Source organism: Pectobacterium hainanensis, assembly GCF_046237015.1.
Lineage (GTDB): Bacteria > Pseudomonadota > Gammaproteobacteria > Enterobacterales > Enterobacteriaceae > JBJYIN01.
Genome location: NZ_JBJYIN010000019.1, coordinates 57,672 through 102,425 on the forward strand (window position 1 = coordinate 57,672; position 44,754 = coordinate 102,425).

47 protein-coding genes and 3 pseudogenes (1 of these 50 cut by a window edge) are annotated in these 44,754 nt (G+C 46.1%); 26 read left to right on the top strand and 24 right to left on the bottom strand.

Annotated features, from left to right (window positions below; genetic code table 11):
- The 9 genes from hutX to fdhE form a co-directional block, all read left to right on the top strand.
- Positions 1-132, top strand: partial view of a heme utilization cystosolic carrier protein HutX gene (gene hutX / locus ACKPVM_RS17260; RefSeq protein ID WP_409311012.1) — the 3' end only. Its footprint begins 345 nt before the window's first position; only the last 132 of its 477 coding nucleotides appear in the window; its start codon lies beyond the left edge, outside the window; it ends in the stop codon at positions 130-132.
- 124 nt (positions 133-256) lie between these two features.
- Positions 257-886 carry an SDR family oxidoreductase gene (locus tag ACKPVM_RS17265; protein ID WP_409311014.1) on the top strand — a complete coding sequence of 210 codons (630 nt, stop codon included), beginning with the start codon at positions 257-259 and terminating at the stop codon, positions 884-886.
- A 186-nt stretch (positions 887-1,072) separates the two neighbouring features.
- Positions 1,073-1,549 carry a YlaC family protein gene (locus tag ACKPVM_RS17270; RefSeq protein WP_409311095.1) on the top strand — a complete coding sequence of 159 codons (477 nt, stop codon included), beginning with the start codon at positions 1,073-1,075 and terminating at the stop codon, positions 1,547-1,549.
- A 208-nt stretch (positions 1,550-1,757) separates the two neighbouring features.
- On the top strand, positions 1,758-2,480 hold the full coding sequence (locus ACKPVM_RS17275; protein ID WP_409311016.1) for a glutamine amidotransferase: 723 nt from the start codon (positions 1,758-1,760) through the stop codon (positions 2,478-2,480).
- A gap of 112 nt (positions 2,481-2,592) precedes the next feature.
- The gene (locus tag ACKPVM_RS17280; RefSeq protein ID WP_409311018.1) at positions 2,593-3,045 is read left to right on the top strand and encodes a hypothetical protein; all 453 of its coding nucleotides are present in this window, start codon (positions 2,593-2,595) and stop codon (positions 3,043-3,045) included.
- Positions 3,046-3,491: 446 nt separating this feature from the next.
- Positions 3,492-6,539, top strand: a complete 3,048-nt coding sequence (gene fdnG, locus ACKPVM_RS17285) for a formate dehydrogenase-N subunit alpha (RefSeq protein WP_409311020.1) — start codon at positions 3,492-3,494, stop codon at positions 6,537-6,539.
- Positions 6,540-6,551: 12 nt separating this feature from the next.
- Positions 6,552-7,463: a formate dehydrogenase subunit beta gene (gene fdxH / locus ACKPVM_RS17290; RefSeq protein ID WP_409311022.1), complete on the top strand. Its 912-nt coding sequence runs from the start codon at positions 6,552-6,554 to the stop codon at positions 7,461-7,463.
- Entirely contained in the window at positions 7,450-8,085 is a 636-nt protein-coding gene (gene fdoI, locus ACKPVM_RS17295) for a formate dehydrogenase cytochrome b556 subunit (protein WP_409311024.1), read from the top strand. Before fdxH ends, fdoI begins: the two co-directional genes overlap by 14 nt.
- Complete coding sequence (gene fdhE / locus ACKPVM_RS17300) at positions 8,085-9,011, top strand: formate dehydrogenase accessory protein FdhE (RefSeq protein ID WP_409311026.1); 927 nt, start codon at positions 8,085-8,087, stop codon at positions 9,009-9,011. Before fdoI ends, fdhE begins: the two co-directional genes overlap by 1 nt.
- Positions 9,012-9,080: 69 nt before the next feature.
- On the opposite strand, the gene ACKPVM_RS17305 is transcribed toward fdhE, so the two are convergent.
- Genes ACKPVM_RS17305 through ACKPVM_RS17330 form a run of 6 tightly spaced genes read right to left on the bottom strand, consistent with a single transcriptional unit; the run spans position 9,081 to position 14,977 of the window.
- Positions 9,081-9,407, bottom strand: coding sequence for a DUF202 domain-containing protein (locus tag ACKPVM_RS17305; protein WP_409311028.1), 327 nt, complete (start codon positions 9,405-9,407; stop codon positions 9,081-9,083).
- 3 nt (positions 9,408-9,410) lie between these two features.
- Entirely contained in the window at positions 9,411-9,776 is a 366-nt protein-coding gene (locus ACKPVM_RS17310; protein WP_409311030.1) for a YidH family protein, read from the bottom strand.
- 14 nt (positions 9,777-9,790) lie between these two features.
- A complete protein-coding gene (locus ACKPVM_RS17315) occupies positions 9,791-10,780 on the bottom strand; it encodes a MurR/RpiR family transcriptional regulator (protein WP_409311032.1) in 990 nt (329 codons plus the stop codon).
- On the bottom strand, positions 10,777-11,643 hold the full coding sequence (locus ACKPVM_RS17320; protein ID WP_409311034.1) for an aldose epimerase family protein: 867 nt from the start codon (positions 11,641-11,643) through the stop codon (positions 10,777-10,779). Before ACKPVM_RS17320 ends, ACKPVM_RS17315 begins: the two co-directional genes overlap by 4 nt.
- An 11-nt stretch (positions 11,644-11,654) precedes the next feature.
- On the bottom strand, positions 11,655-13,415 hold the full coding sequence (locus tag ACKPVM_RS17325) for a sulfatase (RefSeq protein WP_409311036.1): 1,761 nt from the start codon (positions 13,413-13,415) through the stop codon (positions 11,655-11,657).
- A 20-nt stretch (positions 13,416-13,435) separates the two neighbouring features.
- On the bottom strand, positions 13,436-14,977 hold the full coding sequence (locus ACKPVM_RS17330; protein ID WP_409311037.1) for a PTS transporter subunit EIIC: 1,542 nt from the start codon (positions 14,975-14,977) through the stop codon (positions 13,436-13,438).
- 190 nt (positions 14,978-15,167) lie between these two features.
- Here ACKPVM_RS17330 and ACKPVM_RS17335 point away from each other — a divergent pair, with 190 nt between their 5' ends.
- Complete coding sequence (locus ACKPVM_RS17335) at positions 15,168-16,418, top strand: anaerobic sulfatase maturase (protein ID WP_409311039.1); 1,251 nt, start codon at positions 15,168-15,170, stop codon at positions 16,416-16,418.
- Between the two features lie 62 nt (positions 16,419-16,480).
- Here ACKPVM_RS17335 and ACKPVM_RS17340 read toward each other — a convergent pair whose 3' ends face one another.
- The 6 genes from ACKPVM_RS17340 to ACKPVM_RS17365 form a co-directional block, all read right to left on the bottom strand.
- A complete protein-coding gene (locus ACKPVM_RS17340) occupies positions 16,481-17,278 on the bottom strand; it encodes a glucose 1-dehydrogenase (RefSeq protein ID WP_409311041.1) in 798 nt (265 codons plus the stop codon).
- An 83-nt stretch (positions 17,279-17,361) separates the two neighbouring features.
- The gene (locus tag ACKPVM_RS17345) at positions 17,362-18,429 is read right to left on the bottom strand and encodes an ABC transporter permease (RefSeq protein ID WP_409311042.1); all 1,068 of its coding nucleotides are present in this window, start codon (positions 18,427-18,429) and stop codon (positions 17,362-17,364) included.
- A gap of 22 nt (positions 18,430-18,451) precedes the next feature.
- Positions 18,452-20,002: a sugar ABC transporter ATP-binding protein gene (locus ACKPVM_RS17350; RefSeq protein WP_409311044.1), complete on the bottom strand. Its 1,551-nt coding sequence runs from the start codon at positions 20,000-20,002 to the stop codon at positions 18,452-18,454.
- A 9-nt stretch (positions 20,003-20,011) separates the two neighbouring features.
- A complete protein-coding gene (locus ACKPVM_RS17355; protein WP_409311046.1) occupies positions 20,012-20,623 on the bottom strand; it encodes a DUF2291 family protein in 612 nt (203 codons plus the stop codon).
- A 61-nt stretch (positions 20,624-20,684) separates the two neighbouring features.
- Complete coding sequence (locus tag ACKPVM_RS17360; RefSeq protein WP_409311047.1) at positions 20,685-21,620, bottom strand: D-ribose ABC transporter substrate-binding protein; 936 nt, start codon at positions 21,618-21,620, stop codon at positions 20,685-20,687.
- Between the two features lie 73 nt (positions 21,621-21,693).
- Positions 21,694-22,491 carry a GolD/DthD family dehydrogenase gene (locus tag ACKPVM_RS17365; protein WP_409311049.1) on the bottom strand — a complete coding sequence of 266 codons (798 nt, stop codon included), beginning with the start codon at positions 22,489-22,491 and terminating at the stop codon, positions 21,694-21,696.
- Between the two features lie 393 nt (positions 22,492-22,884).
- On the opposite strand from ACKPVM_RS17365, the gene ACKPVM_RS17370 reads away from it, so the two are divergent.
- Positions 22,885-23,697 carry a DeoR/GlpR family DNA-binding transcription regulator gene (locus ACKPVM_RS17370; RefSeq protein WP_409311050.1) on the top strand — a complete coding sequence of 271 codons (813 nt, stop codon included), beginning with the start codon at positions 22,885-22,887 and terminating at the stop codon, positions 23,695-23,697.
- A 12-nt stretch (positions 23,698-23,709) separates the two neighbouring features.
- On the opposite strand, the gene ACKPVM_RS17375 is transcribed toward ACKPVM_RS17370, so the two are convergent.
- The 4 genes from ACKPVM_RS17375 to ACKPVM_RS17390 form a co-directional block, all read right to left on the bottom strand.
- A complete protein-coding gene (locus tag ACKPVM_RS17375; protein ID WP_409311052.1) occupies positions 23,710-24,177 on the bottom strand; it encodes a YehS family protein in 468 nt (155 codons plus the stop codon).
- Positions 24,178-24,325: 148 nt separating this feature from the next.
- Positions 24,326-24,631, bottom strand: coding sequence for a DUF6506 family protein (locus tag ACKPVM_RS17380; protein ID WP_409311054.1), 306 nt, complete (start codon positions 24,629-24,631; stop codon positions 24,326-24,328).
- 54 nt (positions 24,632-24,685) lie between these two features.
- Complete coding sequence (locus ACKPVM_RS17385; protein ID WP_409311056.1) at positions 24,686-25,510, bottom strand: AraC family transcriptional regulator; 825 nt, start codon at positions 25,508-25,510, stop codon at positions 24,686-24,688.
- Between the two features lie 199 nt (positions 25,511-25,709).
- Positions 25,710-26,012, bottom strand: coding sequence for an ArsR/SmtB family transcription factor (locus ACKPVM_RS17390; protein WP_409311058.1), 303 nt, complete (start codon positions 26,010-26,012; stop codon positions 25,710-25,712).
- Positions 26,013-26,115: 103 nt separating this feature from the next.
- Here ACKPVM_RS17390 and ACKPVM_RS17395 point away from each other — a divergent pair, with 103 nt between their 5' ends.
- The 3 genes from ACKPVM_RS17395 (at position 26,116) to ACKPVM_RS17405 (ending at position 31,252) form a co-directional block, all read left to right on the top strand.
- On the top strand, positions 26,116-27,210 hold the full coding sequence (locus ACKPVM_RS17395) for an NADH:flavin oxidoreductase/NADH oxidase (protein WP_409311060.1): 1,095 nt from the start codon (positions 26,116-26,118) through the stop codon (positions 27,208-27,210).
- Between the two features lie 356 nt (positions 27,211-27,566).
- Positions 27,567-28,670: an MBL fold metallo-hydrolase gene (locus ACKPVM_RS17400; protein WP_409311062.1), complete on the top strand. Its 1,104-nt coding sequence runs from the start codon at positions 27,567-27,569 to the stop codon at positions 28,668-28,670.
- A gap of 929 nt (positions 28,671-29,599) precedes the next feature.
- Entirely contained in the window at positions 29,600-31,252 is a 1,653-nt protein-coding gene (locus ACKPVM_RS17405; protein ID WP_409311096.1) for a methyl-accepting chemotaxis protein, read from the top strand.
- A gap of 614 nt (positions 31,253-31,866) precedes the next feature.
- Here the strand turns inward: ACKPVM_RS17405 and ACKPVM_RS17410 are convergent.
- Both ACKPVM_RS17410 and ACKPVM_RS17415 read right to left on the bottom strand, forming a co-directional pair.
- Positions 31,867-32,076 (bottom strand): DUF1471 domain-containing protein, encoded by a 210-nt coding sequence (locus ACKPVM_RS17410; RefSeq protein WP_409311064.1) that lies wholly within the window; start codon positions 32,074-32,076, stop codon positions 31,867-31,869.
- A 29-nt stretch (positions 32,077-32,105) separates the two neighbouring features.
- Positions 32,106-33,035 carry an aromatic alcohol reductase gene (locus tag ACKPVM_RS17415; RefSeq protein WP_409311066.1) on the bottom strand — a complete coding sequence of 310 codons (930 nt, stop codon included), beginning with the start codon at positions 33,033-33,035 and terminating at the stop codon, positions 32,106-32,108.
- Positions 33,036-33,179: 144 nt separating this feature from the next.
- Here ACKPVM_RS17415 and ACKPVM_RS17420 point away from each other — a divergent pair, with 144 nt between their 5' ends.
- Together ACKPVM_RS17420 and ACKPVM_RS17425 are read left to right on the top strand one after the other, a co-directional pair.
- Positions 33,180-34,085, top strand: coding sequence for a LysR family transcriptional regulator (locus ACKPVM_RS17420; protein WP_409311068.1), 906 nt, complete (start codon positions 33,180-33,182; stop codon positions 34,083-34,085).
- A 103-nt stretch (positions 34,086-34,188) separates the two neighbouring features.
- On the top strand, positions 34,189-34,422 hold the full coding sequence (locus ACKPVM_RS17425) for a hypothetical protein (RefSeq protein ID WP_409311070.1): 234 nt from the start codon (positions 34,189-34,191) through the stop codon (positions 34,420-34,422).
- Between the two features lie 58 nt (positions 34,423-34,480).
- Here ACKPVM_RS17425 and ACKPVM_RS17430 read toward each other — a convergent pair whose 3' ends face one another.
- Entirely contained in the window at positions 34,481-35,026 is a 546-nt protein-coding gene (locus tag ACKPVM_RS17430) for an NAD(P)H-dependent oxidoreductase (RefSeq protein ID WP_409311072.1), read from the bottom strand.
- A 110-nt stretch (positions 35,027-35,136) separates the two neighbouring features.
- Here ACKPVM_RS17430 and ACKPVM_RS17435 point away from each other — a divergent pair, with 110 nt between their 5' ends.
- Together ACKPVM_RS17435 and ACKPVM_RS17440 are read left to right on the top strand one after the other, a co-directional pair.
- Entirely contained in the window at positions 35,137-35,505 is a 369-nt protein-coding gene (locus ACKPVM_RS17435) for a winged helix-turn-helix transcriptional regulator (protein WP_409311074.1), read from the top strand.
- Between the two features lies 1 nt (position 35,506).
- The gene (locus ACKPVM_RS17440; RefSeq protein ID WP_409311076.1) at positions 35,507-36,061 is read left to right on the top strand and encodes a hypothetical protein; all 555 of its coding nucleotides are present in this window, start codon (positions 35,507-35,509) and stop codon (positions 36,059-36,061) included.
- Positions 36,062-36,304: 243 nt separating this feature from the next.
- Here the strand turns inward: ACKPVM_RS17440 and ACKPVM_RS17445 are convergent, their stop codons facing one another.
- The gene (locus tag ACKPVM_RS17445) at positions 36,305-36,634 is read right to left on the bottom strand and encodes a DHCW motif cupin fold protein (RefSeq protein WP_409161136.1); all 330 of its coding nucleotides are present in this window, start codon (positions 36,632-36,634) and stop codon (positions 36,305-36,307) included.
- 423 nt (positions 36,635-37,057) lie between these two features.
- Here ACKPVM_RS17445 and ACKPVM_RS17450 point away from each other — a divergent pair, with 423 nt between their 5' ends.
- Positions 37,058-37,510: an NUDIX hydrolase gene (locus ACKPVM_RS17450; RefSeq protein WP_409311078.1), complete on the top strand. Its 453-nt coding sequence runs from the start codon at positions 37,058-37,060 to the stop codon at positions 37,508-37,510.
- A gap of 133 nt (positions 37,511-37,643) precedes the next feature.
- On the opposite strand, the gene ACKPVM_RS17455 is transcribed toward ACKPVM_RS17450, so the two are convergent.
- Positions 37,644-37,976, bottom strand: coding sequence for a YegP family protein (locus tag ACKPVM_RS17455; RefSeq protein WP_409311080.1), 333 nt, complete (start codon positions 37,974-37,976; stop codon positions 37,644-37,646).
- 175 nt (positions 37,977-38,151) lie between these two features.
- On the opposite strand from ACKPVM_RS17455, the pseudogene ACKPVM_RS17460 reads away from it, so the two are divergent.
- Together ACKPVM_RS17460 and ACKPVM_RS17465 are read left to right on the top strand one after the other, a co-directional pair.
- Positions 38,152-38,352, top strand: a pseudogene (locus ACKPVM_RS17460) (type II toxin-antitoxin system Phd/YefM family antitoxin); the annotation flags it as partial.
- 51 nt (positions 38,353-38,403) lie between these two features.
- Positions 38,404-38,674: pseudogene (locus tag ACKPVM_RS17465) on the top strand (Txe/YoeB family addiction module toxin).
- Between the two features lie 191 nt (positions 38,675-38,865).
- Here ACKPVM_RS17465 and ACKPVM_RS17470 read toward each other — a convergent pair.
- Complete coding sequence (locus ACKPVM_RS17470) at positions 38,866-39,267, bottom strand: H-NS family histone-like protein (protein WP_409311082.1); 402 nt, start codon at positions 39,265-39,267, stop codon at positions 38,866-38,868.
- A gap of 1,055 nt (positions 39,268-40,322) precedes the next feature.
- Between ACKPVM_RS17470 and ACKPVM_RS17475 the strand changes: the two genes are divergently transcribed.
- The 4 genes from ACKPVM_RS17475 to ACKPVM_RS17490 all read left to right on the top strand — a co-directional run bounded on the left by ACKPVM_RS17475 (position 40,323) and on the right by ACKPVM_RS17490 (position 42,339).
- The gene (locus ACKPVM_RS17475; protein ID WP_409311084.1) at positions 40,323-40,655 is read left to right on the top strand and encodes a TehB family protein; all 333 of its coding nucleotides are present in this window, start codon (positions 40,323-40,325) and stop codon (positions 40,653-40,655) included.
- Positions 40,656-40,665: 10 nt separating this feature from the next.
- A complete protein-coding gene (locus tag ACKPVM_RS17480) occupies positions 40,666-41,004 on the top strand; it encodes a DUF1869 domain-containing protein (protein WP_409311086.1) in 339 nt (112 codons plus the stop codon).
- A gap of 499 nt (positions 41,005-41,503) precedes the next feature.
- The gene (locus ACKPVM_RS17485) at positions 41,504-41,839 is read left to right on the top strand and encodes an Imm15 family immunity protein (RefSeq protein WP_409311088.1); all 336 of its coding nucleotides are present in this window, start codon (positions 41,504-41,506) and stop codon (positions 41,837-41,839) included.
- 113 nt (positions 41,840-41,952) lie between these two features.
- A complete protein-coding gene (locus tag ACKPVM_RS17490) occupies positions 41,953-42,339 on the top strand; it encodes a contact-dependent growth inhibition system immunity protein (protein ID WP_409311090.1) in 387 nt (128 codons plus the stop codon).
- Between the two features lie 468 nt (positions 42,340-42,807).
- Here ACKPVM_RS17490 and ACKPVM_RS17495 read toward each other — a convergent pair whose 3' ends face one another.
- Positions 42,808-43,419, bottom strand: coding sequence for a glutathione S-transferase family protein (locus ACKPVM_RS17495; RefSeq protein WP_409311091.1), 612 nt, complete (start codon positions 43,417-43,419; stop codon positions 42,808-42,810).
- Between the two features lie 107 nt (positions 43,420-43,526).
- Here ACKPVM_RS17495 and ACKPVM_RS17500 point away from each other — a divergent pair, with 107 nt between their 5' ends.
- Positions 43,527-43,943, top strand: coding sequence for a winged helix-turn-helix transcriptional regulator (locus ACKPVM_RS17500; RefSeq protein WP_409311092.1), 417 nt, complete (start codon positions 43,527-43,529; stop codon positions 43,941-43,943).
- Positions 43,944-44,345: 402 nt separating this feature from the next.
- On the opposite strand, the pseudogene ACKPVM_RS17505 reads toward ACKPVM_RS17500, so the two are convergent.
- Positions 44,346-44,754: pseudogene (locus ACKPVM_RS17505) on the bottom strand (tyrosine-type recombinase/integrase); the annotation flags it as partial.

Below are 44,754 nucleotides of genomic sequence, written 5' to 3' on the forward strand. Positions count from 1 at the left end.
ATGGATACCGCCTCTGTGGTGTTTTTCAACGCCAGCGGGGCGGCAATGTTCAAAATTTTCCTCGGACGGGATAGTCATCGCCAATTGCTAACGTCGCAAGTTGATGCGTTCCACGCATTGGCGAGTGCATAATGTTCTGATATCACTGTCTATCCCAAGCGAATATTCTTGTGGTTCGATGGTACGTTATACCGCGCATGTTATGAATAACATGCGCGGTTAGTTCATTTACTGTTTACCAATAATAGGAGCACATATGGCGTGGCTACTTTTCGGAGCGGGTCAGGGGGTAGGTGGCTGCTTATTACAGCGCGCTATTGAATGTGAACAGCCTGTTGTTTTGGTTCTGAGAAATGCTGAACAGGCCACATACTGGCGTTCACAAGGTGTAACTGTCGTTGAAGGCGATGCCTGTGATGCTGATGTTGTTGCTCAGGCTTGTCGGTTGGCAGGGGAATCCGCCATCGTGGTCTCAACGATGGGAGGAGGCAACGTCAATTATCAAGGGCATCGTACCGTGATTGATGGCGCGGAGCAGGCTGGCATCAAGCGGATGTTAATGGTGACATCGTTGGGATGCGGTGATAGCTGGGGGCAATTATCGGCACGAGCCAAAGCGGCATTCGGTTTAGCCGTGCGTGAAAAGTCGCTGGCGGAAAGTTGGTTGCAAACCAGCACGTTGGATTATTGCATTGTGCGTCCTGGCGGGCTTCTGGATGTTGTTGCGACGCATAACGCCAAACTCACGCAAGGAGCGGCAACGTTGGGATTGGTGTCTCGGCAGGATGTGGCATTAGCGGTTGATCAACTATTACAACAGCCCGTATTTGGTAATCAGATTTATCATCTCATCGATCCCGATCTTGAAATGCCGGCGATGCCATAACTTGCCTCGCTTTCGTCTGTTAACCACCGCATTTCATCTCCTCCCCCGCGTAAGCGGGGTATTTTCAAATCGCTATCGTTAATATTTTGTAACTCGTATCTGTTATCTCTTGAATGTCTATGCTTTAATCGGCAACAACTTATGTTGTCTTCGTGTTAAAAATTGACTCAGGGTGTGACGGTGATGATGGACGAAGTGAAACGTATCCTGACCGAGGAAATTGATAAAATTAATCGGGAAGAAAAACGTGATAATAAGATAAGGTTCAGCCGTAAATTTATGCGCGCTCATCCTTATCTTTTCGCTGCCATGTTAGTGAGTTACGTACCTGTCGTTCTTATTCTGTTTTATGCGCCATACTTTGGTTTGGCTTACGTCATCGGTTTCACTGCTTTTTTACTGATCATGACGCTGGCTTTATCCATGGATATTAATCCTAAATACCGTTTCGAAGATATTGATACGTTGGACCTGCGTGTTTGTTATAACGGCGAATGGTTTACGATTCGCCATGTGTCTCAGGAAGCGCTGGATCGCATCATGCAGAATGAAAATATTTCAGAAGCGGTAAAGTCTGGAATCAAAAAAATTCAGCGGACGAAGGGGGACGTCGATTTTTACGATGTTTTCTCCCTGGCCTATCGGCAACAACCTTCAACCTGATCTTTCTTCATGCCCATCATCGACATATCTCCGCTGTCGCGTTTCCTATGTCATTATCGCATGATCGATATGGCATGGAATGTTGGGGGGAGCAAAGATGAACTTATTCTGGTTATTTTTCACAGACAGACAATGACAGCATTCTGCGTTGGTGTTACGTTCGGGATGGCATTTTCGTGGCTTTCAGCGTTAGCGGGTTAATTAGAATATGAACAAAAAGACATTGCTGATCATTCAAATGGGGGAACCTCCGGCAGGTATTGCCGCTCAGGTTGGACAGCAGGGGGAATGGTTTACGAGGGCGATCGCAGGGGCGACTGAGAATGTACAAATTGTTCGTCCGGATCGCGGAGACGTACTACCTGCGCTCTCTAAACTGTCGGCGGTCATTATTTCAGGATCATGGTCGATGGTGACGGACAGGCTGGACTGGAGCGAGCTAACAGCCCGCTGGCTACGTGAAGCCTATCAGGCCGATGTTCCTATGTTGGGGGTGTGTTACGGACACCAACTGCTAGCGGATGCTCTGGGAGGTAAAGTCGGAGATAATCCAAACGGTAAAGAGTTGGGAATGTTGAAGGTGACAATCCATCCCGCAGCGGCGACAGATAGTTGGCTGGCGAAGTATCCCAGGGAATTTGATGCTTATTTGACACACCAGCAATCGGTATTGATTCCACCCGAAGGAGCACAAGTGCTGGCTAGCTCTCAGGCCGATGGTTGCCAAATTATTCGCTACAGCGATAACGTGCTGACCGTGCAGTTTCACCCGGAATTTGATGCATCGATTATGCTGGCTTGCCTCAAATATAATGAAGCGGCGTTGCGTCGTAACGGGTGGGATGTCGATCGCTTGATGCAACTGCCGGAAGAACCGGTCTGGGCCCGCCAATTACTGTTGGATTTTGTTCGGCGTTACGTTGAGCGATAAGCATTGTAAAAGACACGATAGCTATCATGTGGGTGGGTCTGTCAGTCGCTGATTTGCAACGGTATACTGTCCGCGCCTATACGATGTTAAAGAGAGACAAGGAGTCCATATTATGTCCGATTATATTGTGCGTTATTTTCCCGCCGATCGTTTTTTTCAGCCAAGTCAGCAGATTGCCGATAAAGCGGCGTTGTTTCTTGAAGCGGTACTGGGAGCGCCAGTGACTTATGATCTGTATGACAAGATGGCCTTTATTGATGGTGGTGAAACGTTTGGCGATATCCATTGCCCTCAATGCGGAAAGAAGCTGGATGTTGAGTGGTGGAGCGATGAAATGTCTGAATCTTATGAAAAATCGCATTTCCATCGGTTGGATATCACTACACCTTGTTGCGGCGTGAATACCACACTCGATCAGCTAAACTATGAATTCCCTGTCTCGTTTGGTCGATTCTTATTAAATGTGGAGAACCCAGATGAGCTGCTTTCAAATAAGCCGGAGCAGTTTGCTGAACTTGAAATATTAGTAGGCGGTAATCTGAGAGAAATTGTCGCCCGTATTTAAGATCTGTCATATGTTATGAGCTGGTATTTTTTATTATTAGCGAATCGCCTATAAATAATATAGAAAACCATCCGTTATAATACGGATGGTTATTAATTGTACTCGTCAAAATATTTTTTCCTCATGTGTTCCCCATCGATGCAATAAAACATACCCGATATTCAATATGTAAAAATATATATAACGAATTGTTAATTTCGTTATTTGCGATTGATAATCAATTTCATTTGATCGGTTTTTTGACGCGATAAATCACTAAAAATGAGTTTATTGTGATTTAAATGTTATGTCGCGGATAAATATTTGAGATTTTGATGTTTCACGGTGATAATGCATAACGTTGTTGTGGATTTTATACGTCACGACCAAAACATCCTTTCAATATAAAAAGAAATAAAAATTCTTTGCGAATTTTAATGTGAGCTATGCGGTATGAGGAGCTTTCCATGCAGGTGAGCAGACGACAATTCTTTAAAATATTTGCGGGCGGCATGGCCGGAACAACAGTGACAGCATTGGGTTTTTCCCCAACGGTTGCACTGGCTGAAACCCGACAATATAAACTCTTGCGTGCTAAAGAAACGCGCAATAACTGCACTTATTGTTCCGTCGGATGCGGTATTTTAATGTACAGCCTTGGCGACGGGGCAAAAAATGCCAAGCCTTCTATCTTCCATATTGAGGGTGATCCTGATCATCCGGTGAGCCGTGGTTCATTATGTCCGAAAGGCGCGGGTCTGATTGATTATATTCATAGCGATCAGCGTCTTAAATATCCGGAATATCGCGCACCCGGTTCGGATAAATGGGAGCGCATCAGTTGGAATGACGCATTCGACCGTATTGCCCGGTTGATGAAAGCCGATCGCGACGCCAATTTTATTGAGAAAAACGCAGCAGGTGTTACGGTTAACCGCTGGTTAACAACCGGGATGCTGTGCTCGTCAGCGGCAAGCAACGAAACCGGCATGCTGGACTTTCGTTTTGCTCGCGCACTGGGTATGTTGGGGATAGACACTCAGGCGCGGTTGTGCCATGCCCCGAGTGTTGCCGCGTTGGCGCCTACCTTTGGCCGCGGTGCCATGACCAACAACTGGGTGGATATTAAGAATGCCAACATTGTATTGGTCATGGGCGGTAACCCGGCGGAAGCGCATCCGGTTGGCTTTAAGTGGGCGGTAGAAGCAAAAATCAAAAACGGGGCCAAACTGATTGTCGTCGATCCCCGTTTTAACCGTACCGCATCGGTAGCTGACTTGTATGCCCCGATCCGAGCGGGAGCGGACATTACCTTTTTGCTTGGCGTGGTTCATTATCTGTTGAGCAATAACAAAGTGCAGATGGAGTATGTGAAGTCATACACCAATGCCAGCCTGCTGATTCGTGAAGATTACCATTTCGACGATGGTATTTTCAGCGGATATGATCCAGAGGCGCGTAAATATGACCGCACCTCATGGCAATATGAACTGGACGAGAATGGTTTTGCCAAACGCGATCTGACCTTGACCGACCCTCGTTGCGTCTGGAATTTGCTCAAACAGCATGTTAGCCGTTATACGCCGGACGTTGTCTCCAATATCTGTGGTACACCGAAAGATGAATTCCTGACGATTTGCGAGCTGTTAGCTTCCACCTGTGTACCCGACAGAACCGCCACCATTCTGTATGCGCTTGGCTGGACGCAGCATACGACGGGATCGCAAATGATCCGTGCAGCGGGCATGATTCAACTGTTGCTGGGTAATATTGGCATGATCGGCGGCGGCATCAATGCCTTACGTGGTCACTCCAACATTCAGGGCTATACCGATCTCGGACTGTTGTCTCTGCGTTTGCCAGGATACATGGATTTACCTTCGGAAAAGCAAACCACGCTACAAGACTATCTGGGGCAAATTACACCCAAAGCGTTGTTACCTGAGCAGGTTAACTACTGGAAAAACACGCCTAAATTCTTTATTAGCCTGATGAAAAGTCTGTATGGCGATAAAGCGCAGAAAGAAAACAATTGGGGTTTTGACTGGTTGCCGAAGTGGGATCAAAGCTATGACGCGCTGAATTATACGCAGCGTATGATCGACGGTAAGGTAAACGGCTATATTGCTCAGGGATTTAACCCGATTGCGGCCTTTGCGGATTCCAACAAAGCGCGTGATGCACTGAAAAAGCTGAAATTTCTGGTCATCATCGATCCGCTGGCGACGGAAACCTCTAATTTCTGGCAGAACCACGGCGAATTAAATGATGTCGATCCTGCTCAAATTCAAACCGAAGTATTCCGCTTGCCGTCTAGCTGTTTTGCGGAAGAAAACGGTTCGATAGTCAATTCCGGGCGCTGGTTACAGTGGCACTATAAAGGTGCGGAACCACCAGCAGAAGCGCTACACGATGGCGTGATCCTGGCGGGGATTTTCCTGCGATTGCGGGAAATGTATGAGAAAGAGGGAGGTGCTAACCCTGAGCCGTTGCTCAATATGGCGTGGAACTACCTGAATCCGGAAGATCCTTCGGCAGAAGAAGTTGCCAGAGAAGGAAATGGCTATGCTCTTGCAGACCTTCATGATGAGCAGGGTAATCTGATTCTGAAAAAAGGACAGTTGCTGTCTGATTTTTCTCAGTTGCGTGATGACGGTACCACAGCGAGTTTTTGTTGGGTGTATGCCGGTTGCTGGACCGAGCAGGGTAACCAGATGGCACGGCGCGATAACGCCGATCCGTCCGGTTTGGGCAGTACGCTCGGTTGGGCATGGGCGTGGCCACAAAATCGCCGCATTCTTTACAATCGTGCCTCTGCCGATGAACAGGGGAAACCGTGGGATCCGAAACGCGTTCTGATCCACTGGGACGGTCAGCGCTGGACGGGGATCGATACGCCGGACTATGGGAATGCCGCGCCGGGCAGCGGTGTCGGCCCCTTTATTTTGCAGGCCGAAGGGCTTGGTCGTCTGTTCAGCATCGATAAAATGACCGACGGTCCGTTCCCGGAACACTATGAGCCGATGGAATCGCCGTTGGCGAAAAACCCACTGCATGAAAATACGCGAGTAAATCCTGTCGCCCGCTTGTATGAACCCGATCGGCTGCGGTTGGGCCATGCGGCGGATTATCCGTATGTTGCCACCACCTATTCGATCACCGAATTATTCCGTCATTGGACAAAACACGCACGTCTGAATGCCATCGTTCAGCCGGAACAGTTTGTCGAGATCGGTGAAGCATTGGCGGAACAAAAAGGAATTCGTGCGGGCGATACGGTGAAGCTCAGTAGTAAACGGGGTTACATCAAGGCTAAGGCGGTTGTGACCAAACGTATCCGCACCCTGATGATTGAGGGGAAACCGGTGGAAACCATCGGCGTACCGTGTCACTGGGGATTTGAAGGCACAACCCAGAAAGGATTTATGGCAAATACGCTGACGCCACATGTGGGGGATGCCAATACGCAGACGCCGGAATACAAGGCGTTTTTAGTGAATCTGGAAAAGGCGTAGCGGAGAACGATTATGGCCATGCAATCACAAGACATTATTCGTCGCTCTGCGACCAATTCCCTGACGCCGCCGCCGCAGGCGCGCGATCATCAGGAACCCGTAGCCAAACTGATAGATGTAACGACCTGTATTGGCTGTAAAGCCTGCCAGGTGGCCTGCTCTGAGTGGAATGATATCCGCGATGAGGTAGGGCATAACGTCGGTGTTTACGATAATCCGACCGATTTAACCGCCAAATCCTGGACGGTGATGCGTTTCTCTGAAGTTGAAGAGAAGGGCAAGCTGGAATGGCTCATCCGTAAGGATGGCTGTATGCACTGTGCCGATCCCGGCTGTCTGAAAGCCTGTCCGGCGGAAGGCGCAATCATTCAGTACGCTAACGGCATTGTCGATTTTCAGTCAGAGCACTGTATCGGCTGTGGTTACTGTATCGCTGGTTGCCCGTTCGATGTGCCGCGCATGAACAAAGAAGATAACCGTGTCTATAAATGTACGCTGTGCGTTGACCGCGTTAGCGTTGGTCAGGAACCTGCCTGTGTGAAAACCTGTCCTACCGGTGCCATTCATTTCGGTACGAAAGCGGATATGAAAAATCTGGCGGCGGAACGAGTTATCGATCTGAACAGCCGCGGCTATGCGAACGCCGGTCTGTACGATCCGGCCGGTGTTGGCGGGACGCACGTGATGTACGTTCTGCATCATGCAGATAAACCGCAGCTTTATCACGGCTTACCGGATAATCCGACCATTAGCCCGACAGTGACTTTCTGGAAAGGCGTCTGGAAACCGCTGGCGGCGATTGGTTTTGCCGCAACCTTTGCGGCCAGCGTCTTCCACTATGTGGGTATCGGCCCGAACCGCGTAGAAGAGGATGAGGAAACCGAAAGCGATCATCATGAGGACAAACACCATGAAAAAGAATAAGCGAATTCAGCGCTACAGTGCGCCGGAGCGTATTAATCACTGGATTGTGGCGTTCTGTTTTGTGTTTGCTGCCATTAGCGGGTTGGGTTTTCTTTTCCCATCGCTTAACTGGTTCATGAATATTCTGGGTACGCCCCAACTGGCGAGGATCCTGCACCCCTTTGTAGGTGTGGTGATGTTTGTGGCTTTTCTGTTAATGTTTTTCCGCTACTGGAAGCATAATCTGATCAACCGTGATGACATTGAATGGGCCAAAAACATTCATAAAATTGCCAGAAATCAGGAAGTCGGCGATACAGGCAGGTATAATTTCGGGCAGAAATGCGTGTTTTGGCTGGCGATTATCAGCCTGCTGCTTTTGGTCGTCAGCGGTATCGTCATGTGGCGGCCCTATTTTGCCGATGCGTTTCCCATTCCGATCATTCGCCTCGCATTGCTGGTGCATTCGCTTGCGGCGGTGGGGTTGATCATCGTTATTATGGTTCACGTTTATGCTGCGCTGTGGGTGAAAGGAACCATTACCGCCATGGTGGAAGGCTGGGTGTCGACATCATGGGCGAAGAAACATCACCCACGCTGGTATCGTGAGCTACAACGTAAACAACAGGAAAAACAACCCTGATGAGTATTCGTATTGTTCCTCAGGAACAGTTAGAAAAAAGTGAGAAATCGGCGTCGGAGGGACATATCCCTCCACTGCTTTTCGCCAATTTGAAAAGCTTGTATAGCAGTCGCTCGGAGCGCCTGCGTCAGCTAGCGGAAGATCATCCGCTGGGAGATTATCTTCTTTTCGCTGCGAACGTCGTGGAGGCGCAGCAGAAAGTGCTGCACGATCACCCGTTGCAGCGTGATCTGAGCGATATATTAAAACAGTCCGGCGTTCGCCCGCCGCTCGATATTGACGTGTTTCCACGAGATGCGCATTGGCATACGTTATTACGTGCGTTGATCGAGGAACTGAAATCGGATGCCAGCGGGCAGGTATTAGCCACGTTGGAAAATCTGGAAAAAATGTCGGAGCAGGCGCTTGAAACGCAGGCCACGGCTTTGTTACATCATGAGTTTAGTGCAGAAAATAATGATAAGGCCCCGTTTATCTGGGCTGCGCTATCGTTGTTTTGGGCTCAGATGGCAAGCCTGCTGCCTGGTAAAGCGCGAGCGATACCCGGTGAGCACCGCCAGTTTTGTCCGGTTTGTGGCAGCATTCCAGTGTCTGGTGTGGTGCAGCTAGGTTCGGCGAGTGGGTTGCGTTATCTGCATTGCAATCTGTGCGAGAGCGAATGGCATATGGTGCGGGTGAAATGCAGCAATTGTGAAGAGTCCAGCGATCTCAACTATTGGTCGCTGGATAGCGAAAACGCCGCTATCAAGGCAGAAAGCTGTGGTCACTGCGGGACTTATCTGAAGCTGCTGTATCAGGAGAAAGATCACCGCGTGGAAGCCGTTGCCGACGATCTGGCTTCGCTGGTACTGGATGTGAAGATGGAAGAAGAAGGTTTTTCTCGCAGTAGCATCAATCCGTTTTTGTTCCCAGAAAGCTCGATCTGATCGTTCGTTTTGTCTAATCGGTGGAGCGTGCTCCACCGCCTTTCTCAGGAATATCGCTATCCAAAGACACTATTGTTGCCACACGCCGCTGAAATGCAGCAATAAAACCAATGCCGTAAGTACAATCGACAGCGTCGTCAGTGCAATCAACCCATGACTGGCGCGCGACAATACCTGTTGGCAATGGGCGTCAAAATGATAACGCGCTACCGCCAGTAACGACATCAGCACCGCCACACACAGTAGTAAAATGGCGCAGGCAAACACCATGCGGCTGCCATCCACCATACTCAGGCGAAAACACAATAAGCTGTTTATTAGCGTGACAAACAGAGTACGTATCCAGGCCATACCCGTTCGCTGAGGCTGTAGCCCCGGATCGCGTGTTGTTTCCATGCGTTAACCGAACAAGATCATGGCAGCAAGCGCAATGGCAATGAGGGTGATCAGTAGCGTCACGATCAGCAGCATTGGCGTGTAGGGCATATCGTTTTCTTGCCGCATGGCTTTCTCGTTGCTGACCCAGCGGCGATAGGCCAGACTGCCGAGTAGCGCGGCACAGACGACAAGGAGTAGTGCTAATCCCTGGCGTACCAGTGGATCGATATGCACGGTAAACTGATCGATACCGACAGCACCGGCTAAAAATGCCAACGCGGTGCGGATCCATGCCAGAAAGGTACGTTCGTTTGCCAATGAAAAACGGTAGTCTGGCGCTTTCCCCTGGCTCCACCACGGGGTTTTGTCCTGCTTGGGGATTGTCATGTTGTTGTCTATTTTTAGGTTGAATGTTGTTTAATGCGTTCTTTGATCAACAGCTCTTTGATTGAAATACTCTGGCTGGCTAACTCTTTAAAGTTATGTTTTGCGATCTCCATGCACAGGAACTCAACCATAAACAGTTGGGAGACGCGCGTGCCGATCGAATCCCCCTGATAGCGCTCGCTTTCGCCGCAGGTTAACAGGACATAGTCCGCCAAGCTCGTCAGCGGCGAATGTGTACTGTGGGTGATGGCGAGTCTGATGGCTTTGGCTTTTTCTGCGAGTTTAAAGGCGTTCACTACTTCCGGCGTTTCGCCTGAGTGTGAGAAGGCGACGACCAGATCGTCGGACTTCAAATTCGCGAGTTTCAACGTCATGGAAAAACGATCGGTAAACGAATCGGAATCGATGCCAAGACGATTCATTTTGTCACGCGCTTCCTGCGCCGACAGGCCGGATGCCCCGAAGCCGATAAACATGATGCGACGGGCAGAGAGAAATAAACTGACGATCTGGTTTACCATCTGCATATCAATCAAATCGATGGTTTCCTTTACCGTTTTGTCTATCGTCATTGCGATTTTCTGGGCGACATCGTGACGCGTATCATTCATTAAAATATCAGGCGTGGTGGGGAGTGACAGATCGCTTTCATCAAACAGTTCGCGGTTTAATGCACTTTTCAGCTCCAGCAGACCAGTATAACCAATATGTTTGCAAAATCGGACGATGGTTGCCTCGCTGACGCCAATCTCCGCCGCGAGTTTCTTGACGGGGAGTTGAGCAACCATACTGGGATTTTGCAGCACATAATTTGCGATAATCTGGTTCGTATCGCTAAGCCCATGTAAGACGTTGGCAATGTAAGTCCGTACTTTTTCTTTATTGATACTCATGGGGGATTCCTGCGTCGCTATCGTGCGCAATAGTTGCTGCGTCCGAACCACGCTTGTCGAACGGATTGCAAATAATCCCCGTATCTTACCTTGCTCTTCCTTATCCGTCATTCGCCTGCCCGTATGGCGAAATTAAAACCGCATTCAAAGCGGTTTCCAGACTCAAGCAACACGATCCCACGTTTATGCTGCCATTCTCCTGTCGCATCGGGTGCATCGGTTGTGCCAAAAAGGGGCTCGATACACAGTAAATCCGATCCCGGCTCCGACCAGAGCGCAAGCCAGGGATGTAAACCGGTGTGGAATTGGAGTGTGTTGATCCCCGTTGGGGAAATGACTTCGATAGTCTGGTGTTCTGCCTGGCTGAAATAAATCGCCCCCTGCGCGAAGGTCTCGGGGGTTAATACCAAGCTGCCTGCAACAGGAGCCGACTCTTCGTGGCTAACGACGAGCGTTCTCTGATAGGTGGGCCAGGGGCCTTTGCAGCGCGTAGACGAGAAGCGTACTTGCCAGCCTGATTCATGACCAATAGGGATCGCAAACCCGGGGTGTGAACCCAGTGAAAACCAGAACGGTTGGTTATCGGTATTGCACAATTGATAGTGAACCAGAACGCGATTGCCCTCCAGTTGGTAATTCACATCCAACTGCCAGTCGAAAGGCCACATGGCACGCGTTTCTGGTGTTTGACGACAGCGCAGATGCAGATGCGCTTGGTGGTGTGCTACCACCGTAAAATCTTGATGCCGCAAAAAACCGTGCGCGGGTAGCGGCCAGTGCTGGCCGTTATGATACATCCCGCGATGAACAAGTTGCCCGACAACAGGAAACAGTAGGGGAGCGGTGCTCTGCCAGCCGGTATCGCCGGGCTGCCAGAGCCACTCCCGATTCGCATCCTGTAAGCTCTGCATTTCTGCGCCTTTGGGATGGACTTTCAGCGCAAGAAGCGCATTACTCAGTGTCAGCGTATCCATCAGTTTCCCGGTTAATCAATGCGCAGTAATAAACGGGCCTGATAGACCAGCTCAGGCTTTTTCTCTTCAGGGAACACTGCCTCAATCATGAGGAAGATATCCTGCTCTTGCAGCATTGGCGTCTGGTGGACGGTTTGCAGCAAAGCGGTGAGTGAGATATCCGCCGCTTTCCCGGCATTAATCAGCAGGCGCAGGGCTTCATAAACACCGCGATGTTCACAGTCGACACCTGTACCCGCCAATTCGGGATAGTGCTGATAGCGTGCCAGATCTTTCTGTTCCTGCTCGGCGCTCAGCGTGTCGAGGCTGAAGCGCGAGTAAAGCTCTGGCGGTGCATCATTGTCCTTGAAGAGTGCGGCGATTTGCTGGGCGTAGGTCATGGCACGCGGCGGATCCTGCAATGTGTGCTTTTGTCCGGGATCGTCAACAACATTGAACAGCTTGTCGCCATAGCGATAGGCATTGAGGTAGCCGAAGGTCGCAGGGATTTTCATGACCTGTGCGCCCTGAGTGAAATCAAACCCAGGGTGCAAGGTCATATGCTGAAAATCACTGAGCGCAAATGCACTGTCGATACGGGTTGGCATCAAGGTGTATTCAAACAGATCGGTCTTATCGCTATGCCGTGGGCTGCGCATGTAGACGTACTGTCCATCGGTGATATTGACGTGCCCGCCAAAGTATCCGTACAGCGCGGTATCGCGGATCGGCGTATCGTTTTCAATCGCCGGGCGCAATGATTTACCGTGCATGGTTGGCGGTATCGGCACATTGAAGTAATCAAGCAGCGTCGCAGGAATATCAATAGTTTGGGCTAATGCCTGACGCCGAACGCCATGAATGCCGCTGCGAGGATCGCGGATAAAGAACGGGGTGTTGGCGATTTCGTTATACACCGGCATGATGTTCTTGCCCCACCAGTGATGCTCGCCAAGCAAGAAACCATGGTCGGTACAGACAATAAATAGGGTGTCATCCCATAGTCCATTCTCTTTGAGATTGTCCATCACCTGTCCGAGGTAATCATCACACATGGTGATCAATGCCTGATAAAACTTCTTCACTTTTTCCGCATGCTCAGGGCTTTCCGTCGCGCAGTAGTATGGTGTCCAGCCGTTGAAGTCCTCGGCTTTGCAGCCGTACATGGCAAGGTATTTTTCAGGAACAAAGAAGGGTTCATGCGGATCAAAACACTCAATTTGCAAGAACCAGTTATCGTCATCCTTATTGCTATTGATGAAATCTAACCCTGCACGGATGGTTCGCTCGGTATAGTGTTCTTTTTGGGTCGGCATCGCGGCGCGATTGATGAAATCTTGCGTGATGCGCTTGGTTCTGCGCTGTCGGGTATTCTCATCCTCCATTCCCTGATAGTGGATAGCAGGCTTGGCGACTTTGCCCTGCCAGCAGTCGCCTTCCTGACCACGGATAAATTCGAAGGTGGAGTAGCGGGTGTGGTAGGTTGCCCCACCATCACGCCAGTAGTGTTTGTGATCGGTCACCATATGGGTGTGGATGCCGCGTTTATCCAGTGCTTGCGGCATGGAGAAATCAAAGGGCTCCAGCGGCCCCCAGCTGCGGTGCAGGAAGTTATACCGGCCGGTGTGCAGTTCGCGCCGGGCTGGCATACAGGGCATGCTGCCAACATAAAAGTTATCGAATTGAACCGACTCTTTTGCCAAACGGGTAAAGTTGGGCGTAATGGCCCCCCCGCCATACGGCGAGAGGTGATTACGAGTCAGTGTATCGAACATCAACATTACAGCTTTCATTTTCTTGTCCTTGCCAACCGCTAGAGGGAAACCAACTCTTCAACTTCGTTTTTAATCAATGTGACATGAGGGCCGTAGACGATCTGGACGCCTTGTCCGCGAACAAATGCTCCCCGGCTGCCAAGCGCCTTAAAATCCTCTGGGTTCACAATGGCTGGATCTTTAACGGTAATGCGGAGGCGAGTGGCGCAACAATCCACATCGACAATGTTTTCTTTTCCCCCCAGGGCGGTCACGATACCTTGCGCACGCTCTGTCCCCGTCAGCGCCGGTGATGTACTGCTGTCGACCGTTTCGTCTTCACGACCGGGCGTTTTCAATTGACGTAACTGGATCAGGAAGCGGAACGAGCAGTAGTAAAGGGTAAACATCACTGCGCCCAGCGGGAGCATTAACACCCAATTGGTTTTGGCATTACCTTGCAAGACACCGAATAACAGGAAGTCGATCAATCCGCCTGAGAACGTTTGCCCTACGGTGATTTCAAGGACATGCGCCAACATAAAGGCGACGCCGGTCAAGACGATATGCACCAGATACAGCAGCGGGGCGCAAAACATGAAGGCAAATTCGAGCGGTTCGGTAATACCGGTAACGAAAGCGGTGAGAGCGGCGGACAGCAGTAATCCGGCGACTTTTCCACGATTTTCTGGTTTGGCACAATGGTAGATAGCCAGCGCCGCGCCGGGCAGACCGAACATGAAATCAGCGAAGCGGCCAGCCATAAAACGGGACACGCCAATGTAATACTGTGTGACGCTGGGATCGGCCAACTGTGCGAAAAATATTTTTTGCGTGCCCTGAACCAGCGTGCCATTCACCATCTGCTCGCCGCCGATGCTGGTCAGCCAGAATGGCAAATAGAAGATATGGTGCAGCCCGAATGGGATAAGGCATTTGAGGATCATGCCGTAGAAGAAGGTACCGATGTATCCCGTCTTTTCTACCAGACCACCTAAATGAGAGATGCCGCTCTGAATGGGAGGCCAAACGTAGAATAGCAACACGCCAAGGAATAAGGCCGCGAATGACGCCACGATGGGCACAAATCGGGAACCGCTAAAGAATGCCAATAGCTCTGGCAGCGCGATTTTGTTGTAGCGCCCATGCAACCAGGCGGTGAGCAACCCGCTGAGAATGCCGCCAAGTACGCCAGTTTGCAGTGTCGTGATGCCGAGGATGACGGCTTGCCCATGTGCCGCGAGATTATCGGTTGCCAGCGTGTGCGTGATCACCAGCATGGCGTTAATCGCTTTGTTCATCACCAGAAAGGAGAGAACGGCTGCCAGTCCGGCGGTCCCCCGATCGGTGCTGGTCATCCCGACCGCAATACCAACGGCAAACAACAGCGGTAGGTTATCAAACACGGCGCTGCCGCACAGTTTCATGAGGATGAAAATGGCCTGCAAGACGCTGTTATTCAGAAAGGCGTAGGTTTCGATAGTGATTGGGTTGGAGAACACGCCGCCAATACCCAGCAGGAGACCCGCTGCGGGTAAGACGGCAATGGGTAACATAAACGATTTACCCAACTTTTGTGCGCCGGAGAAAAGACTGTTCATGATAGAACCCCTGGTGTTGTGAACTGCCTAAGAAGTAAAAATTTCATTTATTTTGTTGTTTGGTGAAATTATTATTTCCATTATTTTCTAATACTGTCAATATCAGATATCCAGAGGGTGATCATGGTCACTTTTCCGATGCAGGGGGGCTGACCGTCATCCGCACAGACACGACTTGATGGGAGGTAAGATGAAGCAACCTTTTCACCTGATGGCGAAGCCCACCAGCTATCAGTGTAATCTTGCTTGTGACTATTGCTTCTATCTTGAGAAAGAACAGGGGACGCTTAAACCGGCGAAATCAAGCCGCCATATGGATGACAATATTCTGCGGCAGTACGTGCAGCAGTACATTGCGTCGAACCCCGCTGATGAGGTCGAATTTACCTGGCAGGGGGGAGAACCCACGATGGCCGGGCTGGATTTTTATCGGCGCGCGTTGTCCTACCAGCGGCAATACGCGAATGGAAAAACCATCCGCAACAGCATGCAAACAAACGGCGTGTTGCTTGACGAAGCATGGGCTGCGTTTCTGGCGGAGAATCAGTTTCTGGTTGGGGTATCGATAGATGGGCCAAAATGGCTGCACGATCGCTATCGTGTCACGCACAGTGGAAAATCGGTTTTTGATCGGGTCATTGAGGCCGTCACGCTACTGAAACAGTATCGGGTTGAGTTTAATCTGCTAACGGTAGTGAACAATGAAACGGCGCAGGCTCCTCTGGAGATCTACCGCTTTCTGACTCAGGATCTGGGAGCACAGCATGTTCAATTTATCCCCGCGGTGGAACAGCGCGAGGTCAACCATGCATTTGGCGAGTTGATTCACCCTCAAACGCTGTCCAATACGCAGGTGACACCGTGGTCAGTGAGTGGTGAAGCCTACGGCCAATTCATGAACACGATTTTTGACTACTGGATTCGCCACGATGTTGGGCGGGTTTTTGTGCAGCTCTTTGATAATGCGCTTGCCGCGTGGGCAGGGGATAAGCCCAGTCTCTGTGTTATGCAAGCGACCTGTGGTACCGGGCTTGTGGTTGAGATGAATGGCGATATTTATAGCTGCGATCACTTTGTCTACCCGGAACACCGGCTGGGTAATCTCACCACCGATCGTCTGGATAAGCTGGTCAGTAGCAAACAACAACGCCAGTTTGGCATGGCCAAGGCTAATTTATCGCCAGCCTGCCAGCGCTGTGAATACCGTTTTGCCTGTCACGGGGGATGTCCCAAACACCGTATTCATCGTGTCGATAAACATTGGCATAATCATCTTTGTGCGGGTTATAAGGCTATTTTCGGCCATATTGATCCCTACATGCGTTATATGGCGCTTCAACTTCAGCAGCATCAACCTCCTGCAAACGTGATGGATGTCGCGGCGTTTATCGCAGCAAAGCAGCAGGCGTCTCATGATGTCACGCCGTCGGCCAAGGGCTAAGCTCGCGCAGTCAAGGCCGACATGATTTGGCAATAGATAGCTGCATATTCTCAGAAGCCGACTCAGGACATGATTAATCCACCATCCACATTAATGGTCTGGCCGGTGATATAACGGGCATCATCGGAGGCTAGAAAAGCGACCAGTCCAGCGACATCTTCTGGCACACCTGCACGTTTGAGGGGAATTCCCTGCACCCACTCCGCCATTAACTCCCCTTTGCGATAATTTTTATTTTCCGTACTGAGAATTTTGCCCCAGACGCGATCGTTGTAATCCCACATTTCACTTTCGATAATACCGGGGCAGAAGGCATTGACCGTGATATTCCACGGTGCCAGTTCGTGTGCCAGACTCTGCGTGATACCAATCACCCCCATCTTGCTGGCGGCGTAGTGGGGCGTATAAATAAAACCCTGCCGTCCTTGTCCTGATGAGGTGTTAATCAGACTACCGCTATGTTGTTTCACCATGATTTTGGCTGCTTCACGGCAACATAACCATACACCCGTGGTGTTAACCGCCAGCACTTTCTCAAAATCGACTTTGGGCATGCTATCGAAGTAATCGATAGTGATGACACCTGCATTCTGGATGGAGACATCCACGCGACCAAATTTATCAACGGCCTGCTGGTATAACGACTGCACCTGTTCTTCATCGGTGACATCAATCTGACGCGCAAGGATGGCGACACCATATTGCGATTCGAGTTTTTCCGCTGTTTCAAAGATACGCTCTGAGTTGGACACCATGACAAGATTGGCGCCCTCACGAGCGAATCGTTCGGCAATACCCGCACCAATACCACGGCAGGCACCGGTAATGACCACCGTCTTTTCTGTAAAATCGTGCTTCATAGTCTATAGCTCCTCATTGATCTCGTTGATACCCCATTGCCTGCGTCAGGAACGGTGAACACGGCTACACGCGATGACTATCTTTAACTATGATTCACCCCGGAGAGTGGGGCGACGGCCTGTTTTTGTTCATGACGACGCATTAACACCACTTTGTTTTGCAAACGCTGTTGGAACTGGTCGATGACGACAGCGGTAACGATAACGACGCCTTTTATAACCATTTGCCAGAAATCGCTCACGCCCATCATCACCATGCCATCGGCAAGAAAAACAATCACAAACGCACCAATAATCGATCCGGATACGCGTCCTCTCCCGCCTGCTAATGCGGTGCCGCCGAGCACGGTCGCGCCAATGGCATCCATCTCAAACATATTGCCAGTCATAGGATGAGCGGTTTGCAATTGTGAGGCGACAATCAGCCCGACCAGTGCGGCGCATAAGCCTGAGAACGCGTAGACAAATACTTTGACTTTAATGATGGGGACGCCCGCCAGACGTGCGGCAGACTCGTTACCGCCGATGGCGTAGATATAGCGACCCAGTGGGGTTTTGTGTGTCAGGTATAAACCAAGCAGCAGAAAACCGAGCATCAGCCAAATCGGTAAATAAACGCCCAGTACGCTTCCAGAACCCAATATTGAAAAACCGGTATTGCCCAGTTCTGGCATACCGATAAGATTGGCGTAAGTGCTACCGTCGTTAAACAAGAGTGCGGTGCCGCGAGCGACATACATCATGCCAAGCGTACAGATGAACGGCGCAACGCCAAGACGAGTAATCACCGCGCCATTAATCAGACCGACGACGATGCCAAACAGCGCCACGACGAGAATGACTTCGGGAACGTTGAGAAATAAAATGCGATCGCCCCATAGTGGAATGCCGTTGGCCAGCAGCGCGCCAGCGACCATTCCACAGATGCCAGCGACGGCACCGACGGAAAGATCAATACCGCCTGTCAGGATCACCAACGTCATGCCAATGGCTAATAGCCCGGTAATCGCGACGTGTTGCGTCATGATTAACAAGTTGGAAGGTGTGAGAAAATTAGGCACCATGACGCTGAAAAAAACGATAACGATGAGTAAGGCAATAAACGTTCGCGCCTTGAGTAGATACATATAGAAAAGATACTTTTTATTCATGTTTATATCCTCAACGCAGGGTCTACTCGTGTGGTGCCGATGCGCGAATAAGCGTTTCGCGGTCAACGCTGGCGCGTGGAATATCTGCGGTAATTTTGCCGTTGGCCATCACCAGAATGCGATCGGACAGCGCGATGACTTCATCCAGTTCGGAAGATGAAAACATCACTGCCAGTCCGTCTTGTGCCATTGCGCCAATCAGGTGGTAGACATCGGTTTTAGCGCCGACATCAATGCCACGCGTCGGTTCATCCAGCAGTACAACCTCGGGGCTGGTCATGAGAGCCTTGCCTAAGACCACCTTTTGCTGATTGCCGCCGCTGAGTGAAGTGATGGGGAGATCGGCGTCACTGACTTTTATTGCCAGTCGGCCAATCATGTCGTTGACATTTTGTGTTTCCTGGCGCGGTCTCAAGGGCGTGGCTGCTCGTCGGAAACCGCGCAGACTAAGGCGTGACAGCGTCATGTTGGTTTTGACCGACATCAGTTGCACCACCCCTTCGCTTTGCCGATCTTCGGGCACCAGCGCAATGCCTTTTTTCAACCGATACTGGAAATGACGTTTGTCGAGACACTCGCCATTTAGCGTGATGCTGCCGGACTGGCAGGGCAACAGGCCAATCAATCCTTTAAATAACTCGGTACGTCCTGCCCCGAGTAATCCATAAATGCCAATGACTTCACCTTTACGCAGCGAAAAGCTCACGTCATTTAGTGTGTAGCCACCGTTCTGATGCAGAGCGGTTAGCCCAACGACGTCCAGAACGGTTTCTCTCTGTTGTGCGGGTTGATAGTCGAAGTGTTTTTTCTTATCGCCGACCATCTGTTCAATAATCCAGGGAATGCTTGCATCATGAACTTCTCGTTCGCTGATAAAACGACCATCGCGAAAAATGGTGATGTGGTCGCCGATTGCCATCAGTTCTTCGAGCCGATGGGAGATATAAATCATGGTCACGCCGCGACGTTTAAGCTGTTCAATAACGTTAAACAGCACCTTTACTTCTGATTGGCTAAGTGCCGAGGTGGGCTCATCCATGATGAGCACTCGCGTGTCCTTTGATAGCGCACGAGCGATTTCCACCAGTTGTTGATGACCAATCGCCAGCTCAGCCAGTGGCGTCATCGGATCAATATCCAGTTCTAACCGCTCAAGTAGCGCTTTCGCCAATTGATATTGGTAAGCCTCGTTGATTCGCCCTCGTTGGAAAAACTCATTACCAATAAAAATGTTGTCCATCACGTTCATGTTGGGGAACAGATTCAATTCCTGAAAAATGATGCTGATCCCCATTTTTTCTGCCTGGTGTGTGGAACTGAACGTCACTGGCTTGCCATCAAGTAAAATCTGGCCAGAGGAGGGTGATTCCACCCCAGCCAGCAGTTTCATCATGGTCGATTTGCCTGCGCCGTTTTCGCCGATCAATACGTTCACTTTATTACGGTAGACTCGATAATTAACGGCTTCGAGCGCGGTCACTCCAGGATAAAGGCGTGAGACATTCTGGGTTTCAATAATGATCGGTGATAATGGCGGCGAGTTGTTTTGTGCAGTCGTGTTCATCTGTGCCATCTCGACTCCTCACGGTAAAGTGATACGTGCTGGCGTGATATCTGGTAGCGTTTCTGGCACGTCCCAAGCGCTGAATACACCGTATATATCAACGTTATCTCCGGGTTTTAGCGTGATTTTTTGTATATCAGCAGAGGCCAGATCGTTAATGGCTCGCCCGTAATCACCGAACTGCACCTGATCGTTGAAATCCTGATAACTCAACCCTTTATAAGCATCCCGTAGCGCCATTCCACGGATAATGGGCCCTATCTGTACCACGACGTCTTTTCCGCTAATGTCCTTAATTGTGATTTTCCCACTTCTCGATGTCGTGTTTACCTCCGTCACGCTGCCGGTAACATGAACGGAAAATACGCAAGGGTTCTCTTCCTGTGTCCGGTAACCATATTGTTGGCAGAGTGCAGAAAAATCGTTGGATGCGGTAAAACGTTGGGTGAGTTCTGCTACGGGTTTTGCTTCGGACACGATCTGAGGCACAATTTTTTGCTGCCAGGCAGATTCCACCTGACTGACGTGTGAGGCGGTAGGGTTTTTTAGTTCAGCCAACTCCTGTTGTGACACAATCCGGCACCCTGCAAGGGTGAATACGGCAACCATAGGCCAAATGCGGCTGGGCATGGTTCTCTCCTTTTGTGCCCCTTGCTAGGGGGCACTATCGTCCGGGAATAAAAGCGGGTCATTAAGATTGGTAATTGAAATCCTGCACCTTAGTGGCATTGCTTTGATCGATGAGAATTCCGCGGAACATCACACGCTGTTTTTCAGGTTTAATGCCTTTTTGCAGGAAATTATCCAGATCGCTGACACCCTGTGCGGCGATGGCCTGAGCTTGTAACATGACGGTCGCTTTCAGCGAGCCTGCTTTCACCGCGTCGCGTTCGTCGTTACTGCCGTCAATTCCAACGACCACAACATCATTTCGACCAGCGGCTTTCAACGCTGCAATCGCGCCCAGCGCCACGGGGCCGTTACCACAGATCACGCCTTTGACGTCAGGATGAGCCTGAAGGATGCTGTCCATAATGCGTTTACCATCAAGCAAGGTGCCTTTGGCATCTTGCCGTGCAATGCTTTGCATATCGGTGTACTGATCGATGACTTGATGAAAGGATTTGGAGCGGGTGACACAGTTGTTGTCAGCGAGGTTGCAGGTTAATTCGGCATATTTCCCTTTCTCTCCCATTTGCTCGACAAAGCGGTTTGCCACTTCGGAACCTGCCTGAAAGTTGTTATGGGTAATTTGTACCAGAGCGACGTCGTCAACGGGGATCTCACGGTTAATCAACACGACGGGAATACCGGCGTTTTGGGCTTTCCTGATTGCCGCTACGCTGGCGGTGGAATCCGCGTTGTCGAGCACGATACCTTGTACTTTTTGACCAATAGCGGCATCGATCAGCTCACTTTGTTTCTTCACATCCTCGCCGTGTGATAATACGGTGGTTTTGTAGCCGAGAGACTGCGCTTTCAAATTTGCGCCTTTGGCTTCAGCGGCGTAGTAAGGATTGTCCAGTGAGTTAACCATAATCATGATTGTGCCTTTCTCCGCAGACCAGGTGGCTGAAGAGAAAGTACAGGCGGTGGCGAAAGCTAACAGCATTAAATGTTTTTTCATGGTGATGTTCTCGCTATAGGTAGGGCTTACGGTGTGTACGGATCGGTGGCTTTCCTCTGGTGTTGATCTGGCGTTACCAAATCGTGAAACCACCGTCGATCATCAGGTCGGCACCGGTGATCATGTCACTGCCATTGCTAGCAAAAAACAGGACAGCGGCGGCGATTTCATCGGTATAAGCGAAGCGTCCCAGCGGGATCAGTTTTTTCATGGCTTCCCCTTTTTCACCACGCCAGGCTTTTTCCCCCATAGGGGTCAATACAACCGTGGGGGAAAGGGTATTGACGTTAATTCTGTGCGGTGCAAACTCTTTGGCCATGACTTTGGTCATGCCTAACAGGCCCGCTTTAGCAGAGGTGTAAGCCACATGGTTATCGATAGCGATAGACGCGGCCTGAGAGGCAATATTAATAATTTTCCCGCCGTTCCCTGACTTAATCATCCGTTTTGCCGCCGCTTGTGAGCACAAAAAGGGGCCGGTCAGGTTTACGGCAATCTGTTTTTGCCATTCGGCGAACTCGGTGTCCAGCACGGGTTGCAACATCACGTAGCCTGCGCAATTCACCAGAATGTCTATCTGGCCAAAATGCGTTTCTACCTCAATGAATGCCTGTTCTACCGACTGAGGATCGCTAACATCACACTGCACAAACTGAACGCGGGAAGGATCGAATTGGCTGGCAACGTCGGCGACTTTGTTTTGTTCGAACGCCGGATATAGCAAGGCAAGGCGCGCCCCTTTTTTTAGCAACATCTCGTTGCTGGCCATGGCGATCCCCCCGAGGCCGCCAGTGACGACAGCAACTTTCCCTTCAAGGGTGAAATCCGTATCTACGCCATAGCGCAGATTGACGTCATATTCATTACTCATTCCTCCGTCTCCTTATAAAAACAGTGTGTCGTTCCGCATGGCGTCATGCGTGGGCAGAGCGTCAGTATCAATGCAAAATAAGGACAGCCTTGGTTTTCAAACAAAAATATACACTACCGTTTTGTAATTCATTGTGGGGTAGATCAAATTTCGAACAAAAGTGAATGATTTGTTATAATGTGTTAATTTTTAATGGATTTATAGTTTGTGTTTTTATTGGATATGGATAAATTTTGATAAAAAGCGTTGTAAATCAATTGTCATTTAAAAATGATATTTTCGAATGAAAATGTTGATTGTTATCACCGTACTCGCATTACCTTAGTCCCGGCGGTAAGATTTAACGCAATAACCGTGCTTTTTCGCATTAGGCTGGTAAAGGGAGTGTTTCGATTGAAAAGCAAAAGTGAGCAATTAGCGGATATGCGACAGCGGCGTGAGAAGATCCTTGAGATGATCCGTGAAGATGGCACTGTCACAGTGAAAATGCTTACAGAGACATTTGATCTGACCGAAGCGACGATTAGAAGTGATTTGCGGATGTTACAAAAAGAGGGCGTTGTACAGCGTTACCATGGCGGTGCCACGCTGGTGACGGGCAGGCAAAATACGCATGCCTTGATGCTTGAGCGGCAAATTAATCTGGATGAAAAAGAGGCCATTGGGCGAGTCGCCGCGCAGCACATCGAAAATGGCGATACGGTTATTTTGGATTCTGGGACGACCACGACGGCGATCGCCAATCACCTTAATCATATTCGCAAACTTTCAGTGATCACGACGTCCGTGAATATTGCGCTGAAGTTGGGTGCGGAGCCGGGAATTAATATTCTGTTAACCGGCGGAACGTTTAAGTTTCCCACATTATCGACGTCTGGCGAGAAAGCCGCCCGTTTTTTTGAAAACGTCCTGGCGGAAAAACTGTTTCTTGCGACTGCCTGCATCTCTCCACGTCATGGATTAAGCTTTCCAAGCGAAACCGATATTAAGGTGAAAAGCGCGATGATGAAATCGGCGCGTACTGTTTACGTGGTGGCGGATTCCAGCAAGATAGACAAGGTGTCAATGTTTGCATTGCCCGCAGACTGGAGCGACATTCATTATCTGATTACCGATAGTGGTATTTCTCCGGCTGCTATTCTGGCGTTTGAAGCGCTGGGTGTCAGGGTGTTAGTGGCTGAAAAGGAAAGCGGATCAGCCACCTGATATCTGTAACGCTTACTTGTTTTTACGCACTCTTGCGGTTAACCCTTTTAAAAAATAGCGTAAGATTTGGTCGCCACAGGTTCGGTAGTTTTTGTGATCCGGCGAGCGCATCATGGCCGTCACTTCGGGCTGTGATACCCTGAAATTCTGCTCGGTCAGGATTTCCTGAATGTCCGAGGTTTTCAGAGAGAAGGCGATACGCAGCTTTTTCAGGATGATGTTATTGGTTATTTTGCGTTCGACCTGTAAGGCTGGCTGATTGTCGTCCTGCCCACGTTTTTGCAGAATCAAGCCGTTGAGAAAATAACTCATCACAATATCGGGGCAGGGTTGATAGCCGGATTCCTCTTCTTTTTTTACATAGCTGGCTAATTGCTGAAGGGGCACGGTCATTTCTACTAACGCCAGAATTGACACCAGGTGATCATTATTTAAATTCAGCATATAGCGTACGCTGCGCAGTACGTCGTTATTCATCATTACGGTTTTTTTCTCGCCGTTCGTCTTTGTATGGAGCGCATTATAAAGGGAACGGCAGAGAAATGCAGAGATGATCTACGTCTAAAGAAATGGCATCCTGCCGATAAACGTTTGCTCACTCTGCTGGTTTAGTGACGTACAGAAAGGATTACTGAAAAAGGGTATCGCCGCTCTGGTGGTGTAACCCTGGATGATTATCGAAACGTACCACACCAACGACGGCTTGTCCTTCGACGGCCTGATTGACTGCTGCAACGCCGTTAATACCAAAACCGCCGCATAGTTCGATTGCGATAATACCTTGTCTGACTAACTGTTGAGCCAGAACGCAGGCTGCTTGGTAGCTGTTTACCGCATAAGTGGTGACGCTAACGCTGTCGGTATTGACTTCACTATGGTGTATCTGCGGATTTCCTTCGGATGATAAGAAAATAAAAGCGGCTTTAAGTTGCATATTCACTCCTATTGCATGAATAACCTTGGGTTTTCGATAAAGCGACACAATAGGTCAATCGGATAATGGGGGATTGTAAAAATGCGACCTGAAGTTATCTTCCTGAAAAAAATGGGTTGGTGTTTCTCCGATAACATCGCGCCAGTCTTTGATGAAGTGTGATTGATCGTAGTAGCCATGAGCCAGCGCCGCGTCCAGGTAGTTTTTTTGTCTATTGAGTAATAAATGGCGAGTGACGGCTTCAACCCGAATGATACGTTGAAAATGTTTTGGGCTAAGGCCAAAGTTTTGTTTGAACATGCGTTGAAAATGGCGGGAACTGAGACTGTAGTGCTCAATAAGATCGCTAAGGCTGACGCTGGGTTGCCGGTAATGTAATTGTTGATAATAAAATTGCTGGGTCACCGTATCCAGCCAGCACTGCGGTTTCCGATGGCGTAACAGTTGAGCCGAGAGAAATTGTTCAATAATCTGTATTCGCCCTGTCAGATGCGGAGTTTCGCTAATCTGCTGCTCTACCACATTTCCTTCTGTTCCCCAGATATTCCCAGCGCTCGTGCAGGTATCTATCAGCTCGCATTCAGGCAGAGAACTAAAGTGACGCAATGCACCTGTACGAAAACGAACCGCGATAAAACTCACCGCCCGGTTGGGTTGAAATCGAAAAATGTGGTTACGTGGTAGCAGTAACAGACTGGCTTGTGGTGACGATTGGTGCAAATCGGAGCGGAACAGGGTTGCTGGATGCTGATAGAAAAAAAATAATTCCCCACCGCTGCCGGGCAATAAAGGTGGCAATTCAGACTCATCCTGCCATGACCAATAACGACTGATGTAGGGCCTTAACCCGAGACTTGCCCTGAGATTATTTATTTTCATCAATATTCACTGCATCAAGAGATGCAAATCGTCAGTACAGAAATGTGAAACCATGTTCCATTATTACACTTAACGATTGTCCGGGTACAGTGTGGAGCCTAAGACGTTAATAACACGGCGATAGTTTGGCTCTGTGGATAAACAGTCTGGCTTTAAATCCTGCCAAACTATTCGTGCAATGTGGTGTGGCGGTGATTAACTAATCCGTCTGTGACAGGATCGCTTCCAACATGCCTGGAAACCGCGCTTCCATCTCGGTGCGCCGTAATCGATTCATATGGGTGGTACCGATATTTGTGGTATGGATCAGACCGGAATCGCGCAGCACACGAAAATGGTGAGATACGCTGGATTTAGGACGGCCACCGTCTAATTCGCCACAGGTTGCTTCGCCCAGTAAGGCCAAGCGGCGAACAATCTCCATGCGCATGGGATCGCTCAAGGCGTACAGGACGCGCTCAAGGATAAATTGGTCAGTAGTCGGATGTTTAAAAGGTCTCATGCCCAAATTATAGCGGTATGCTTGCCTGAAATCCATTATTCGAATAATATCGAAATACAGAACTATTCGTGTTGAAAACGATCCATATAAAATAGGAAATCTCATGTCAGCTCTATTTCAATCTTTTAAACTAAAAGACGTGACGCTGCGTAACCGTATTGCCGTTCCCCCGATGTGCATGTATTCAGCCAATGATGGGCTGATTAACGATTGGCATCAGAGTCATTATACCGGGTTGGCGCGTGGCGGTGCAGGACTGGTGATTGTTGAAGCGACAGCCGTTGCACCGGAAGGGCGAATTACGCCGCATTGCGCTGGTATCTGGAATGATGCTCTGGCGCAGGCGTTTGTACCTGTCGTTAAGGCGATCAAAGCGGCGGGCTCGGTGCCGGGAATTCAAATCGGTCACGCAGGGCGTAAGGCTAGCGCCAATATTCCGTGGGAAGGTGACGACCATATCGCTGCTGATGATACGAAAGGTTGGGCGACGATTTCGCCTTCCGCGATCGCTTTCGGTGCTAACTTGCCAAAACAGCCGCAAGAAATGACGCTGGAAGACATTAAACGAGTACGCCAGAATTTTGTTGATGCCGCTCGTCGTGCGCGTGATGCCGGGTTTGAATGGCTGGAATTGCATTTTGCCCACGGCTATCTGGGACAGAGCTTCTTTTCCGTGCATGCAAACCAGCGTAACGATCAATATGGTGGCAGTTTTGATAACCGTAGCCGTTTTCTGCTGGAAACGCTGGAGGCAGTGCGTGAGGTTTGGCCGGAACACTTACCGCTTACCGCACGTTTCGGTGTGATTGAATTTGACGGGCGCGACGAAGAGACCATGCAGGAATCTATTGAGCTGACTCGTCGTTTCAAACAGCGTGGACTCGATATGCTCAGCGTCAGTATCGGTTTTTCTACGCCGAATGCGACAATTCCCTGGGGCCCGGCATTTATGGGGCCGATAGCTCAGCAGGTTCGTCAACAGGCAGATATCCCGGTATCGTCGGCCTGGGGATTCGGTACGCCAGCGCTGGCAGAACAGGCGGTAAAATCCGGTCAGTTGGATCTGGTGATGGTTGGGAAAGCGCATCTGGCTAACCCGCACTGGAGCTATTACGCGGCTCGTGAGTTGGGAATTGAGCGCCCGTCGTGGACACTACCGGCACCGTATGCTCACTGGCTTGAACGTTACCACGATTGATCGGTCTGGTAGACAGAAACGCGTTTTAAAATTGCTAGCGGCCAGCGGGGAAATTCTTATTTCCCCCGCTTTCTGGTTTGAAATAGAGATGCAGGTGGCATCTCTGTTATACCTGCTGAACGGGACAACGGCGTCAGTAGAAAGAGATAGGGCGATAAAAATCGGGTGTTGGCGCGCTGTACCGAATGGACATCCTCGATGTTGACAATACCTGTCCATCAAAATATTGTCACTGAACGCTTTAGCGAAAACGGGGTCTTTGTTTGCCTCGAAATCATCAGGCAAAGCGATGGTTTTTCTCTTGTGACTCAAGAAAGAGTGATGAACGATGATCTGGCAGGTGCATTATTAACATTATGGTCATCTTGCTGCTTGTTACGTTACTCATCGCGGTAATCATGTATGCGTACCTCAGACAACCTCAGTTCGGCCAATTGCCAACGGGAACTGAACTCGAAAAGCTCAAACGTTCCTCTTTTTATCATGAGGGAAGATTTAGAAATTTAGCCATTACGCCGCCTTTGAGTAATGGCAGCCATTCTTTTGTGATTCTTGCTAAATTTCTTTTTGGGAAAGACGTCGATGCTATCCCGAATGTTCCATTGCCAAGCCGTAAGACTGATTTGCACTTATTGGATATCAATCAGACGGTGGTTGTCTGGATGGGGCACTCTTCCTATTTCATGCAAGTAAACGGCAAGCGTATTCTTGTTGATCCGGTATTTAGCGGCAGTGCTGCACCGCTACCCGGATTGAATAAGGCTTTCCATGGCAGCAATATATACACGGCAATGGATATACCGACGATCGACTACCTGTTGATTTCACACGATCATTGGGATCACCTGGACTATCCCACTATCTTGCAATTAAAAGAAAAAATTAATCATGTTATCGCGCCGCTAGGCGTGGGAAATTACTTTGCACAGTGGGGATTTGATAAGCAAAAGATACGGGAAGGCGACTGGTTCAGTACTTTCCAGCTAGAACCCCATCTGGCGCTTCATATCTTGCCCGCACGCCATTTCTCTGGGCGTTTATTTAAGCGAAATAAAACGCTTTGGGCCTCTTTTGCGCTGATTACGCCGCAACATAAACTCTATATCAGTGGTGATAGTGGCTACGGACCGCATTTTAAAGAGATTGGTGAACGATTTGGTCCGTTTGATTTAGCCATTCTGGAATGTGGTCAATATAACGAGAACTGGCGCTACATTCACATGATGCCAGAAGAAACCGCATTGGCGGGGCAAGATCTCAATGCGGTGGCGATCATGCCTTCACATAACAGTAAGTTCAAACTTTCCCATCACACCTGGAATGATCCGCTCAAGCGTTTAGTGGTAGCTAGTGAGGATAAAGCCTACCGGCTATTGACGCCGATGATTGGTCAAGCCGTTAACGTGGATGATGTCACGCAGTCGTTTCCTCATTGGTGGGAAACAACGTCGAGTCGTTAACGCGTCGCGTGGAGTCCGTTCATGCATTTGATCGCTATGGCCGGGTAAAAGCAGTCATATCCTTCATTTAGATGTTTCAATAATTCAGCTATGTGCAACCTTGTAAAAATAAGCCAATGAAATACGAGAATGGGTAACATATTTCTGTGTGGCATAACTTTAATTAACGGAGTTAACTATGTTAATGCTTTTAGGTATAGACGTTAACAAGAACGGTAACGTTAAAAATATTATTTAACGTTAAAGTGATTTAATAAAAAATAATAAAACGGTGCTGAATGGTTTCTTGTCTCTTTTTGATAGAAATTAACGATCGAATATGAGGAATTGAATGGTTTAATGATTGGTGAATTCGATCGATATTGTGATTACAATAGTACGAGCCTATAAAATATAGACGTTGAATGACTTGAGTATTTCATTTTACTGAGGAGGAATGACGATCGGCTTGTGTATCTCACCATGATAGCCTGATCATAAAAGATTCAATATATACCCGTCATACTTCAAGTTGCATGTGCGTTGGCTGCGTTCAGTCACCCGAATCACTTACTCAAGTAAGCTCATCGGGATTCCTTCGCTTGCCGCCTTCCTGAAACTTGAATTATTTAGGGTATAACGTTTTGCCAACACCAAAGAAATTTTACTAACATCGAATAAATAAAAACGATTTTTCAGCTAATACAATCAATAAGATGGCTTGGAAAAGGGACGCTAAGGCATGAACGAATGTGCCGTGGTTAACGATGCGGTTAGCAGCGACCTTAATGGGCGAGAGTAACGAGCCCTACCAATGCACATGTAGCTCGAAGTATGACGGGTATGGCTAAAAAGTTAATTATTCTGTGTACAGATCGTGCATTTTGGCGCGAAGAAATGCATTCAATATAAAAACAGGGATTGATGTAAAAATGAACTTCTTAAAAAACATGAGAATTGGGAGTCGGCTCTCATTAGGGTTTGGGTTACTTATTGTTATCACACTTGTATTATCTTCTCTTGAATATTTTTTCATGAAGAATATTGATATAGAGGTTGACAAAATAACTGAAAACCGAATGGTAAAAGCGAATATGCTGCGTGACATAAGAGACAACTTAAACGCCAATGTTCGTACCGTACGCGATATCATTCTGCTTCCCGGTGATAAATATCAAGAGAAGCAAAATTTAAGGAATATTATCTCCTCTACTGTTAACACGTCGAGTGAAATATATAAAAAGTTAGACAGTCAGATTAAGGTGGGAAAAGGGCGGGAGTTGTTTGATCAATTAGCGGTGATAAGAAAACAATATAGCGCCAGTATCAATCAGGCCATTACCTATGCGCTCGAAGGGCCGGATGAACAGGCAACGGCATTTTTGTTTAACGATGTCGCAAAAGTTCAAGACATTTACTTCAGCAAACTTGATGAGCTGATTGATTTACAGCAACAAGATGTCGCAGTGGCGAAAGCTGAGACAGAGGAATATATTTCTGCTGCGCTTTTCTGGACAATATTATTGTCATCCTGTTCCACCATTCTGGGATGTCTCATCGCCTGGTTGCTTACCCGTAGCGTAACGGCCCCGTTGTCCATTGCGTTGTCATCTGCTCAGCGCATTGGTGAAGGTGATTTGCGTGATGCGATTGCCGTTGATGGTCGTGATGAAGTTGGGCAACTGCTGGCAGCAATGCAAGAAATGCAATCATCGTTGACCAATACGGTCGTCACTGTCAGAGATAATGCAGAGAGTGTTGCTACTGCGAGTATCCAAATTGCTCAAGGTAATGCCGATCTCTCATCTCGAACCGAGGAACAAGCAAGTGCGCTGGAGGAAACCTCTTCCACGATGACACAGCTCGGCATGACGGTGAAGAATAACGCGGATAATGCGCGTCAGGCAGACCAATTGGCCAAGAATGCTAGCTCGGTCGCACAGGAGGGAGGCCAGGTTGTTAATGACGTTGTTGAAACAATGAAAGTCATTAATGAAAGCTCTCGGAGTATCGCTGACATCATCAATGTGATTGATAGCATTGCTTTCCAGACCAATATATTGGCGCTCAATGCTGCGGTAGAAGCAGCTCGAGCTGGTGAACAAGGGCGTGGTTTTGCTGTTGTTGCTGGAGAGGTCCGTAATTTAGCCCAGAGAAGTGCGGAAGCAGCAAAAGAAATCAAAAATCTGATTATGGCAAGCGTAGAACGCGTGGAATTAGGATCTGAACTGGCTAATAAAGCGGGAGAGACCATGCGACAGGTCGTGACATCGATTCGCCAGTTAACGGATACCGTCGCAGAAATCAGTTCAGCAAGTGCTGAACAGTCTACTGGCGTCGATCAGGTTGGGATCGCTGTTACGCAAATGGACCAGACTACGCAGCAGAACGCCGCACTTGTTGAAGAGTCTGCCGCCGCCGCGCTCAGTCTTAAAGAACAGGCCGATCTGTTAGTTAGGGCGGTGTCTGTGTTTAAAGTCGCAGGCAATAGACTGTCAGTTTCAACCCCACAATTACCTTCTCGGCCGTTGCCATCAGGTAACATTCTTCCGGCTTCTTCCGGTGTGTCACAACAGAACTCCGCAGACTGGACCAGCTTCTGAGTTTGGTCGCCCCCCGATAATCTGGATTGTCGGGGGAATACCGATCAATAAAGCCAATATAATATTATGAATAGCAATCATATCGAGCAGGAAATACTAGATAATTACAACATATTTTTATCCGAGCTGGAGCAAATTACTGCCTTACTTCAGCAAATGATGTTTAATAAATATAACTCTTTAGACGTATATCTGAATAATTGTAGTCATTTTAAAGATGGTTGTATGAGAATTAATTCTCTCCTGGCTGAGAGTGATTTTAATGAATACGTCAAATCTCATCATGGGCCGCTGTACAACAGCTATAACAGTATTATTATCGCTGTTCGATTGTACGAGAATTTCCTGCGTAATTGTGCGGGTCGTTTGATTAAACTTCCGGCTGAATAGATGTTGTAAACCCCATTGTAACCAATTGAATTAGCGTGTTTTTAATTTCATTGTGAGGAAGGTGGCCTGAAATAGTGATGTTGATATACCGTGCTTATGTGGTATCAAGAATATTGACGTGATGCATTGTGATGTCAGATTTAGCACTTTTATATGCTATTCACAAGGTTAGTATTTTTACTCAAGCAGAGCATGTGAGGGGCAATATGCCCCTCGTCTATTCGTTATGAGGTAATTTTCGCTGTGATGCGCACGTTCTTATCGCCTACCCGAGCCTGAATAATTTTATATGATTTTCCTCCTTCTTTTTTAATCAGTTGGCGAATCTTATTTTCTGTATTATCAAGTGTGTCACCCGTTGCGGTTACCGTCTTGGCATAGACGGAAAATGGCAAGGTAAGTGAGATAAACAGGAGAGTGATCAGGGTTTTCATAGAAATAGTATCCTTATAGGGAGAATCAATTAAATATATTCCTGTAGCCAACCTTCAATATTCTGAGTTTGAAGATTGTTTTTCGCATTGTAGGTTTCACTCATTGGCCACCACATTCCGTCACCTCGAGCGAAAGCGGCGCGATAACGGAGCATTTGGTCATCTGGATGTAAGCTCAGTTCATTGAGCAGCATCGGTAGGGTAAAAACATTTTTGGTAAACGATTGTTTAGTAAAGTGTTCCACCGTATCTGCAAGCTTGCCGTATGAGATCGTTTCACCTGCAACAAATACCACTTCGTTCTTGATTTGCGGCTGATGCAAATAAATATCGGTAGTTAATCGCCCAATATCCTCGGGTGAAGTCACGGTGACTTGGGTATCCCATCCACCCAGTGCATTGATTGTTTTTTCGGCCAAGTTAACAACGTTGAAGGCGGGTTCAAAAAGAAAGCTGGTGAACATGCCCGTTGAAATAATGATCCATGCCGTTGTGTGCTGTTCGCGCAGTAGGCTTCTAACATCATATTGTTCATCCCAGACAGGCTGTCCGCTTCCTTTACCAACGACATCATAATTAACACCGAACTGCCAGGGAAAGTAGCGTTTAACCTTCGCAGCCAGTACTGCTCGCGTGATCTTCAGTTGTGTGCCAGCCCCAGCAACAAACCCCATGCAATTGATGATGGTATCAAATGATTCGAACAGTGTTTTTAATGACTCAAGCGTACTTCCTGCCATATCAATGGAAATAAAGTCTGCCCCGCTCGCCGCATGTGCTTGATGATGGCTAGAACGCAGTCGGCCTTGCTCATCCTTAGAGTGAGGCGAAACAATAACGGAGACGGTACCGTTAAGCCGTTTTACGGCGGGTATTAGCGAGTTCAGTACGGCATTGCCGAGTTGTCCTGCACCAAGCACTAATACTCTTTCACTAGAATTAAAATCATATTCTTGCATTTTGAGTCCTTACTCTATAAAGCAGTGTATTAACTGCAGCGAGAGCAAGTTTACTGTCGTGATCCTCATTCGATAAGTACAGGAATACAGGTTAGACTGTTCGTATAAATGGGATAATCAATCCGTTCATGAGTATGGTGGAATATGGATAAGCTGGAATCAATGCAGGTATATGTTCATGTCGTCGATACGCATAGCTTCGCCAGAGCATCGGAAGTGCTGGGTCTACCGAGATCGACCGTATCTCGTGTCATTAAAGAACTGGAAAGATACCTGGGGCTGCAACTTTTACAACGCACCACCAGAAAGCTCAGTGTGACAACCGATGGCCGCCGTTACTATGAAGAATGCAGAAGGATCCTTACTGATATTGCGACAATTGAATCTTCATTTCCTGGTAGATCCGCTCAGCCAAAAGGTCGCTTTAAAGTGGGAATGCCGCAATCCCTTGCCCGTTATTGTATCATTCCCAGGATCCAGGCGTTTCTGAGCCTGTATCCTGAATTGGAGATGATACTTTGCTCAAGTGATAACGTTGAGGACATCATCCAGGAAGGCTATGACTGTGTGATCCGAACGGGAAGGGTAGAGGATTCAACTACCTTGGTTGCCCGTCCGCTTGCAAATTTTAAATGGGCTGTCATGGCGTCGCCAAAATACATTGAAGCGCATGGAAGACCAGAGAGTTTGGATGATTTAGAGCACCATCGCGCAGTGGGCTACCTTAGCCACCGAACCGGGCGTACCACTGAATGGTTGTTTACGTTTGATGACGTCGATCGGGTGATTCGAATGAAAGAGATTTTTGTGGTGGATGATACCGATGCCTATATACAGGCCGGAATTCAAGGCATTGGATTAATTCGTGTTGCGAGCTATCTGGTTGTTCCCTATCTGAAAAGCGGAGCATTAGTTTCTTGCATGGATAATTTCTCTTTTGATTTACCTTTATCGCTGGTCTATCCACAAAATAGATATCTTCCCCCGTCAGTTCGTGCGTTTTTTACCTGGAGTAAAGCAGTACTAAGCCAACCGCATTATGGGAAGTAGCGACCACCCATATTGCATCAATCTTATGACGTCTGACTAGCCCGTGAATGCTTAAGTCTATAAGTTAACTTTATCAATCAATGTGTTGATAGAATGATTCTGCTTGTTTGCCTGTCTGTTAGCTTATCTCGGTTGTACTGGGAGTAAAACATATTCCGGCTCTTATGCGCCATCATCTGCACCGCAACCCGATTATGTTAAGCCAACCAAAGAGTATAAGGCGCAATCACAAATTGACTACGACCTTGCTGCGAAGGGATCAAGTTTTTTACTTGATCCCAATCTGAGTATCGTTGAGCAACAGGGTTATCGGGATGCACTGAAAAACAAAGAATAAGGTAGTTAGTTATATGGCTGTTAATTCCAAGCCTCTATTGTACACATAATAATGATTCTTATTCTACCATGTGGTTAATAGCTGCTATTAATTTTTTACTATGGTTTTTTGCTTTATCTCTAATTTCTAATTCAGTATGGCCCGATACTATTGAAGTGTCATACAAAATAACGGGTTCAATATAGTTCATTTGAGCATATTCAGCCGATTTTTTTATCGGCATCAATAAACTGTCCATTAATGGACTGTGATCCTCTTTTTTGAAGTTATACTCTGGTTGACCTACTGTCAGGCTTGGCAACAGATTTTTATTTTTAAGTTTATCTCCCTTTGAACCATAGGCAAACTGATAGGTAAACACCTGATCGAACCAAATTTTCAAAATGGCAGGAATATTATACCAATACATAGGGTATTGTAGAATAATCAGATTATGACGTAATAAAGCGGCTTGTTCTTCTTTTACGTTAATCTTGTAATCGGGATTTAACTGAAAGATATCACGGATTTCCACATCAGAAAAACTATGTTGTAATTCAGTTATGATAGACTGATTTGCTATAGAGTGTTCGATGTCAGGATGTGCCAATATAACTAATGCCATAAGATCTCACTTAATAACAGTCGATAACTATCAAAATGATAGGTGGTGTGGTAAGTTTACTGCATAGCTTGTCATTGACAATAACTATCAAGATCGATAGTGGAGATAGCATGAAGATAAAAATCACTAAAAATGCAGCTTGTCAGGTCTTTTTGAATGAAAAAATCTATCCCTGTCCAGTTAGCCTGGTCATGGATTTAATTGGTGGGAAATGGAGGGGTGTTATTCTTTACTATTTAAAAGATAGAAATAAAAGATTCAGTGAGTTACGCAAAAATATTCCACACATTACTGAAATGACGTTAAGTTTACAGCTTAAAAAACTGGAAAAGGATGGGCTTATTACGCGAGAGGTTTTCGGTGAAAAACCACCATTAAAAGTTATTTATTCACTTTCTGAGTTTGGACAATCATTTAAACCCGTTCTTGAGGCTATTTCATCGTGGACAGATACTGAGATAATAGAGAGTGTGAAATAGTATGAAGATAATATTAATCCGACATGGTAAACCTGATGTTGACATAACAAGAAAATTATCTTCAAATGAGATGGCATTGTGGATAGAGGATTATGATAAAAGTGAGGTAAGTGAAAACCCTCCGCCATACCTTTTTACAAACAATCTTATTAGCAAGAGTTTTGTTATTGTTAGTCCACTACCAAGAACATTAACGTCATTGGAAATGATGGGCATTAATTCTGATATGATCGATCCAATGTTTCGTGAGGCTCAATTACCTTCATTTAACCGTTCTTTGTTGCGGCTATCACCAATGACATATGTTTTTATATTTCGTATGTTATGGCTTATCGGATTTTCTAAAAATGTTGAATCCTATTATTCAGCTAAATTTCGCTCTAAACTAGCTGCAAAAAAATTAATAAACCTTGCCCAAACAGAATCCTCGGTTTCTCTAATGGGGCATGGAATTATGAACCGTATGATTGGCTACCAGCTTGAAAGGGAAGGGTTCAAAAAAATACAAACATTAGGTAAAAGCTACTGGAAATTAACTGTTTACGAGAAATACTGACTGTCAGTTTTTCTCGTGGAATCAAATGCCAATTTGAGTCTTATTGGATAATGGCATTGCATATCATCTACCTAATCGAGAGTTTATTGTTCAGCAGCACGTTTTTCCTGAACCTGTTTGCTGTTCCATTTGGCACGATGAACACGTTGCATAGCTGGACGGCTGGTTGCTGTTGCCTTGGTGAGCCATGAGCGCTTTTTCTTCAACGTCCAAGGTAATAGTGGGTAAGATCACCTAATACAATTAATCAACGATAAACAGTTTTGCACCATTAGGTGATGATGAACGATGAGCCTCTGCGCCATCAGCCACTTGATAACTGATACCTGGAGTTAAGACGAAACTTCTGCCATCATCTAATTCTGTGTGAAGCTCACCTTCAAGGCATAAAAGTATGTGTCCTTTTTTACACCAATGATCAGCAAGATATCCGGCAGAATACTCAACGATCCGCACTCTTATGTTGCCAAAATTTTGGGTTCTCCACAAAGCAAAACCAACATCACCAGTATGAGTTGTTGGCGCTATTTCTGACCAGTTTGTGATACCGAATGGCAGGTTTTCTATGTTCATACAGATTATCGTTATTCGTAGGAGAGTGTGTACGATTAACATAGACATATGGATAAATCAATCACCATTAGATATTCTGCTTTTTTCGTCAGAATTAAGGTCCAGTTATGCAGTTTATCCCCGCACATCTGAACACATTGCCAGTATTCAGAAAACCTACGCTTGGCACGTTATGAATGGCATAGCCACTTTTGAGACGGTTCCTCCGACTGTGGAAGAGATAAAGGAGCGGCTCACTAATGTTTTTGATGCGAAAACACCGTGGATTGTCGCTGAGGTTTATGGTGTTGTTGTCAACAATCGCGCAGTGCTGTTTTGGTGATTTAATACGGTAAAAGATAATTGTGATGATATAAATCAAGCAATTAATGTGTTGAAAGGTGGAATAATAACCATTATCTCTTAATAAGATTGGATATGTTTATGCGCGAACCTAAGCAAGTATTAATCGTTCCTTATGTTATAGATAAGGATGAATTGTATTTATATATACTAAAACGAAGAGATATGGATTATTGGCAATGGGTTGCAGGAGGGGTAGAGGAAAATGAAACTATATTGGATGCTGCAATTCGTGAGTCATCAGAAGAGTTAGGACTCATTCTTAAAGAGTCAAATTTTATACAGCTTGAATCAGTCTGCTCTATTCCGAGATGCTATTTCAAAAGTGATAGGGAATGGAGCGATGATTTTTATACCGTTACTGAATATTCCTTTGCTGTAAGGTTATCTAAAAATTCAAAAGTAAACCTTAGTAATGAACACTCTGAATTTAATATAATAAAATATTCTGATTTAAAAAAATATAATACATGGGATAGTAATAAAACGGCAGCGTGGGAACTAAAGGAAAGAATGCTAATGGGGCGGCTTTAAGAATCAATAATAAACTAATTCTATTTATAAGAGGTAGAAGCAGGCGCTGCGATTTGCTTCTATCTTTTTTATTACTGCATTACTTTTGTAGAGCCAAATCCAAAAGACAGGATTTGGCTCAGGGATAATACGATTAGGTATTATCTTTCACTGTTTTAGTGCTTCCGTTGTTTTTTACCGAGGTAATGCCTGTTTCACGCGATTGCGCACTGGCATACATTTGGCTTGTCCCTATAACCTGATGATTGGCCGCTTTTAAATTGAAATAGAATTTTCCATTAACGGAATCTTTCTTTTCATACCTTTCATCTAGGGGGCTATTTACCTGAACAGAGGCAATGCCATTCTCTGCGGTTCCTTTTGTCGTATAAAGCTCGCTGGTAAGAATAATTTCGCCATTACCTGCTTTAAGAACAAATCGGAACTGACCATCACTGCTCTTACTCAATTCGAACCAACCGGACATATGAACTCCTTGATTTAAATCGATAATGTAAACAGTCTTCGAAAACGCATTTTATGCCTGAATTAGTATGCCTGAAAATCCACTTGGTGGGAATGTATCGATAGCCTTGTCCTATTTTGACTTTTCCAAGCACGCTAATTAATGCGTACATTTGTTGTATGGAGGAGACATTGCTATGGCACTCGTTCGTTTGACTGAATTCCGCCAGAATATCGCCGCACATTTTGATGAGGTCATATCATCAAGAGCGCCGTTGCTGGTTACACGCCAAGGGTCAGAAGCAATGGTCATGCTGGCTGAAGGTGAATACGAATCCATTCTGGAAACCCTGCACTTGTTTGCAACTACGGCAAACTCTGAGTGGTTACGTGAAAGCATTAAACAGCTCGGTGACGGAAAGGTGGTAGAGAAGGCCCGACTCTCTGATATGAAACTGCTTTGGACAGAGAATGCTTGGCAGGATTATCTATACTGGCAGGAAAACGATCCCAGTATGATCACAAAAATCAACGAGCTGATTTAAGGATACCAAGTGGTCGCCCTTCAAGGGGTTAGAGAAACCAGAACCCCTCAAAGGTGATCTCTCTGGTTTTTGGTCACGTCGAATATCCGGTAAGCATCGTTTTGTCTACCGTGTGTCAGGAAAAGGTGAGGTTCAGCAACTGGATGTTGTTCAATGCCGATTCCATTACAAATAGCCTATATTTGGAGTTATTCGCCTGAACATGGGCTAATAGATCTTGTGGCACGTAAGTCTGTTTTCTCAAACCCAATTTAGGGCGTGGGAGGAACAACATTGGATGGTTTTTGTGATAATGATGGATAAGAAAACTCAAAATTAGCCGCTAAATCACTTTAACGGCTAATGAGAATTAAGTGGCAGAAATAATTAGATCTCAAACTCTTCCAAAGTCTTACCATTTTCAAGTGCTGCCGCAATTGCTTTAGGTGTACGACCCTGACCTGTCCATAACTTTTCGTTACCATTTTCATCAACGTATTTATATTTAGCCGGACGGGGAGCGCGTTTGGCTTTCGCTGATTTGCTGGTAGGTATTGAGCCCAGCAGTTCAGCCGGATCAATTCCATCAGCCAGTAATTGAGCGCGGAAGGCTTCAAGTTTGGCCTGACGCTCTGCATTTTGTTGTTGTGCGTTGGTTTCTTCTTCGCGGCGGTCTTCAACAATCGCGGTCAATTTTTCCAGCATTTCTTCTAACGTTGCCAGATCCAATTCACGTGCCTGAGCACGCAGGGTACGAATATTGTTTAATACTTTTAAGGCTTCACTCATAGTCGGTCATCCTGATAAAGAGAAATAGGTTATTGTGGGTTAGTAAGTCAAAAATTTGACAATCGACAACGCTAAATTATATATCAATATAACTAAGGAGGAAACAATGAAGAGGGAAAAATTAAGTATCTACTCTGGATTTATTTATACAATAGTATTTTTTAGCCGTTTTAATCGTTCCATATGGTTTGGGATGGGCTATTTGCCATATCAGCCATGATGTTTTAAGCCATCTTGTCTTGTATTCTTTGGGGGCAGCTGGGGTTAGTGTGCTTTTTATGCTGTTAGGTATCGTACTGATGATAACGAACAGTATCATGCGATTTATGTTTCGATGGCATCAAAAAACACCGTATAACTAAGAGGTTTCTAGAAAAAATTAAAAGTAAGCGATTTTAATTTATCCAAATTTTTCTCCTCGGATGGATTAATCACGAAAAATGAGAAAGGCTACCTACTTTCTTGTCAGTCTGGCACGTGGGGTAAAATGTCAACTACAACGATGTCTGGTATGTATGCGCATTATCATTCGCCGGGAGATGGTTATAAGTGCGTCGTTCCAAATGCAGCAACAGGACGCTGTTCATGTGATGCGGGGTTATTTGCTGTAGCCGTAAAACTAAAGGAGCAACTGGAAATAGATAGAGTGAAGGCGTGACCAGTAATGATATTTATGCTTGCTCAGCTCAAAAATTGGGCTGGGGAATACGCTACTATATGAGTATTCGGGTAATTTCAACAAATATAATTAATGGAAGAACTCGGTGGGTATCTGACTGGTAGCTGGACTGTTTTATATAGTATTTTTAAAATTTTACAATACTAACAAATGGGTATTGATGAAATGTAATGTACATACAAATAAATATTTTAAAATATCATGGTAAAGTCGTTTTATCACGCTATCAGTATGAATTAATTATATAATTTTTCATCGTGAGTTTTTTTCATTAAAAAGAGGAACGATAAAATAATAAAGGGTATATGATATGCAACTTACGTATCTTCCCTTGTAGGATTTGGTTTAATCAGTAATAAAAAAGTGAGGTTAGAGCATGCAGCGCATTATCATCCCTGTAGACTATATCCATACTCGTACTACCCCATTCTGGACTAAGGAAACGGCACCAGAATCTATATGGAAACGCCACTTAGATGCGGGAACACGTCAGGGAGTTTATCCACGTTTAAGTGTTATGCAGGGGGCTATCCGCTATTACGGCTATGCGGATGAGGCCAGTTCTGTTCCAGTAGAAACGATCACGATCAGAGCGGGAGAGTTTGCAGTATTTCCGCCGGAGAAATGGCATAACATCGAAGCGTTATCCGACGATACGGTATTTAACGTGGATTTTTATGTTGATCCAAAGATCTTAATTGAGCATTGAGGTGATGGTTATGACAACAGAAAATAAAGGCTATTCTTTGATATTATCAGAAAGTAGTAGCAAAAAAACTGAAGAAAAGGTGTATTTAAAGCCCATGTCATTATATGTGCCCAGTGTTTGCGAACAGGCGGTAGCAGAGTTGATTTCAGGTCTGGCAGGGACAGTGAAAAACGAAGGTAAGTTCGTTCTGACCGTAACTAATAATAACAATGGGGTTTCTGTAGATAAGGATTTTTCCAGTCTTGATGAACTGAAAGCTCCGTTTGTTGCCTCAGATTCGGTAAAGGAACTGATTAATATTGTTCGTGGCTATGAATCTGATGAAGATACGAATGTTTGTGGTTGGTAGCATTGGTTGCTAGTGAACTGTTTACTGGCGAGATTTGTCGTCATAAGCATGGTTTTTATTTACCAGTGCGGCCATTTAAAATGGATACGTGCTATTGCCAATGGTTAATTAACTGACTATCTCCTGAGTATTTATAAAAAACTCAGGAGATATTGTGTTTATTAGTTGTCAGTTTTTTCAATCAAAGAATTATTAGTTGACGGTGTTTTTATCCTTCAATGGGAAGAGAATTTTCCTGCTAATAAAAGCAATATGTGCCGTAAAAATAACGGTATGAATAATGCCACAACTCGAAGATAGAAAGAGTTAATTTAAATAATAAGTATTGTGTTTTTAACCAAGTAAAATCAAACAGAAAGGATAATCTCTGCTTCTAAGTAAAATCGTTGTTTCAAATGTCTGTATCTAATATTGACATGGTGCCTGGTATTGAATCATCGATAAAAAGCGCCCAATATTCGCGCATCAAGGAACATTTTACTGTCAAAGGAGAATGACAATGCCGGGTGCTGCCCGCCTTAATAATATCGGAAGTGGTCATGACTGCTTCCCGGAAAACCCGATAACCGAAGGCAGTGCTGATGTGATCATCAATGGTCAGCCCACTGCTCGACAAGGCTATAATGAAATAAATTGTTTTACTCCTAATTTATTTATATCTAAAAGGAAAAAGTGGCTTCTTCATTATCTTAATCTAACTCAAAAAAATACAGTAGAAGAAAAATTGATTAAAAAACACTTGGTTTCTATGAGAAAGAGTGAGTATACGGTCCTTGTTCCATCCAATTACTCAGTGGATAATAAGAGAGTGTATATCATAAAATCTTTTTCATAGTGGGTGACTCTCTATTAGCGGATCTATTTCTAAATGGATTCTCGCATTATTTTTCGCAAGTATAGTGTTATTATGAGAGGCTATTTAGAATCAGTGTTGAGAGAGTATGGGATATGACGACTTTTCGTAAATTAGTAGGAAATATAAATGTGAAGAAAGAACCATATCAACAATCTTCTCTTGATTTATGGTTTGAGCGTGTCATTGATATTCCACTTGAAAAACTAGAAGTAGAAGATCTGTGTCGTGCTATTCGACAGGAGCTATTTCTTGAACAGCTAATGCCAAGCATACTGGATGTTCTGAGTGAAGATCCTTTAGCTGGTGAATATTATGATGGCGAGTTAATCACTGCTTTATCAATGATAACAAAAGATGCGTTAGTGCATCACAAAAGTAGCTTTATTGAAATAAATAAAATTATAAGCCAGATAGATCTTTCAGATATCAGTAGTGATTTAAAAAAAGATATACTAAAAATAAACAAGATGATTGCGTGAGTAATTTAGGGGATGCTACTGAATAATACCCTATGGATAGAGTTATTATACGATTATATTTTTCTCTTGAATGACGCGATGATTTTTATATATGATATTTCTGTGTTAATAACAAGTGCCAATGTTTTGTCATATTTTAACTCCTACTTGTCACAAGTATTTTTTGATTGTAATGAAATAACACTCAAACCTCTTGATTACAGGCTAAATAATCATATTAGAATCAACTAAAAGGGCTGCTATGCCCTTTTAGCGTTTAGCTTACCACTTCTTTATGATAAGCCAGATGTAGTGTATTAAGCCTTTCCCACAAAATGAAAGATAAGATCTCTTTTGTTTTAGGCTCATCCAGTTCAACAACCGCGTAAATTAATGCCCGACACTGATCGATGATTTATTCCAGTTCCAACGGTGTGTTATCGAACATGATAAACCTCCGCTACTGGATGTCCACGACCTAAATAATGATCAGTAGTCAGCACTGGGTCGTTGTCTGAAATGTGAATACCAACGATCAAGATGAGGATGGTGAGTAGCAAAAGGGAGAAGGAAGCGTTCACGTACCGTCTGAAAAATCGCAAATGTTGTAAAATCTGCAATCGTAGGTTCATTGCCTGCTAGAAATGTATTTTCACCAATCTCTTTTTCTAGCACGTCCAATAGCTCAGTGATGTAGCGGAAATTCTGATCTGCTACCATTTGTGAGGGGAATGGTTCTTTTGCCGGAAACGCGTTGGTCTGATTCCATAACCACAGTTGGCTGCGGCCGATAAGATCACTCCCAATACGCTCAAGAGTTCTCACTCTGGCACGCGATAAGGGATCGGTTCCAATAAGAGGTCTGTCAGGAAACAACTCCTCAAGATATTCGATAATAGCTGCTGATTCTGTAATCGCCATTCCACTATCAGTCACCAGCGTTGGTGCTCGACCCGAAGGATTTATGCTCAGGTAGCTGGATGAGCGATGTTCTTGACCAACATAATCAAGCTCATAGCGAGGGATATCAATTCCTTTCTCTGCGAGGTAAATAATAACGCGCCTTGGGTTTGTTCCCATACGAAATTGGTAAAGTAGCATGATTAACACCTTATTTTTTCAGTAATGATTAAGTACTAATGATAATATCTATACTTACTATCTGAAAGATGGCACATGTTTGTGCTGTAGGCACATGGAGTATACTAATGGGAAGAAATATTCATGGTCGTACTTATGAAGAAACGGCTAAGGGAGCGCGTCTGAAGCCCTGTGCGCCTCATGATATTCTAGCTCGGCTGGGTGATAAATGGTCTATTCTTACCCTCTCACTGCTAGCTATTGCACCTGAATACCGACTGCGTTTTTCTGCAATTAAGTACGGTATCGAAGGAATTACCCAGCGTATGCTAACCTTAACACTACGCCATCTTGAGCGAGATGGATTAATCGTCAGATACTACTATCCTGAAATTCCTCCCCGCGTCGAATATGAACTAACCGAGTTGGGAAAGGATATTCTTCCTGCGTTGGAAAGCTTTACTGGCTGGATTCGGAATAATTGGCCAAAAATTGAAGCTGCACGCCTTAGTTATGATCTGGCTGCTGGGAAGAGTAAAATTTAATCTCATTTGAGATTAGGATTTAATCAGTAATTTGGTTAATATATATAATATGTAAATAATAGAGAATATATAGATGTCTACTCATGTAGACGTCGGTCACTCAACAGATTTTTTCCACCAGAAATATCCTCCTGTAACTTGACTTCATAGTTACCAATACCAGTAAAACCATTGGGTAACAAATTTTTTCATAATTTAAAATTTATTTTTATCACATTAGTTTTTTTCTGTTTTATGAAGTTTTTGTTTTCTGGCACTTTGCTACATGGATTTTCCAGCAAGGGTAGGTCGAAGTTTACAGTGTCAAATTATGTTCTGAGGAGAATGAGAAGCCAGAGGGAATAAATTTTTTAGCAAAATAACAGGCCATCCGTGGCTTTTCGCTATTTGTCCCTTCTGCCCAAACTCAAACGGCCTAACTATCCCGTTGCTGTTAGCATCAAGAAAATCAGCCCACCAATTGCAACATGAGGCGACGTTGTTCAAGATGTTTGGCCTTGTGAGTGTAGGCAGCTCGAACGTTGTTTTTTTCCATGTGGCTCATCTGAAGTTCTACCACATCATTCAGGCCAGATGCCTGATTCAATCAATGCACTACACGCCAGCGTTCGGAAACCGTGACCGCACAGATCGGTTTTGGTGTCGTAGTCCATTTTGCGTAGCGCCTTGTTGATGGTGTTTTCACTCACTAGTTTCATCGCATCATAACAGCCAGTCAGGATAAAACCGTCATCACCGTTAACGTCATAGGTGAGGTTGTAGTCCCCCCTGAATTTAGTCTTACCGCTTAATAGAGTTCTCTGGTTAAAAT

Bases quoted from the DNA above. Each gene is read 5' to 3' on its own strand.
- ACKPVM_RS17265 (WP_409311014.1), top strand. From the start codon at position 257: ATGGCGTGGCTACTTTTCGGAGCGGGTCAGGGGGTAGGTGGCTGCTTA.
- ACKPVM_RS17270 (WP_409311095.1), top strand. From the start codon at position 1,073: ATGGACGAAGTGAAACGTATCCTGACCGAGGAAATTGATAAAATTAAT.
- ACKPVM_RS17275 (WP_409311016.1), top strand. From the start codon at position 1,758: ATGAACAAAAAGACATTGCTGATCATTCAAATGGGGGAACCTCCGGCA.
- ACKPVM_RS17280 (WP_409311018.1), top strand. From the start codon at position 2,593: ATGTCCGATTATATTGTGCGTTATTTTCCCGCCGATCGTTTTTTTCAG.
- fdnG (WP_409311020.1), top strand. From the start codon at position 3,492: ATGCAGGTGAGCAGACGACAATTCTTTAAAATATTTGCGGGCGGCATG.
- fdxH (WP_409311022.1), top strand. From the start codon at position 6,552: ATGGCCATGCAATCACAAGACATTATTCGTCGCTCTGCGACCAATTCC.
- fdoI (WP_409311024.1), top strand. From the start codon at position 7,450: ATGAAAAAGAATAAGCGAATTCAGCGCTACAGTGCGCCGGAGCGTATT.
- fdhE (WP_409311026.1), top strand. From the start codon at position 8,085: ATGAGTATTCGTATTGTTCCTCAGGAACAGTTAGAAAAAAGTGAGAAA.
- ACKPVM_RS17305 (WP_409311028.1), bottom strand. From the start codon at position 9,407: ATGGAAACAACACGCGATCCGGGGCTACAGCCTCAGCGAACGGGTATG.
- ACKPVM_RS17310 (WP_409311030.1), bottom strand. From the start codon at position 9,776: ATGACAATCCCCAAGCAGGACAAAACCCCGTGGTGGAGCCAGGGGAAA.
- ACKPVM_RS17315 (WP_409311032.1), bottom strand. From the start codon at position 10,780: ATGACGGATAAGGAAGAGCAAGGTAAGATACGGGGATTATTTGCAATC.
- ACKPVM_RS17320 (WP_409311034.1), bottom strand. From the start codon at position 11,643: ATGGATACGCTGACACTGAGTAATGCGCTTCTTGCGCTGAAAGTCCAT.
- ACKPVM_RS17325 (WP_409311036.1), bottom strand. From the start codon at position 13,415: ATGAAAGCTGTAATGTTGATGTTCGATACACTGACTCGTAATCACCTC.
- ACKPVM_RS17330 (WP_409311037.1), bottom strand. From the start codon at position 14,977: ATGAACAGTCTTTTCTCCGGCGCACAAAAGTTGGGTAAATCGTTTATG.
- ACKPVM_RS17335 (WP_409311039.1), top strand. From the start codon at position 15,168: ATGAAGCAACCTTTTCACCTGATGGCGAAGCCCACCAGCTATCAGTGT.
- ACKPVM_RS17340 (WP_409311041.1), bottom strand. From the start codon at position 17,278: ATGAAGCACGATTTTACAGAAAAGACGGTGGTCATTACCGGTGCCTGC.
- ACKPVM_RS17345 (WP_409311042.1), bottom strand. From the start codon at position 18,429: ATGAATAAAAAGTATCTTTTCTATATGTATCTACTCAAGGCGCGAACG.
- ACKPVM_RS17350 (WP_409311044.1), bottom strand. From the start codon at position 20,002: ATGGCACAGATGAACACGACTGCACAAAACAACTCGCCGCCATTATCA.
- ACKPVM_RS17355 (WP_409311046.1), bottom strand. From the start codon at position 20,623: ATGCCCAGCCGCATTTGGCCTATGGTTGCCGTATTCACCCTTGCAGGG.
- ACKPVM_RS17360 (WP_409311047.1), bottom strand. From the start codon at position 21,620: ATGAAAAAACATTTAATGCTGTTAGCTTTCGCCACCGCCTGTACTTTC.
- ACKPVM_RS17365 (WP_409311049.1), bottom strand. From the start codon at position 22,491: ATGAGTAATGAATATGACGTCAATCTGCGCTATGGCGTAGATACGGAT.
- ACKPVM_RS17375 (WP_409311052.1), bottom strand. From the start codon at position 24,177: ATGATGAATAACGACGTACTGCGCAGCGTACGCTATATGCTGAATTTA.
- ACKPVM_RS17380 (WP_409311054.1), bottom strand. From the start codon at position 24,631: ATGCAACTTAAAGCCGCTTTTATTTTCTTATCATCCGAAGGAAATCCG.
- ACKPVM_RS17385 (WP_409311056.1), bottom strand. From the start codon at position 25,510: ATGAAAATAAATAATCTCAGGGCAAGTCTCGGGTTAAGGCCCTACATC.
- ACKPVM_RS17390 (WP_409311058.1), bottom strand. From the start codon at position 26,012: ATGAGACCTTTTAAACATCCGACTACTGACCAATTTATCCTTGAGCGC.
- ACKPVM_RS17395 (WP_409311060.1), top strand. From the start codon at position 26,116: ATGTCAGCTCTATTTCAATCTTTTAAACTAAAAGACGTGACGCTGCGT.
- ACKPVM_RS17400 (WP_409311062.1), top strand. From the start codon at position 27,567: ATGGTCATCTTGCTGCTTGTTACGTTACTCATCGCGGTAATCATGTAT.
- ACKPVM_RS17405 (WP_409311096.1), top strand. From the start codon at position 29,600: ATGAGAATTGGGAGTCGGCTCTCATTAGGGTTTGGGTTACTTATTGTT.
- ACKPVM_RS17410 (WP_409311064.1), bottom strand. From the start codon at position 32,076: ATGAAAACCCTGATCACTCTCCTGTTTATCTCACTTACCTTGCCATTT.
- ACKPVM_RS17415 (WP_409311066.1), bottom strand. From the start codon at position 33,035: ATGCAAGAATATGATTTTAATTCTAGTGAAAGAGTATTAGTGCTTGGT.
- ACKPVM_RS17420 (WP_409311068.1), top strand. From the start codon at position 33,180: ATGGATAAGCTGGAATCAATGCAGGTATATGTTCATGTCGTCGATACG.
- ACKPVM_RS17430 (WP_409311072.1), bottom strand. From the start codon at position 35,026: ATGGCATTAGTTATATTGGCACATCCTGACATCGAACACTCTATAGCA.
- ACKPVM_RS17435 (WP_409311074.1), top strand. From the start codon at position 35,137: ATGAAGATAAAAATCACTAAAAATGCAGCTTGTCAGGTCTTTTTGAAT.
- ACKPVM_RS17440 (WP_409311076.1), top strand. From the start codon at position 35,507: ATGAAGATAATATTAATCCGACATGGTAAACCTGATGTTGACATAACA.
- ACKPVM_RS17445 (WP_409161136.1), bottom strand. From the start codon at position 36,634: ATGAACATAGAAAACCTGCCATTCGGTATCACAAACTGGTCAGAAATA.
- ACKPVM_RS17450 (WP_409311078.1), top strand. From the start codon at position 37,058: ATGCGCGAACCTAAGCAAGTATTAATCGTTCCTTATGTTATAGATAAG.
- ACKPVM_RS17455 (WP_409311080.1), bottom strand. From the start codon at position 37,976: ATGTCCGGTTGGTTCGAATTGAGTAAGAGCAGTGATGGTCAGTTCCGA.
- ACKPVM_RS17470 (WP_409311082.1), bottom strand. From the start codon at position 39,267: ATGAGTGAAGCCTTAAAAGTATTAAACAATATTCGTACCCTGCGTGCT.
- ACKPVM_RS17475 (WP_409311084.1), top strand. From the start codon at position 40,323: ATGCAGCGCATTATCATCCCTGTAGACTATATCCATACTCGTACTACC.
- ACKPVM_RS17480 (WP_409311086.1), top strand. From the start codon at position 40,666: ATGACAACAGAAAATAAAGGCTATTCTTTGATATTATCAGAAAGTAGT.
- ACKPVM_RS17485 (WP_409311088.1), top strand. From the start codon at position 41,504: ATGCCGGGTGCTGCCCGCCTTAATAATATCGGAAGTGGTCATGACTGC.
- ACKPVM_RS17490 (WP_409311090.1), top strand. From the start codon at position 41,953: ATGACGACTTTTCGTAAATTAGTAGGAAATATAAATGTGAAGAAAGAA.
- ACKPVM_RS17495 (WP_409311091.1), bottom strand. From the start codon at position 43,419: ATGCTACTTTACCAATTTCGTATGGGAACAAACCCAAGGCGCGTTATT.
- ACKPVM_RS17500 (WP_409311092.1), top strand. From the start codon at position 43,527: ATGGGAAGAAATATTCATGGTCGTACTTATGAAGAAACGGCTAAGGGA.